Source organism: Nostoc sp. DedSLP04 (assembly GCF_034530775.1).
Lineage (GTDB): Bacteria > Cyanobacteriota > Cyanobacteriia > Cyanobacteriales > Nostocaceae > Nostoc.
Genome location: NZ_JAVRCL010000068.1, coordinates 1 through 42,209 on the forward strand (window position 1 = coordinate 1; position 42,209 = coordinate 42,209).

Annotated in this window: 35 protein-coding genes and 1 tRNA gene; 16 read left to right on the forward strand and 20 right to left on the reverse strand. The window is 42.0% G+C overall.

Annotation, left to right across the window (positions count from 1 at the left end; genetic code table 11):
- Window positions 1-154: 154 nt before the first annotated feature.
- Both RMX89_RS28675 and RMX89_RS28680 read right to left on the reverse strand, forming a co-directional pair.
- Window positions 155-4,294, reverse strand: a complete 4,140-nt coding sequence (locus RMX89_RS28675; protein WP_322691319.1) for a PAS domain S-box protein — start codon at window positions 4,292-4,294, stop codon at window positions 155-157.
- Window position 4,295: 1 nt separating this feature from the next.
- Complete coding sequence (locus tag RMX89_RS28680) at window positions 4,296-4,550, reverse strand: helix-turn-helix transcriptional regulator (RefSeq protein ID WP_322683950.1); 255 nt, start codon at window positions 4,548-4,550, stop codon at window positions 4,296-4,298.
- 620 nt (window positions 4,551-5,170) lie between these two features.
- On the opposite strand from RMX89_RS28680, the gene RMX89_RS28685 reads away from it, so the two are divergent.
- Window positions 5,171-6,202, forward strand: a complete 1,032-nt coding sequence (locus RMX89_RS28685) for a 1-acyl-sn-glycerol-3-phosphate acyltransferase (protein ID WP_322683951.1) — start codon at window positions 5,171-5,173, stop codon at window positions 6,200-6,202.
- Window positions 6,203-6,422: 220 nt separating this feature from the next.
- On the opposite strand, the gene RMX89_RS28690 is transcribed toward RMX89_RS28685, so the two are convergent.
- Window positions 6,423-6,638, reverse strand: coding sequence for a hypothetical protein (locus tag RMX89_RS28690; RefSeq protein WP_322691320.1), 216 nt, complete (start codon window positions 6,636-6,638; stop codon window positions 6,423-6,425).
- A 154-nt stretch (window positions 6,639-6,792) separates the two neighbouring features.
- On the opposite strand from RMX89_RS28690, the gene RMX89_RS28695 reads away from it, so the two are divergent.
- A complete protein-coding gene (locus tag RMX89_RS28695; protein WP_322683953.1) occupies window positions 6,793-6,990 on the forward strand; it encodes a hypothetical protein in 198 nt (65 codons plus the stop codon).
- A gap of 13 nt (window positions 6,991-7,003) precedes the next feature.
- Here the strand turns inward: RMX89_RS28695 and rppA are convergent, their stop codons facing one another.
- Window positions 7,004-7,699: a two-component system response regulator RppA gene (gene rppA / locus RMX89_RS28700; protein WP_322683986.1), complete on the reverse strand. Its 696-nt coding sequence runs from the start codon at window positions 7,697-7,699 to the stop codon at window positions 7,004-7,006.
- Between the two features lie 76 nt (window positions 7,700-7,775).
- Between rppA and hisG the strand changes: the two genes are divergently transcribed.
- The 3 genes from hisG to RMX89_RS28715 all read left to right on the forward strand — a co-directional run bounded on the left by hisG (window position 7,776) and on the right by RMX89_RS28715 (window position 11,426).
- Window positions 7,776-8,420: an ATP phosphoribosyltransferase gene (gene hisG, locus RMX89_RS28705; RefSeq protein WP_322691321.1), complete on the forward strand. Its 645-nt coding sequence runs from the start codon at window positions 7,776-7,778 to the stop codon at window positions 8,418-8,420.
- Between the two features lie 520 nt (window positions 8,421-8,940).
- The gene (locus RMX89_RS28710; protein WP_322675284.1) at window positions 8,941-10,395 is read left to right on the forward strand and encodes a sensor histidine kinase; all 1,455 of its coding nucleotides are present in this window, start codon (window positions 8,941-8,943) and stop codon (window positions 10,393-10,395) included.
- A gap of 335 nt (window positions 10,396-10,730) precedes the next feature.
- Window positions 10,731-11,426 (forward strand): hypothetical protein, encoded by a 696-nt coding sequence (locus RMX89_RS28715; RefSeq protein WP_322691322.1) that lies wholly within the window; start codon window positions 10,731-10,733, stop codon window positions 11,424-11,426.
- 97 nt (window positions 11,427-11,523) lie between these two features.
- On the opposite strand, the gene RMX89_RS28720 is transcribed toward RMX89_RS28715, so the two are convergent.
- Window positions 11,524-12,603 (reverse strand): tetratricopeptide repeat protein, encoded by a 1,080-nt coding sequence (locus RMX89_RS28720; RefSeq protein WP_322691323.1) that lies wholly within the window; start codon window positions 12,601-12,603, stop codon window positions 11,524-11,526.
- An 89-nt stretch (window positions 12,604-12,692) separates the two neighbouring features.
- Entirely contained in the window at window positions 12,693-13,331 is a 639-nt protein-coding gene (locus RMX89_RS28725) for a sigma-70 family RNA polymerase sigma factor (RefSeq protein WP_322691324.1), read from the reverse strand.
- 196 nt (window positions 13,332-13,527) lie between these two features.
- On the opposite strand from RMX89_RS28725, the gene RMX89_RS28730 reads away from it, so the two are divergent.
- Window positions 13,528-14,124, forward strand: coding sequence for a glyoxalase-like domain protein (locus RMX89_RS28730; protein ID WP_322691325.1), 597 nt, complete (start codon window positions 13,528-13,530; stop codon window positions 14,122-14,124).
- A gap of 162 nt (window positions 14,125-14,286) precedes the next feature.
- Complete coding sequence (locus RMX89_RS28735) at window positions 14,287-14,853, forward strand: Uma2 family endonuclease (protein WP_322691326.1); 567 nt, start codon at window positions 14,287-14,289, stop codon at window positions 14,851-14,853.
- A gap of 18 nt (window positions 14,854-14,871) precedes the next feature.
- Here RMX89_RS28735 and RMX89_RS28740 read toward each other — a convergent pair whose 3' ends face one another.
- The 5 genes from RMX89_RS28740 to pstS all read right to left on the reverse strand — a co-directional run bounded on the left by RMX89_RS28740 (window position 14,872) and on the right by pstS (window position 19,320).
- On the reverse strand, window positions 14,872-15,153 hold the full coding sequence (locus RMX89_RS28740; RefSeq protein ID WP_094351110.1) for a hypothetical protein: 282 nt from the start codon (window positions 15,151-15,153) through the stop codon (window positions 14,872-14,874).
- Between the two features lie 124 nt (window positions 15,154-15,277).
- Window positions 15,278-16,084, reverse strand: a complete 807-nt coding sequence (pstB, locus tag RMX89_RS28745) for a phosphate ABC transporter ATP-binding protein PstB (RefSeq protein WP_322675290.1) — start codon at window positions 16,082-16,084, stop codon at window positions 15,278-15,280.
- Window positions 16,085-16,138: 54 nt separating this feature from the next.
- Entirely contained in the window at window positions 16,139-17,020 is an 882-nt protein-coding gene (gene pstA, locus RMX89_RS28750) for a phosphate ABC transporter permease PstA (RefSeq protein WP_322691327.1), read from the reverse strand.
- A gap of 19 nt (window positions 17,021-17,039) precedes the next feature.
- Window positions 17,040-17,990, reverse strand: coding sequence for a phosphate ABC transporter permease subunit PstC (gene pstC / locus RMX89_RS28755; protein ID WP_322691328.1), 951 nt, complete (start codon window positions 17,988-17,990; stop codon window positions 17,040-17,042).
- Between the two features lie 148 nt (window positions 17,991-18,138).
- A complete protein-coding gene (pstS, locus tag RMX89_RS28760) occupies window positions 18,139-19,320 on the reverse strand; it encodes a phosphate ABC transporter substrate-binding protein PstS (protein ID WP_322691329.1) in 1,182 nt (393 codons plus the stop codon).
- 711 nt (window positions 19,321-20,031) lie between these two features.
- Between pstS and RMX89_RS28765 the strand changes: the two genes are divergently transcribed.
- The 4 genes from RMX89_RS28765 to RMX89_RS28780 all read left to right on the forward strand — a co-directional run bounded on the left by RMX89_RS28765 (window position 20,032) and on the right by RMX89_RS28780 (window position 24,860).
- Window positions 20,032-20,619, forward strand: a complete 588-nt coding sequence (locus tag RMX89_RS28765; protein WP_322691330.1) for a biotin transporter BioY — start codon at window positions 20,032-20,034, stop codon at window positions 20,617-20,619.
- A gap of 94 nt (window positions 20,620-20,713) precedes the next feature.
- On the forward strand, window positions 20,714-21,190 hold the full coding sequence (gene lspA, locus RMX89_RS28770; RefSeq protein ID WP_322675295.1) for a signal peptidase II: 477 nt from the start codon (window positions 20,714-20,716) through the stop codon (window positions 21,188-21,190).
- Window positions 21,191-21,409: 219 nt separating this feature from the next.
- Window positions 21,410-22,210, forward strand: coding sequence for a hypothetical protein (locus RMX89_RS28775; protein ID WP_322691331.1), 801 nt, complete (start codon window positions 21,410-21,412; stop codon window positions 22,208-22,210).
- A 379-nt stretch (window positions 22,211-22,589) separates the two neighbouring features.
- The gene (locus RMX89_RS28780) at window positions 22,590-24,860 is read left to right on the forward strand and encodes a transglycosylase domain-containing protein (RefSeq protein ID WP_322691332.1); all 2,271 of its coding nucleotides are present in this window, start codon (window positions 22,590-22,592) and stop codon (window positions 24,858-24,860) included.
- A gap of 35 nt (window positions 24,861-24,895) precedes the next feature.
- Here the strand turns inward: RMX89_RS28780 and RMX89_RS28785 are convergent, their stop codons facing one another.
- Window positions 24,896-26,326, reverse strand: a complete 1,431-nt coding sequence (locus RMX89_RS28785; protein WP_322691333.1) for a DUF4335 domain-containing protein — start codon at window positions 26,324-26,326, stop codon at window positions 24,896-24,898.
- Window positions 26,323-26,949, reverse strand: coding sequence for a DUF3038 domain-containing protein (locus RMX89_RS28790; RefSeq protein ID WP_322691334.1), 627 nt, complete (start codon window positions 26,947-26,949; stop codon window positions 26,323-26,325). The genes RMX89_RS28785 and RMX89_RS28790 overlap by 4 nt, the downstream gene beginning before the upstream one ends.
- Before the next feature lie 597 nt (window positions 26,950-27,546).
- Between RMX89_RS28790 and RMX89_RS28795 the strand changes: the two genes are divergently transcribed.
- Window positions 27,547-28,065, forward strand: a complete 519-nt coding sequence (locus tag RMX89_RS28795) for an adenine phosphoribosyltransferase (protein WP_322691342.1) — start codon at window positions 27,547-27,549, stop codon at window positions 28,063-28,065.
- Window positions 28,066-28,171: 106 nt separating this feature from the next.
- Window positions 28,172-29,218, forward strand: a complete 1,047-nt coding sequence (locus tag RMX89_RS28800) for an ABC transporter permease (protein WP_322675301.1) — start codon at window positions 28,172-28,174, stop codon at window positions 29,216-29,218.
- 257 nt (window positions 29,219-29,475) lie between these two features.
- Here the strand turns inward: RMX89_RS28800 and RMX89_RS28805 are convergent.
- The 4 genes from RMX89_RS28805 to RMX89_RS28820 all read right to left on the reverse strand — a co-directional run bounded on the left by RMX89_RS28805 (window position 29,476) and on the right by RMX89_RS28820 (window position 34,541).
- Window positions 29,476-29,546 (reverse strand) — tRNA-Gly (locus tag RMX89_RS28805).
- A 50-nt stretch (window positions 29,547-29,596) separates the two neighbouring features.
- Window positions 29,597-30,799 (reverse strand): hypothetical protein, encoded by a 1,203-nt coding sequence (locus RMX89_RS28810; RefSeq protein ID WP_322691335.1) that lies wholly within the window; start codon window positions 30,797-30,799, stop codon window positions 29,597-29,599.
- Window positions 30,800-30,867: 68 nt separating this feature from the next.
- On the reverse strand, window positions 30,868-34,398 hold the full coding sequence (locus tag RMX89_RS28815) for a response regulator (RefSeq protein ID WP_322691336.1): 3,531 nt from the start codon (window positions 34,396-34,398) through the stop codon (window positions 30,868-30,870).
- Complete coding sequence (locus RMX89_RS28820; RefSeq protein ID WP_322691337.1) at window positions 34,395-34,541, reverse strand: hypothetical protein; 147 nt, start codon at window positions 34,539-34,541, stop codon at window positions 34,395-34,397. The genes RMX89_RS28815 and RMX89_RS28820 overlap by 4 nt, the downstream gene beginning before the upstream one ends.
- A gap of 1,206 nt (window positions 34,542-35,747) precedes the next feature.
- On the opposite strand from RMX89_RS28820, the gene RMX89_RS28825 reads away from it, so the two are divergent.
- Window positions 35,748-36,383, forward strand: coding sequence for a GNAT family N-acetyltransferase (locus RMX89_RS28825; protein WP_322683987.1), 636 nt, complete (start codon window positions 35,748-35,750; stop codon window positions 36,381-36,383).
- 894 nt (window positions 36,384-37,277) lie between these two features.
- On the forward strand, window positions 37,278-37,832 hold the full coding sequence (locus tag RMX89_RS28830; protein ID WP_322683964.1) for a hypothetical protein: 555 nt from the start codon (window positions 37,278-37,280) through the stop codon (window positions 37,830-37,832).
- A gap of 8 nt (window positions 37,833-37,840) precedes the next feature.
- Here the strand turns inward: RMX89_RS28830 and RMX89_RS28835 are convergent, their stop codons facing one another.
- The 3 genes from RMX89_RS28835 to gor all read right to left on the reverse strand — a co-directional run bounded on the left by RMX89_RS28835 (window position 37,841) and on the right by gor (window position 41,226).
- A complete protein-coding gene (locus RMX89_RS28835) occupies window positions 37,841-38,989 on the reverse strand; it encodes a histidinol-phosphate transaminase (protein ID WP_322691343.1) in 1,149 nt (382 codons plus the stop codon).
- A gap of 112 nt (window positions 38,990-39,101) precedes the next feature.
- Window positions 39,102-39,737 carry a YqiA/YcfP family alpha/beta fold hydrolase gene (locus RMX89_RS28840; protein ID WP_322691338.1) on the reverse strand — a complete coding sequence of 212 codons (636 nt, stop codon included), beginning with the start codon at window positions 39,735-39,737 and terminating at the stop codon, window positions 39,102-39,104.
- A 112-nt stretch (window positions 39,738-39,849) separates the two neighbouring features.
- Window positions 39,850-41,226, reverse strand: coding sequence for a glutathione-disulfide reductase (gor, locus tag RMX89_RS28845; RefSeq protein WP_322691339.1), 1,377 nt, complete (start codon window positions 41,224-41,226; stop codon window positions 39,850-39,852).
- A gap of 273 nt (window positions 41,227-41,499) precedes the next feature.
- On the opposite strand from gor, the gene RMX89_RS28850 reads away from it, so the two are divergent.
- Window positions 41,500-42,209 (forward strand): hypothetical protein (locus RMX89_RS28850; protein ID WP_322691340.1); only part of this gene is annotated, 710 nt, incomplete at its 3' end.

Genomic DNA, 42,209 nt, shown 5'->3' on the forward strand with positions numbered 1-42,209 from the left:
TTTTCTTTTAATCCTTTTATTCAGAATACTCGGAAAGTGACAGAAGAGGGATAATTGAAAAAAGTAAGCTTATCTTAAACTCTCACGATGGGGCAGGTATAATGTTGCTTTCTGGTTTGAAAGCTTATAAATACAAAATTATGAAGTCTCTCAATTAACAATTTCTACAACTATAAATAAGGTTAGCGATCGCACGAAGTAATTTAGCTGGCTCCACTGGTTTGGTGATATGCTGCCCAAATCCGGCGGCAATTGCCTGTTGATAATCAACCTCACCAGCATAAGCTGTAAGGGCGATCGCGGGAATTTTTCCTCCAAGTTCTGCTGACATAGCTCTAATCTGACGAATCAGCATATAGCCGTCTACTTCTGGCATTCCAATGTCGCTTAACAGCAAATTTGGCTGGAACTGAGGCATAATTCGTAGTGCTTCCATCGCAGATGCTGCCTGGATTACTACCGCGCCAGATTGCTCCAAAATGAAAGCAATTAACTCTCGTGTATCCCGCTCATCATCCACAAGCAGAACTTTCAACCCCTTGAAATCGGGCAAATTATCAGCTTGAGAGGCTATCTGATGGCTATTTAGATCGATCTGGATGAGCGGTAGCATGACTGTAAAGGTTGCTCCCTGTTCTTCACCCAAACTTTCTGCCTTAATTGTACCACCGTGTAGCTCAATAATGTGACGAACAATAGCTAATCCTAAGCCCAGTCCGCCGAATTTTCTAGTAGTTGCGCCATCAGCTTGTCGAAAGTAGTCAAAAACGAATGGTAAAAAGTCAGGGCTAATTCCCTTACCTGTATCACTGACTCGCAATTGAACTTGAGAACCAACAGACTCTAAACTGATTTCTATTTCTCCACCTTGGGGTGTAAACTTAATAGCATTGGAAACTAGATTCCAGATAACTTGCTGCAAGCGATTAGAATCACCTGTAACTAAAAATTTAGAATTTGAAGTTTGGCATTTTAAAGTGTTAGGTTGCTGATTAAAATCGATAGAGTTTAAATTTCTTTGAGAATTTTCTAATCCAAAATCCTTCGATGGTTCCTGAGTCTTGTCCTTCGCGTAGCGTCCCGCAGGTAAGGACTGAGTGCTTGCGTCGAAGTCTAAAATTGTAAATTGCAAATCGATCGATTTGGCTTCAGCGGCTAGACGTACAGTTTCCATTGCTGCGGCGATCGCAGTTTCTAAATTCACATGAGCAATATTCAGACTCAGCTTACCTTGGAGAATGCGAGAGACATCGAGTAAATCTTCGATTAATTGGGTTTGCAGCTTGGCATTGCGCTCAATGGTTTCGAGAGCGCGAGTAGTGGTTTCTTCATCATACTTTTTCGTTTGTAGTAATTTCGACCATCCCAAAATCGGGTTTAGCGGCGTGCGAAGTTCGTGGGAAAGCACTGCCAAAAACTCATCTTTGATTCGATTAGCTTGGATTAATTCTTCTTTCCGTCGCTGTAACGAAGCCATTAACTGAGCGCGTTCCAGAGCAACCGCCACCTGATCGGAAGTTGCTTGTAATAAAGCTATTTCCCCAGAAGTGAAATTGGTACGGGTGCGACTGGCAAAGCAGAGGACACCAAGCAGCTTTCCTTGAGCAATTAACGGTTGACCTGCATAGGCTGTAACTCCTAAAGCATGGAGGATATTGGCATGGGGATGGGTAGAGTGCGGCACATTATTGACGACAATTTGACGGCGTTCTTGCACCACTAATCCGCATATCCCTTGATTAAATTCCAGGTATTCAATTGCTTGAAATACTTCATCAGTAATGCCGTTCCAAGCTACTAACCGAAGTTTCTGCTTATTTTCGTGTGTATCGATTAAATAGTGAAAGTAACAGTGCAAATCCATTTGCGCTGAGAGTTTGCTAAACAAGCTGTTCATTAGATCCAAAGGGCGCTCGGTTGAAAGCAAATCACTGGTCGTTTCCGAAAGCAGTTTAAGTCTTTCACTGCGTTCTTGTAAGGCTTGTTCTGCAAGCTGACGTTCGCGAAGGGCGCGTTCGCGTTCGGTAATGTCAATTGCAACCCCTCCTACCAAACGTTGACCAGAGGCATCGGCAATGGGAAACTTATAAACAAAAAATTCGCCAAGGGTGCCATCTGTGCGTGGGGCAGACTCAATCGTTTGAACAACCTGATTCCTTTCGGCAACTATTCTAATGTTATCGAGGAGGGGTTGAGCAATTTGGACTGGGTATAGGTCAAAAATGTTTTTATCGATCGCCTTATTTGTTGCTACATTGAATGTGCTCAAATAAGTTGGACTGAGATAAAGTACGCGTCCGTATGCATTCGTAATCCATGCGGCGGCAGGAATATTATCCATAAAAGCTTGAAATTGCTCTTGGCTCTGACTCAGTGCTTTTTTAGCTTGTTTGAGATCGCTAATATCCAGAATGAATGCGATTGATTTATGCCGAGATTCTCCTAAAAGGGAGTAGCCAACTACAACTGGGACGCTGGAACCATCTTTGCGTATAAATTCCTTCTCATAAGGAGTACAGGTTCCCTTAGCTATTGCTTCGGCAATAGCTAGTTCGTCTAAATATTGATACTCAGATGGCGTGATATCAGCCCAGCTTAATCTACCTGCTTGGATATCCTCTTGGGTATAGCCGACAATTCGCAAAAACTCGTCGTTGGCTTCAGTGATGCTACCATTCACATCACCAAAGAGAATGCCAACTATATTTGCTTTCACAAAACTCCTGAGCCGTTCCTCCCTTGCTTGGATTGCTGCTTCTACCTGTTTGCGTTCGCTGATATCTGTAGTGCTGCCAACTAAACGTACTGGCTTTCCATCAACATCCCGTTGCACCACTATCCCCTGATCTAATACATAGATATACTGATTGTTTTTGTTGCGAATTCGGTATTCGGCAGCATAGCGATCGCTATTTCCCAAAGCAAGTATCGCCTCTTGTACGCTTGGCAAATCTTCTGGATGAACAAGCTCACACCACCAATTACCAGTTGCTTCAGCTTCTGCGAGGGAATAGCCCAAAATTCGAGTTAACCCATCAGTTCTTTCAACGCTATCTTGTTCTATATTCCAGTCATAAATCAGACAATTGACCGCAGATGCGGCTAACTCAAACCGCTCGTTCGCTAATCTCAGACGCTCCTCTTTCTGTCGCAAAGTTCGTTCTACTTGTTTGCGTTCAGTGATGTCGCGAAAGAAAATGTCAAGACCATCTTCACTGGGATAGGCGTGAATCTCTAGCCACAAGTCATATTTGGATGGTAAGTAGTAGTGATACTCGAAATGGACGGGAATTTGCTCTGCCATCGCCCGCCGATAATTTAGCTCCAAATTTGTGCCTAACGATATCGGCCACTCCTCCCAGTGCGACTTACCAATGACCTCTGTCCGGGGTCTACCGTTAATTCGCTCTGCTTGGGTATTTTGGTAGATGATTCGCCAATCTCGGTCTAGAGTCATAAATGCATCACTCATGTTTTCTAGAGTGCGTGTGTTCCGCTGATTGGCTTGCTGTAATGCCGCTTCTGCTTGTTTGCGTTCGCGTAGCGCAGCTTGCTGTTCGCTCAAATCAACAACAAAGGCAATGACCGTTTCTTGAGTGTCTCCCAGCATTACAGAACCGAGCAGAACCGGAATGCGATCGCCATTTTTACGAATGTATTCTTTTTCAAAAGGCTTACATATTCCAGTAGTTTTTACTTCTTCCACCGAACGTTCGCTCAAAAGAAGATACTCCGGTGGGGTAATCTCGCGCCAGTTTATTTGGTTAGCAGAGAAATCTTCTTGCGTATAGCCGATCATCTTCAGAAAAGCATCATTGGCTTCGACGATGCAGCCGTTGTTCATATTAGTTACGATTACCCCAATGATGTTGGATTCTGCCAATCGGCTAAACCGCATTTCGCTATTTTGCAACAATTTGAGGCTTGTCTCTGCTTTGCGTCTAGCAGTTCGCAACTCTGAAGAAAGCGCAGTAATTAAGAAGGATACTAGTGAGAATGTGGTTAATCGTACCAGGACTTTCAGGCTGAGAAAATCGAAGGAGTAGACTGGATCGATTAAAAAATAGAGCGCAGTTGTCACAGATAAAGCGATCGCTAGCACTCCTAGTCTCATACCACCATACCAGGCGCTAACTGCCACAACAGCATAAAATAATGTAAATACGCTCGGATCGAAAACTGGCAGTAACACTTTTGTCAACAGGATTGCCGTCATGACTGCCAGAATCATCACACTAAAAGCTATGAACCGAGAACGCATCATCAAAATTTTTTCAGGTACTTTCACCATCATCTTAAGAGTCCTCCCGTTGCTCCGATTTTGGGAGATACTCGTTTGCTAGTCTTTTGTCTGCTTTGCCCATCTTCTCTAACATTTCTTCAATCAGCTTTAGTGCCATCTGTGAAGGCACTGTAGCTCCGTTCTCCCAACGATTGATTGTTCGTAGGGAAACTCCTAACTTAGCTGCAAACTTTTCTTGAGAGAGATCGAGTTGCTGCCGAAGTTGACGGATGAAATCTGAAATTTTGAGTGGCTTTTCTAGTTCCATAGTAGGAAGAGTAAGACAGATGTCTCGCCATTCGTCTCCAGCTTGAGGAAGAATTTAAATAATCATTAGTCGTTATCAATTTCATCTTTTGGCGAAACATCAAAATTCAGTTATCGTCTTCACGGCTTAGTGTTTAGTGTAGAAGGTATATCTAAAATAAACATTAAGTTTTGCTTGGTATGGGATAGCAAGATAGTATTATCTAAGGCAATTTGACTAAATAATTATTAGCGCTCGCACACAGCCAAACAATTGCTAGTGCGCCACACTTTCATGATTCATATTTAAATTAATTTGTTATATATAAAGTTAATTTTGTACTTGATAAAAGCTTTTTTATCTCGCTAATTTAGTAACTACAGCAGTTTACAACTTCTCTACGAACGCGAACAGCATGTCGCAGACAGAGGCTACACCAAGGTGAGTACAGATAATTGTATGGTAAAACATGTTGTTATCTCTACTTTTGTACTGCATTCAACCAAACTAGGTTGTCAATCTAAAATAGATTCTAAAATATGTAGTTAGTTTTACTTCTATGGTCAGATGCCAGTCAAAAAATTAGAAAGTTACGATCCACTATTGATAAAACTTTTGCCTAATCCTCATCTTTAACTGTTTTGATTAATCAACACTCCGAAAACTTATTAAACAGTCAACAGGAAAATTCACCAGATGAAGGCTATATATTTAACTGGTTTGATTGGTTTTGTCTTTGGTATCCTCCAGGGTGGTTAATTTTATTCAACCGCCATTGGCAGCACTATCACACAGATCCAGATGGTTGGAATTGGCTAGAATATGGATTATTTTTAATTCCTGGCGGATTTTATCTAGCATTGCTGAGTCGCTGGTTGCGTCTGGGTTTTCGTTCACCTCGAAAAGAAGTTGGTGAATTCGCTCCTAAATATCAACAAGCTTTTGGCAAAGAAATTCTGGCCCCTATCGTTAGATACTATTTTCGGGGAGAGTTGCAACAAGTTGAAAACTTGCCGCCAACAGGGCCATTGATTGTGGCAATGAATCATGCCGGGATGTGTTTCCCTTGGGACTTTTTAACCTTGGCTTATTTATTAAGTGAAGCCAAAGAATGGGTAGTGCAACCCATCGCCAATCCAGTATTATTTGAGCATCCTTGGATGATTTGGTGGCTACCACCTCAATGGTCGCAGGTTTTAGGTGGTGTGCGAGCCGAATTAGATGATTTTGAGGGGGCGCTTGCTGAAGGTAAAATTCTTTTATATGCACCCGAAGGTGTTCGCGGGCCTTTGAAAGGTTGGAGAAGACGCTATCAACTAGAAAAGTTTGATGTGAGCTTTATTCAGTTGAGCGATCGCTATCATATTCCCATTCTGCCAGTAGTTTGCATCGGCAGTGAATCTCTGCATCCTTGGGCCGTTAATTTCACCAAGTTACAACGACTAGTCAAACTACCATTCTTACCTTTGTCGCTTTTGATGTTTGCCTTACTTCTGTTTCCCTCAATGGGAATTTGGGCAATGAGAACTCGTTTGCGTTACTTTATTCAACCTTTGGAATTAGTAGAATTGCACAACCACTCAAACAAAAGGCGTGCAGTAACCTATCAACAAGCACAACAACTACGAGAAAAACTGCAACTCAAAATTAATCATTTTTTGGGTAAATCTTAATATTATAAGCTAAAAATTGTTGATTATAACAGGTTTACAATGTCGTTAAATTCAATGATAACTGCTGTAACACCAATTTTGTATGAAGATGCGCTAAACCATATTTAAGTACAAGACAGAAGAAAGAGAAACAAACCGCATTCGCGCAGCATCTCGTCAGAGAAGGACGCCAAGGACACAAAGTAAAGAAAGAAAGAAGTTAAAAGGGTTTGGCGCAGCCTCACAAAGAAATGGTATAAGTTTGTAGTGCATTTCTGGAACTTGAGACGCTGATGGCTGTTGTGAATGCGATCGCCACTATACTGTTGACTAAGCCGAAATAGAGAAAATCATTGCAAACATTGGTAATCCTGTATGGAGGTGTGGTTAGGAATAAAGTTGTTATTTCTACCACAGCTTGTCCGTTTATTAGCAACGCAACCTGTTTTGTTACCAATGCTTATCCGTTAGTAACGACACTTATACGTTCGTTACCAACACAACCGATTTTGTTACCAATGCTTATTCGTTAGTAACGACACTTATGCGTTCGTTACCAACACTTATCTATTTGTGGCAAATGCTGATGTTGTCGTTTTCCGTCAACCCTTATGGAAGATTCCGAAATTTTTCTTGGGTTTAGTAAAAAAGATATGGGTGCGAATAATCGGCTTCGTATCTGGAAGGGAATTTCACAAATTATGATGCCTGTAGATTTATCCCTCGACAACAAACTTCGACAGGAATTAAAGTTGCAAAGACTGAGAAATATCAATGATTCTCCTAAACAATTAACCAAATCTTTGTGAGTCGAAACAGCCGCTAAACTGACTCCACTGAGGAAGCACCAAAACGATAGCCTTTGCCGTAGACTGTGTGAATCAGCGCAGTTTCTTTACCTACCTCAATCTTACGGCGCAGCAAACGAATTAATGCCGCTATCACATTACTACTAGGTTCTTCTTCTTGCCACAAATTTTGCATAATCTGGGCATGAGTTAAAAGTTGTCCAGTGTGTTCCATAAAGTATTGCAACAACTGGCTTTCCTTTTGCGATAGCTCAATTATTCGTCCTTGGCGATAGGCTACTTGATTTTCACAATCGAGTTCTAAATCAGCAACAGTAAGTCGTCCGGTGCTAGTCTCATAAGTTTGAGTACCGGAACGACGCAATAAAGCACGGACTCTTGCTAATAACTCCCGCAGTTCAAAAGGTTTAACCAAATAGTCGTCCGCACCAGCATCTAAACCTTGTACGCGGTCATCAAGAGTATCTTTAGCCGTAAGGAACAATACGGGAGTGGTTTTGCTTTGGCGGCGCAATTCCTGACAAATCTCTAACCCCGTTTTTCCTGGCAGCATCCAATCTAAAATAAGTAGGTCATAACTGCCTGCCCGTGCAAGTTCGCTGCCAGATGTCCCATCATAAACGGCATCTACGGCATAACCTTCACGAGTTAACAAGCGGCTCAAAGGTTGAGTTAGTTCAACTTCATCATCAACTAATAAAATTCTCATGCTGCTTGTGGTAAGCATATAGAGATATTCTCAATATTATTCAACTGCCAAGACGCTAAGGATACCAATAACAAAAATGCTGACTGTTGCATTGCCAAAAGGGGAACTACTTAAAAATAGCATCCGCTTGCTACAAGCTGTCGGATTAGATTTTAGTGCTTTTTTAGATTCAGGAACTCGCCAACTTCAAATTCCTGATACTAAAGGAGTTGCAAAAGCTTTACTGGTACGGGCGCAAGATGTGCCCGTTTATGTGGAATATGGTCAAGCACAACTAGGGGTTGTTGGTTATGATGTGCTGCAGGAGAAGCAGCCGCAAGTTGCTCACTTGGTAGATTTGCAGTTTGGTCATTGTCGGATGTCAGTGGCGGTAAAAGAATCAAGTGCTTACCGATCGCCTTTAGATTTACCACCGCATGGTAGAGTTGCTTCAAAATATGTCAATTGCGCTCGTGAATATTTCCATAGTCTGGATTTACCTGTAGAAATAGTGCCATTGTATGGTTCAGTAGAGCTAGGCCCAATTACTGGAATGTCAGAAGCGATCGTAGATTTGGTTTCTACAGGGCGGACTTTACGCGAAAATGGTTTGATTGAAATTGCTAGTCTGTATGAAAGCACGGCGCGATTGATTGCTCATCCTCTGAGTTACCGTCTGAATACAGGTAATCTGAGTGATGTGATTGACAAGCTGCGCGAGGCCGTTTTGGTAGAGGTTTAATAAGCTAAAAATCTTTTAATTTGCATCTTCCAAAAAAATAAATCTCTTGTGAGGTGGGCATCTTGCCCGCCCTAGTTGTGCAAATTAAAGCAAGGGCAGCTTATCATTTGTAATTTGTAATAACGCTTCTTTAGATGCTCGTTCCTAACATCCTTGGGTAAAGACGCGATGAATCGCGTCTCTACAAATGGTCTATTTGTCGCATTCTTTTTTAAAATTGATATAACTTCTGGCTAGAGACTAGGTTTTAAAAGCCCTTATCTTTTGTTGCATAAAACGCGTAGAAACTCATCACATACAAAGATTAAATTTTTTATTTAACCTCTCAGCTAATGTAATCAAAGTTATATTGATATTATTTTTGCAGACAAAGTAATATTTTTTTGAGCGTTAAAATTGGATGCGATCGCCAAGAATTTAAACAGTATTCTTTTTAAATAATGTTGATAATAAAAAGCCATTTATAATTATTCTTAACACGTAATCTGATAATATTTAGTCAAAAAAAGTAGGTGAAAAGATGTTTCAAGCTACTCGCCGCCGTCTTGCAATTTGGTACACTGCGGTCACTGCTGTATTACTGCTACTGTTTGCCAGTGGCGTTTATTTATACTTCCGTACTACACTGATTGAGCGGATTGATGACACACTTAACCATGTAGTGGAAATAGTAGAGCGTTGTCTCACAAGCAGTGGTTGTGCATCTACACTAATATTTGAGCCAATTAATACTGATGCAGATAAATTTCGCATTAATGTAGAAGCCAGTTTTGGTAATAATACCGACGCTGTAGAAGATGACCACATTGATTTAGAATGGTTTAGTCCAACTGGTAAATTACTTTGGTCAACGCTATCTGAACCCCTAAATATTCCCATTCGTGTCAATCGCACTGGTGAAACTGTACGCGTAGTCAAAGCAGAGAGTGAAAATTCAAAATTCAAAATTCCTAACTCCCCACTCTTATTACGACAAGTCACCCAACGCGTAGAAGTGAAACGCCAAGTATTAGGATATCTGCGCGTTAGTCATCCTTGGTTTGAAGTTACTAAACCTAGTCGCCAGTTAATTTTTGATTTGGCATTAGGTATTGGGTTAATGTTGCTTTCTGTAGGTGCAAGTGGTTGGTTTCTTTCGGGTAAAGCGATGGAACCGGTGGGTGAATCTTATCAACGTCTTAAACAATTCACTGCTGATGCTTCCCACGAACTGAGAAGTCCGATTACTTTGATTCAAACTAATGTGCAAGTTGCGCTTGCTGACTTGGATTTAGCAGAGACAGAAACGACTACTTCTTTGCAATATCGACAACAGTTAAAAGTGGTGGAACGATTAACGCAGCGTTTGGGTAAGTTAGTCAATGACTTACTCTTCCTAGCACGACAGGATAGTGGTATTAGCAAAGATACTTTTTCACCTTGTCCGTTGGACGCTTTGCTAATAGAGGTGGTTGAAGAACAACAATTGTTAATCCCTGAGAAAGAAATCGCCCTTTCTCTAGACTTAGTTGACCCTCCTATCTCTGAAACTAGCCCCGAATTACTGGAGAATTGGTTCACTCTTGTAGGTAATTGGGATCAATTGGTGCGACTATTCACAAATTTAATTGCTAACGCTTTGCATTACACTCCAGCAGGTGGACGAGTGAAAGTGGAATTGGCGCGGATAGAAGGAATAAATCGTGTTTCTGGACTACGTAACACCAGTGCCCAGTTACAAGTTAAAGTGAGTGATACCGGAGTTGGAATTCCAGCCGAAGCCCTACCACGCTTATTTGACCGCTTTTATCGAGTAGATCCGGCACGTACTCATAGGGCGGGGAATACAGCCACAGCCAGCGCTACAGGTTCAGGATTGGGATTAGCGATCGCTCAAGCTATTGTCGAACATCATCACGGTTATATTCAAGTTGAAAGTACCCAAGGCATTGGCACTACCTTCACTATCACTTTGCCAATAACTTTTGAGTATTAATTTGCTAATAAATTTTTATTTCTTGTGATAGATGTAAAATTTTAATTTATTCAAATTGACTTTAGTTATTAGCGCGAAAATTTATTTTTTAGCAGTATATTGAATTAGACTATTACACAAAGTGCTTAATGACAATGATTAAGACTTTAAATCTTGAGAATGAAATATTTTCATTTTTTTTAGATAATTTTCGTATCCTTAGCTAGATGCGATAAATCGAGTAGTTTGTTAAAAACTTAAATATACTCAACGACCGATAAAACCTAATTTAATTTCCGGTTGGAGAAATTCTTTGTAACAAAAATTGAACTTTTTTTTAGGAGTTAAGAACAAATATGAAGTCTCAAAATTTCCGCAAGTCTGGCAAGTTATTTGGCGCTCTTTGTGGGGGGTTGCTAAGTAGTCTGCCAGCAATTCCTCAAGCATTAGCACAAGAATCTACTGTTAAGGTTAACCCAAGTCCTAGCATTTTTAGCGAACCACCCTACAACCGCTCTCAAGCTCCCGGATCGCCGGAATCAGGTGTCACACCACCTCGCCCAATTCCTCCGGCTGAAGGGCAAGTGTCTCCCGTACCACCACGCCCAATTCCTCCGGCTGAAGGGCAAGTGTCTCCCGTACCACCACGCCCAATTCCTGGCGATCGAACTCAACAGCCTTCACCACCTGCGGTTTCCAATGACCAACAACCACTGGTAGAACCACGGCAAACCCCCAGTGCGACGATCGCACTCACTAATGGTATGGTTAATATCAGGTTGGTGAATAATACTGCGGCTAAGATAACTTTCCAAGTGATTGGCGATACGGCACCGCGATCGCTAGAAGGTAAGTCAGATGTAACGCTGCAAGCTTTAAAAGCACCAGTAACAGTAACATTTGAACGACAAGATAGCGGACAGTTAATAGTGACTCCACAAGCTTCTTTAGAACCTGGAAGCTTGGAAGTTACATTTAAGGAAGCCACCAATGCAACACAGGGCAGAAGTGCTATGAGAATTGAACGAAACGGTTCAGTGTTCTTGAATTAGTAGAGCTAAGGCGTGGGTTAACTTATACAAAAGTGTAGGGGCAATTCATGAATTGCCCCTACTTTCAATAATGCAAAAGATTTTCGGAGTTTTACTGCTACTTTCGCTGAAGCATTTTAGTTAATTGATCCCGCAATTGCACTTCTTGCCTGCTATCTTGCAATGTCCGCGCCAGTATAATTGCCCTTTCGTAAAAATTGCGGGCAGTTAGGTAGTTACCTTGTTGTTTATATAACTGGGCATAAGATTCAAAAGATTTTAATTCTTCGCGTAAATTTTGTAATTCTTTAGCGAGTGCTAAACGTTGTTCTAGTAAGTCAAAAGCGCGTTCGTAACGTCCGACAGCAGTGTGAGCCGTAACTAAACCGTCAATTGCCCGTAATTGATTAGTGCGATCGCGATTGGTTTTAGCTGTCCCCATTGCTTCACCATAACTAGCAATGGTATCTTGATAATTTCCAGATCCTAAATAAGCGTCTCCTAAATTATTCAAGGTATTTGCTTCACCGATGGCATCGCCAGTCTGACGGCGGAAAATTAAAGCATTTTCGTACAGTTTAATCGCCTTGTTATAATCTCCCAACCTGGCACTTACCAAGCCCAAATTACTCAAAGACAGTCCTTCACCTTCAATATTTTTCACCCCGTGAGCAATTGCGAGTGCATCTTCAATTGTTTCACCAGCAGCAGCAAATTCGCCTTTTTGCAGCAGAAATGTACCGATATTATTCAGCACAAAAATCTGAGATTGCAAGTCTTTAGTATCACGAGCGATCGCTAATCCTCTTCTGAAAGCATCTTCTGCCTCTTTTGAACTACCAAGCTGCACATAAGCCTTAGCAAGCAAATCGTATGTCAAACCTTGTGCTTTCAGGTCGCCAATGGAATGATATAGTTCTAATGCTCGCAAACAAGACGCAATTGTTTTGTCGGCATGTCCTGAAGCGTATTCTTGTTGACCAATACGCAGCAAACCGTCTGCTTCATCTCTTGATTGTCGCCCAACGGAATTATTTAAAGGGCGATGAAGTTGTTCGGAAATATCAAGCGCACCCGCTACAGGACTCAGCAAAAAAGCAAACAGTAAAAAGCTGTGTAAAAGTACCTGGGGACAAGAAATCGCACCTACACAAATTAAGCCTACCTTTTGGCAGGGAAATACAAGCCGTTGTTTCATAAAAATTACCCGTAAAGTTGCGGGTTTAAGTAGAAGGTCTAAGAAAAAGTTTTAAGTTTTAAAAATGAAGACAAGTAATATACGCATTTCTACTTAAGTTCTGATTGAGCTAAATCTTCTCCAAAGTATATAGCACGAATATCTGTGGGCAATTTGTCCTCTAGCATACGATAGCCTTCTTGTAGAAAATTGGCTACTTCATGAGGAGCGATCGCTTCTCCTTCAGCTTGTAGATAAGCAGCGATTCTAGTTTCACTCCAGTGGAAAGTTTGAGCCATTAATACAATTAATCGTAAAATTGGTGGTAATTGGTCTAATGCCTGTTGTACATAGCACCATAGCGGCGGTGAAGTCGTTTGCAGAGAATAATGAATTGCTTCTGTGGGTGGTAGTTTAATCTCATTTATACAGAAAGCTGTCATATTAATTAACCAATTCTGCATGGTTAAAGCTTCCTCACCTGATTCCGAGTCAGTTAACTTGAGTCCACCGAGTTCGTAATAAATATGTCGCCACGTCAGGGCAAACAGATAATCTGCCTGCACAGGCGATCGCGCCGAATGCCGAATTAAGGTGTAGACTATGGGGCTATAACGGCAAAAAATCACCGTAAAGTACTTTCCGGCATCTGGATAGCGCTGAAACAGAGTCAGTAATTCATGGTCACTGTGATGGAACAGCGACTTCACCAGTGGGTGATTAGCTTCGGGAAAATGAGGAATTTGCACAAGTCTTGGAGTTGATAATTGTTAAAATAGTTCTGGGAATTGCACTCCCCTAGTTAATCGCATAATATCTTGGTGTTGCTCAGTTTGTAGATGAGATTCAGACTAGTTGAGTATTGATAAACTAGAAACAAGGACTTAATTTTAGTCTTAATCGACAATCATAAAATCAACTCTCTTAAAGAATCCTTATTTGTTCATGGTTATAGTAGTTAGTGTGGTATCATTCTTGCTCAGTCCCCTTACTTTAGGCTCCTTTCTGCCTTCCCTGCCCTTAGATAGCCTGTTCTCCACCCAAGGCATTATGGTGATGCTGCTAGCAGCTTACGCTGGTGCTATGTGGATGTTTCTCACTAGTGCCCCAAAAGTACACACTGTAATGGTGTCAGATTTGGAGATTGCCCGACAGTTGTATGAAGGACTGCTAGATTTGCCAGCAGCAGAGGTGCCATTGCACTACTACTACAACTACGAACAAACTATAGGCGCAACTGGCATCGATCCGTTATATATGTCTACTGGGCCGAGCTTGTCTAGCAAAATGATGAATAATGCCAACGATGGGCTGTGGTATCAATTGAAGAAAAATACCCAGCTACACGTCATTACTGGTGCAAGTTTAGGTAGCAAAAATCAGCAACGCCACGTTTGTTTTGACCACGACTGCCTGGAAATGATTTTAATGCGAGTCGAAATGCGCGGTTTGAAATTAAAGATTCGTAACCACAAACCCCTGAACTTTTTAGTCAAGGACTATGAAGGGCGAGTGATTGAGGTGGCTGAGGTAGCGAATTAGTAGTTAATGATTAGATTATTTTAGGTTGGGTGGAGCGAGCGCTCCACCCAATATTTTTGGAATTTAGATTTTAGATTTTAGATTGACTCCCGGCTTTACTCCTAACTAATATCCCATTTCGACCCAGGCTAAAATAGGTAAATCCCCTAACTGAGATAATTTATGAACCAGCCGATATCTGAGAGAGTGCGCTGGACTACCGCCGACTTAGAGTTGTTTCCAGATAACGGGAATCGCTATGAAATTATTGACGGAGAATTATTTGTGACCAGAGCGCCCCACTGGAATCATCAAAAAACGTGTGTCAGAATTATTACTCCATTGCATATTTGGTCACAAGCTACTTCTTTGGGACAGGTCGTACCTGCTCCAGGAATAATTTTTGGCGATAATGATAATGTTATTCCCGATGTTGTCTGGGCTAGCAACGAGAGATTACCTCTACTTTTAGACGAGGCAGGGCATTTAATTGGTGCGCCAGAACTGGTTGTAGAGGTACTATCTGCTGGTATTGAAAATGAAAAACGGGACAGAGAACTAAAACTTAAGCTCTACTCATCACGAGGTGTCAGAGAATATTGGATTGTAGATTGGCGTAAGCAACAGGTGGAAGTATATCGACGCGAACAAGCGAGTTTAAAGTTAGTTGCTACGTTATTCAATGGTGATGAATTGAGTTCACCAATATTACCTAATTTTACTTCTGCGATCGCACAACTATTTAATTAATATAAAATTACGAATTAGTTAACTGTGCTGTAAAAATTCAACTTTGGGCAATAACGGGTCAGTCACAATACCCACACCGCTAAAACCCCAGCGTTTGAGCAAGTTCCCCAACTGTGTACGCGCAATAGATTCCACCGCAAAGCGATTTGCCACTTCTGCTGCGTGGGTGTTGAGATAGCTAAGGGCGTCAAAGTTTTCTTGAAACAGCAATAAATAACCCGATGTTTCAGCATCAGGACGAGCTATAAGATAATTCCCGTCAGTTTTTGAGCGCACCAAGTAATAGACATCGGACAACATGGAGATGAAGTTGTTGGGGAGAAAAAAGTTCTTCAAATAAAAAACATAGAGGAATATCGCACAACTTTAATTTCCGAATATCCCTCATTGCTTTAATATCTACAATGTAATGTGAAATAAATATTTATCCAAATTTGCCGCTGACGTAATCTCTGGTATCTTCCTGCTGAGGATTGTTGAAAATCACTTCTGTTGCATCATACTCTACCATATAGCCATTACGGGTTCCTGTTTCTGAAGTCCGAACATTAAAAAAGGCTGTCTTATCAGAAACACGCGCTGCTTGCTGCATGTTATGGGTGACAATGACAATAGTATATTGCTCTTTAAGTTCGTGAATCAGTTCTTCAACACGCAAGGTGGAAATGGGGTCAAGAGCGGAGCAAGGTTCATCCATCAGGATAATTTCAGGTTGTACTGCGATCGCACGAGCAATACATAATCGTTGTTGTTGTCCACCAGATAAAGACGAGCCACTTTGCTGTAGTTTATCTTTGACTTCATCCCACAAAGCTGCTTTTCTAAGACTGCTTTCTACTAATTCATCTAAATTACCTTTATAGCCGTTGATTTTGGCTCCAAAAGTAATATTGTCATAAATTGATTTGGGAAATGGGTTTGGTCTTTGAAACACCATCCCAATTCTCCGACGCACTTCTACAGGATCGATGTCGGATGCATACAAATTTTTATCGTAAAAAAGTATTTTACCTTCTGCCCGAAATGATTCAATTAGGTCATTGAGACGGTTATAGCATCGCAACAACGTACTTTTACCACAACCAGAAGGGCCGATAAAAGCAGTTACTTGATTTTTCGGTATATCTAGCCAAATATTCTGTAAGGCTAAAAACTTGCCATAGTAAACGTTGAGATTTTCAGTGCGTAAAACGGTTTCAGTGTCATTCACTGTCCTAGTATTGGTAGGCATAAATTAAATCTAGTGTTAGTTTAAGCGATGGGATATGCACTGTGGATGGTTTTACTAAGCTTTTTTGCGAGTTGCCCAACGAGCGATGATACTTGTGATTAGAACCATCAATACCAAAATTAAAGATGCTGCCCAAGCTAGAGATTGCCAATTTTTAAACGGAGAAATGGCATATTTGTAAACCAAGACAGCCAGAGAAGCTGTTGGTTGGAATAAACCATCTGGCCAAAAGTTAGAAAATAGAGCAGTAAATAGCAAAGGTGCGGTTTCTCCAGATGCTCTGGCGATCGCTAGCGTTGCCCCAGTTACAATAGCTGGTAAAGCTGCTGGTAAGACTACTTGACTTACAGTTTGAAAGTTAGTCGCTCCCAACCCTACAGAAGCTTGTCGCAAATCTTGCGATACTAACTGTAACGCTTCATCAGTAGTTCGCAGAATAATTGGCAACATCAAAATTGCCAGTGCAAACCCTCCAGCCAGAGCTGAATACGATCCTAAATTCAACTTTACCATTGTCAAAACTACAATCCCATAGGCAAATACCCCAGCAATAATGGAGGGGACTCCACTAAGGACGTTAGCTGCAAAACGCACCCATCTAGCTACTCTTGCCGAACTAAATTCTGTGATGTAAATCGCCCCTAAAACTCCAAAGGGAATACTAATCAAGGCAGCAATTCCTACCATCAGCAGTGTGCCTAAAATTGCATTACCAAAGCCTCCTCCTTTTTGGAGGGCTTTGGGTGGCAGTTCAACAAACACGGCTAAATTCAGACTGCTAAAGCCTTTAATAATCACGTAAGAAAGGACTGCTAGCAAAGGTAAAAGTGCCAATACTCCGCAGATAAATGCGACTACGGTCATCACTGTATTAAACAGTGTCCTTTGAGACATGGCGGAGCGAGTTAAACTGCGCTCTGGAAAATTAGAAGTCATAATTTAACCCAAAACTAAGCTATATTCGCTTGACTCTCAGAACGATCAACTCTGCCAGAATATTGACTACCAGTGTCAAAAAAAATAGAATTAAAGCCGCGTACATTAAAGCCGCAACTTGCAAACCACTCGCTTCTGAAAATTGATTTGCTAGTAGAGAAGAAATCGTATTGGCTGGTGCTAAAAGAGAAAGACTGATGTTGTTGGAATTGCCAATTAACATCGTTACAGCCATTGTTTCTCCCATTGCGCGGCCAAGTCCCAACATCACAGCACTAACTATGCCCGAAAAGGCTGCTGGGATAAGAACTTGCAAAATCGTTTCCCAGCGGGTTGCTCCTAGTCCGATAGAGGCTTGGCGCAAGCTGGGGGGTACAGAAATCAAGGCATCGCGGGATAAAGCTGTGATGATGGGCAAAGTCATAATCGCTAAGATGACTCCCGCCGGTAACATTCCTGGCCCTGTAGGAGAAGTGCTAAAAAATGGCAGCCAGCCAAAGTAACCATTCAGCCATTTTCCCAAGCTGGTTAATATTGGCACCAAAACGAAAATACCCCACACGCCATAGACAACGCTGGGAATAGCTGCGAGCAGTTCTACCGCAAAAACCAGTACCAGCTTCACTTTTGCAGGTAAAAAATCCTCGCTCAGTACAATGGCAGTACCAACCCCAATTGGTACCGCTATCAGCAGACCAATAAAAGAACTCACGAGAGTTCCATAAATTTGGGGTAGCACCCCATAGCTATCATTAACCGGGTTCCAAGTGGTGTTGACTAGAAAGCCAGCACCAAACTTTTGGATAGCAGGCCAAGAGGCAATTGCAACCTGCGACCCAATCCATAATAAAGTACCAGCAACCCCAAAAGCGAAAATTTTAGTCAGCCAAATAAAACCCAAATCTAGGGATTTTTCGGCGTCAGAGCGATTTTTCATCGCTGATGACAGATTTTGAGAATTTGTAGTCATGAATACCGACTTTCAGAATAAAATCAGAGAAAAATATGGAGGCAACCAGATTAGTAAAATTGTCGCCTCATCATCTATTTAAACTGACTTATACAATAGTAACTCCGTGTCCAAAGTTACTACTGGATAGGCATGTTTTATTGCTTGCTTACTTGCTAGCGCTATTACCACTGGCAACAGAAATTTTGTACTCTGGACTGATTTGGTCAGCAGCAGCAGCTACCTTTGTAATCACATTTGAGGGTAAAGGAACATATCCTAATGCACTAGCTTGCTTCTGTCCATCAGTTAAAGCGTATTCGATCGCAGCTTCAATCGCCTTGGCTTTTGCCGCATTGGGGTATTTCTTGTAAGCCAAAATCCAGGTGTAAGTGACAATGGGATAGGAATCAGCCCCTTCGGGATCGGAAATGAAGGAGCGGAGATTTGCGGGTAGAGCTACTGATTCGAGAGTTTTAGAAGCTGACTCTTCACTAGCTACAACAAACTTACCGCCTTTATTTTCCAAAGCAGCAAACTTGAGACTATTTTGTTTGGCATAGCCATACTCGACATAACCAATGGAACCTTGAGTTTGTTGGATTTGGGCAGTAACACCTTCATTACCTTTAGCACCTACTCCCTTAGGCCAGTTGACAGTTTTGCCTTCACCTACTTTACTCTTCCACTCAGGGCTGATAGCGCTGAGGTGTTTTGTGAACACACCCGTGGTTCCGCTACCATCTGAACGATAAACAACTGTGATTGACTCTTTTGGAAGCTTTGCACCTGGGTTAGCCTTGGCAATTTGGGCATCATCCCAAGACGTGATTTTGCCTAGTAGAATATCGGCGTAAACGGCTCGTGGGAGCTTGAGTTCTGGAACATCAGGCAAGTTGTAAGCCAGCACGATGCTACCAGCAGTTACAGGCAGTAAAATAACACCCCTATCTGCTGGTACTTTTTGGATTTCTTCATCCTTCATTGCGACATCGCTGGCACCAAAGTCTACAGTGCCTTTGATAAATTGTTCAACTCCAGAACCGCTACCAACTGATGCATAGTCAACTTGCAGATTGGGATATTTTTTGTTTAAATCTGTGAACCAGGTATCGTACAGTGGTGCCGGAAAAGACGCACCAGCCCCGCTTAACTTTACGGTTCCGCCAAGGTCTAATTTAGCTGGGCTAGAAGCAGTAGTATCTGTAGCAGTGCCAGAAGGCGTATCTTTGGTGGCTGTACCATCTGGTGTTTGCTGTCCGCCACAAGCTGCTAGGCTGATTGTCAGTGCTAACACTGAAATTGAACCTGTGAGGCGATGAGTTTTTATTGCACTAAGACGTAAGAGCATCGCTATCAATTTTTTAGTAACTTTTCAGGTGAGCGTTTCTAAGATACTCCTAAAGGACAGCAATAAAGATTAACAATAGGTTAATAGAACAAAAAATGCTTGTTTTTTTTTGATGAAGAACAAACCCTTATTTTTAGTTTTGCTTGATAATTTTTATACTCTTACTTAACTCTCAAGTTACATCTAGCACTGGCTTAAGTAGCTCATACGCATTTACAAAACTTTATTATTGGAGTAAATTCTTTGGCTCAGTTGTGAAAAAATTTTAGTATGGAATAGCGCTTTTGCTTTGTATCCAATACACTTCTACCTCTCCTAAAAGGATAAAGGCTGTGAATATTATTTCACTTCCTTGGGAAGTGGCTGTTCTTGTTAGGTCTGTATTAGACTCAACTGATAAGCACTATAAATATTAAGCACTTTGTAGCTCAATTTAGGCAATTATCTGAAAAAATAGTATAAATACCAAGCTCAATAATGTAGATTTTACTGTATTTTCGGTCAAATACCAGAATTCAGAACACGCCTCAGTTAATAAAATTAGACAATAGACACCTAAGCTGAAATTCGTAAAACTGAAAAATTACATACCAAAAAGGCAAAAGAAAATATGCTAGTTCTTAAGATGTCAGCACAAATTTCATTTCAATATTAATGAATATACTAGTTGCTGTTGGTTTTCCCTTTTGCTTTTCCTTGGTTACCTGATAAATGTTTGCTGCTTCCAATCAATTACTATGGTCTATGATTGGCTTACTCCTGACAATGGGTGGTACCTTCTTAGAAGTTTATGGCATCACCTTACCTTGGACTTGGAGTCAGCACGGAATTCAGACTTTTTCTTTAGGTGTCACTTTTCAAATTGGCGCAGTATTGTTGGTGGGTTGTTTAGGAGGCAAAAATGCGGGTGCGCTCTCGCAAATTGCCTATTTAGTCATGGGGTTAACCTTATTACCAGTATTTGCCGATGGTGGTGGTATTGGTTATGTCAAGCTGTCTCAGTTTGGCTATCTACTAGGTTTTATTCCCGGAGCTTGGATTTGTGGCTTAGTTGCTTTTAAAGCCAGACCTCGACTAGAAACTCTTGCCTTTAGTTGTGTCTGTGGCTTATTAACTCTCCACCTATGCGGTATTACTTATTTAATTATTAGCTATTTTTTTCAATGGAAAGGCACAGAAAATCTAACCTTGATACAAGCAATCCTTAGATATTCCTGGTTTGCACTACCAGGTCAACTAACCGTGGTCTGTGCAGTTAGTGTAATAGCATATATATTGCGTCACTTAATGTTTTATTAGTTCATTGCCTTTCGTCCTTTGTCATTTGTCAAAAGCTCATGACCAATGACCAATGACTAATGACCAACGACCAACGACCAATGACTAATTCGCCATGCATTTAAAAAATCGTCTTTTCTGGATCGCTGCTTTCATTGCTTTTTTCTTAGACCAAATAACAAAGTACTGGGTAGTACAAAGCTTTAGCTTGGGACAGACACTACCACTCTTACCAGGTATCTTTCACTTTACGTATGTCACTAACACTGGTGCGGCTTTTAGTCTGTTGAGTGGGAAAGTAGAGTGGTTGCGCTGGCTATCTTTAGGAGTGAGTTTAGTGTTGATCGCATTGGCGTTAATTGGTCCAACATTAAATTTGTGGGATCAGTTAGGCTATGGCTTGATTTTAGGTGGAGCTATGGGCAACGGTATCGATCGTTTTGTTTTAGGCTACGTCGTTGATTTTCTTGATTTTCGCCTGATTAACTTTGCTGTATTTAATGTGGCAGATTCATTTATTAGTATCGGTATTGTTTTCCTGTTAATTGCTTCCTTCCAAAAAACACCGACTTCAACTGGCAGATCCCATTAAACTATTAAGCCTGGGATGATTAATCCCAGGCTATTGACTTAGTGAAACCCTTGCTCAGTCTTATATGCGAAGACTTTACTTATAAGGTTTTTATCAATTTTTATTTGTCACTTAACACCAGTTATCCAAACTGATGCAAGAGATCGCGAAAGATGCACCGACGATCGCTGATGGCAAACCATTATTTAGATTATGCCCTAGCTTTAAATTTAGTTACCTGTGGTAGGAGTTTTTGGTGAACTAGAGCCAGGAGTACTGGGAGAGCTACCGGGTTCGAGGCTGCTGCCAGGAGTGCCAGGAGTGCCAGGTTGTTCTGGTGTAGTTGAGCTACCTGGTTCGGTAGTGCTGCCAGGAGTAGTAGGTGCGCTTTCAGGAGTGGTTGGGCTTCCTGATGGTGGAGTTAAGTTGCTAGGTGCGCCTTCAGGAGTGGTTGAGCTTCCTGGTGGAGTTAAGTTGCTAGGTGCGCCTTCAGGAGTGGTTGAGCTTCCTGGTGCTGGAGTTAAGTTGCTAGGTGCGCCTTCAGGAGTGGTTGGAGTAACGCTTCCTGGTGGTGGAGTTAAGTTGCTAGGTGCGCCAGGTGCCGATGGGGTTGTGCTTCCTGGTGCTGGAGTGGTTTCGGGAGTACCAGATCCAGAAGGAGTGCTTCCTGGTGCAGTTGTGCTGTCAGGAGTGGTGGTGCTATCAGGCGTTGTTGTTTCTGCTGGTGTTGTTTCTGCTGGTACTGTAGTACTACCAGGAGCGCTAGGGGTGAGTGCTGTGCCGCCGGGACAACGTGAATTAAGTGGAAAATTCTCGCACAGAATTTTCTTACCTTCTGGTGACAGCTTGATTTCCGCTGGTGCACTAGTGGAGTCGGTACTAGATTGGGCTATGGGGGATTTACTGGATTCGGCTACAGCAATATTAGTGGTAAGTGCCAAAGATAAAGCTGTACCAATCAAGCTCAGAGATTTTCCCATCATTTCTCAAATTAACCTCAACAGAACACTCGCCCCATTAAAGCAGATAACCAAGATTTAGAAAATCCTCCTAAATGAAGATATTTAGGTTTGTTTCAGAATATGTGGATATGTAAAATTGGTAAAAATTAAATCAGTTATTTATTGACAACTAGTGTTTAAAAAGACAAAAGTAAAAAGTATATCTGTAGTTCAAGAACTATTGATACTAGCTTATATAAACTTTTGAAAATAATATACAAAAATATTTGTCTATAAAAAAAGTGATTAAAGTTACAACCTTATTTTAGCTTTAACATAAATTAAAGTATAAATTAGCTCAAAAAGTTACGTATAGCTAATTTATGCTTTGGCTTATGAGTAAAATGATGAAAGACTAACATCTAAAATTGATTGTAATTCGCCTGATTCTTCATTAAAAACTGTGATGTGAATAGCCGATGAGTTCTCCCCAACCCCCTCACAAGCCACAAACGTTACTAGGTCAACTGACTCAAGCAGTACATACGATTCAAGCTAGGGTCGATTTTTCAAAATTGGCGCTCAAGCCTAATGCCAAAGTACCAGAACTTTGGGTGCAGGATGCGGGGGCGGATAAAGCAGAAGTATATCCACTGTTGGGCGATCGCTATATTCTTGGACGTAGCTCGAAATCCAGCGATATCGTTATCCGTAACCCTGTTGTCAGCCAAATTCACCTCTCATTATCGCGGAATTCTAGTCAGCGCACACCAGTTTTCACGATCAAAGACGAAAACTCCACCAATGGCATTTATCGTGGCAAACGTCGTGTTAGTTCTCTAGAACTGCGTCACGGCGATATTCTGACTCTGGGGCCCCCAGAATTAGCCGCTTCTGTACGGTTGCAATATGTCGACCCACCAGCATGGTATGTCAAAGCTGCAAGTTGGACAGCTTATGGAGTTGGTGGTGTCAGTGCGCTGTTAACGTTAGTGATTGGCGTCGAATGGCTGAAATTTTCAGTCAAACCTCTACCGACAGCGACACGCGCCCCAGTAGTTGTTTACGCCCGTGATGGAGCCACTCCTCTGAGAGAACCTCGGACAATCTCTCATGTAGACATGAAGCGATTAGAGGAATTTGGCCCTTATTTGCCTGCTGCGGTAGTGGCTTCAGAAGATAGTCGTTACTACTGGCACTTTGGGGTCGATCCTCTGGGGATTTTACGAGCTGTGTTGATTAATAGCCGCACCGGAGATGTGCAACAAGGAGCCAGCACTGTCACCCAGCAAGTTGCCCGCAGTTTGTTCCGCGAGTATGTAGGCAGACAGGATACCCTTGGCCGGAAATTGCGGGAGGCAGTTGTCGCCCTAAAACTCGAAACATTTTACAGCAAAGATGATATTTTGCTGATGTACTTAAATCGGGTTTTTTTGGGAGGAGATACCTCTGGCTTTGAGGATGCAGCCCGATATTACTTTGAAAAGTCGGCTAAAGAATTAACTTTGGCAGAAGCAGCAACATTGGTAGGAATTTTACCAGCACCCAACGCCTTCGATTTTTGTGGGGATGGGCCAAATAAGCTAGAAGCAGCTGAATACCGAAATCGCGTAATTAAGCGGTTGCTGGAGATGGGCAAAATTAAAGCAGAGGATGCGAACCGAGCTAGACGCTCCACTGTCCAAATTAGTCCTAAAGTCTGCGAACAGCAAGCTAAAACGATCGCACCTTATTTTTACAGTTATGTCTTCTCTGAACTCGAATCAATTTTGGGGGAGGGAGCTGCAAGAGAGGGAAACTATATCATTGAAACCAAGCTCGATCCAACCATACAGAGACAAGCAGAAGCAGCGTTGAATAATTCGGTGAACAACTCTGGTAGAAATTTTAATTTTTCTCAAGGGGCGCTAGTCACTCTTGACTCTAGTACGGGCAGTATATTGGCAATGGTAGGCGGGACTGATTACAAAAAAAGTCAGTTCAATCGTGCTGTTCAAGCCAAAAGACAACCAGGTTCCACCTTCAAAATCTTTGCTTACACCGCCGCGATTCAACAGGGAATTTCACCATCCAACAGTTATTCCTGCGCGCCTTTAACTTGGCAAGGCTTTACTTATAAACCCTGTCGTGCAGGTGCTGACACTAGTTTAGATATTGCCACCGGACTGGCGCTTTCAGAAAATCCCATCGCCTTGCGAGTTGCCAGACAAGTTGGGCTGGATAAAGTTGTGGCAATGGCGCAGCGTTTGGGAATAAAATCAAACCTAGATCCAGTTCCCGGCTTGGTACTAGGTCAAAGCGTAGTTAATGTTTTGGAAATGACTGGTGCTTTTGGCGCTATTGGCAATCGCGGTGTGTCGAATCCTCCCCATGCCATTAGCCGAATTTTAGACAGTGGTGATTGCAGCGATCGCAATGATATCAAAACCTGTCGTGTAATCTACTCCTTCGACCAAGATCCAGGTGCCAACAAACGAGTGTTGACAACTAATGTCGCCGATGAAATGACTGGTTTGATGCGCGGTGTAATCGCCAGAGGTACTGGTCGTAGTGCAGCCATTGGACTAGGGGAAGCTGGTAAAACTGGCACGACTGATAAAAACGTTGACTTGTGGTTTATTGGTTTTATCCCCAGTCAGCGACTTGTAACTGGCGTTTGGCTGGGAAACGACAATAATTCCCCGACATCTGGTAGCAGCGCTCAAGCAGCTCAATTATGGGGAAATTATATGCGGAGAATTACAAGGTAATTGGGCATTGGGCATTGGGCATGCCCCATACCCAATTACTGATATCCCTTCCAAGGAGTGACTTCAAGCTTGCCGTTAGGCTTGAATATCACTTGAAAGTGGGCTAGAGGTTCTTTGTCATTGGGAGGAGCTACATTAGAACCATAGATGTCGTTAAACATCTTAGGAAGAGGTGTTTCTCGGAAATAATCAAATGCGACTTGATTGAGTGGTTCATAGTCAGCAATTACACCATCTTTGTTGACTGCTACTCGATATTTTAAATCTCGCGTAAAGGTGGGGGTGCCACTCCAGGTTTGACGAACTGTATTATAAAGCTTTTGATTTAAACCTTTAGTGATATTAGAGTCAGTAATTTTAGCACCGACTACCTCTGGTGTCTTAGCATATCCTCGCCAAGGGCTAACTTGCAGCACACCATTTGTAGTAAACACTATTCGGAATTGGGCGATTGGTTCATTAGAAATGGGAGCGCGGTTAGCAGGATTATAAAGTAGGTTAGGCAGAGGAGTTTGCCCGACTTCTTGATTGGCCTCTTTATTCACCGCTTTATAACCAACGATCGCTCCATCCGCAGCTACACCTAAACGATAGATTAAATCCTGTTGCAATCCTGAACGCTTAGTCCAAGCTGGATGAACTTGGTTATACACTTGACGATTCAATGCACGCAACTGGGATGGATCGGTAATTTCTGGAACTGTATTTAAAAGTGCTTCTAAATCTTTAACTACTGGCTTTTGATCGGCTGTGGGTGGTGTCGTCGGTGTTGCAGCTGCGATGGGTGTTGCAGCTGCTGATGCTGGAGGATTAAGGCTCTTTGTTGTAGAGCTAGTTTGTTCATCTGGTTTAGGCTGCGGTGGACGAATTTGGGGAGGTGGAATCAAGTTAAATGCGATCGCTGCTACTGCTAAACTTGATACTCCTATGGCAGCAGGAACAGCCTGCCTGATTACAGCCTGACTAGCACCGCCATAGCGTCTAGTAACTGGTTGTAGTTCTAGAGATAATTCTGGTAAAGTCTGAGTATCAGCAAAAAACTGATCCACTGCTTCTACTAAATCAAACAACTGTACCGTATTCAAATCTATTTCAATCGGCGGACGTTTAGAATTATTAGAGCGATCGAACCCCTCTGGAGCATTCTCTGAATGTATGATTAACCTGTGGCGGTTGCCGTCAATTTTTTGAAACTCTACTAGCTCCGATTCCTGGTTGTGTGCTTGCGGATTGGGTACAGTACTCAGAAATTCTTGAGCATAACCACTAACAGCCCTCACCAAACTTTCAAAAAATTCTCGCCCTCCCGTTAAAGGTTGATTGTAACCAGATAAATAGCATTCTGCATTTACCAATATTGATAATTCTGGGCGCATTTCCTGAAACTGTGCAGCCCTAGTGACATCACTTAACCCTTCTAAAAGAAGAGTACAATTAGGTAGACTGTACTTACGTTGAATATTCATTCCACTTCACCGTCAAAAAGACTAATCCAGAACCGCTGCATTCCAGCAGTACCAGTACAAAATAGTAATTGTCCTAACAAATTTATTGCTAGCGCATCTAATTTTTCATCAGAAGTTAATGCTAGTACACCAGAACGTCGAGCATTCATCCGGCTTTTAAAATGCGCTTTAAACCGCTCTAAATAATTAGATAGCCGCAAATTCTGTTCTAATGGAATCTGTTTTTCTTCCATTTGTTGACATATCATTAATAACTGACGGATGACAACAGTTAAACGCCGTGCTATATAGCAAGCAATGACCACCAAAGCTTTTGCTTCCATAATAGTTAAGGGACGGCGTATGTGCGCTCTTCGTAGCGGGTTAGAGCTACGCATCCGCCATAAATTCACCCTGTCTTTAACAATTCCTTTAAGATCCAACTCTTGAGCAAAAGCCAGGATTGCTTCCGAACCACCAAGTTCTAAAGCTTCAATTGCCAGTAAAATCAGGTCAATTTGCAGCCTGGTTCTCCGAGGACACGTTTTGGAAGCGATCGCAGGATCTGGTAAAGTGTCCAGAATCATCGGCAGTGAGTCTTGGGTTGGACTGTTGAACGGCGTTAAACTTGCTGAAACATTCATTCTATAAATACCTTGTGCGGTTCCAACAGACTAGATAAAACAAATTTAAGATCGGTAGCCAAGACTTAAGCCTTAGACTTGTGGCAGTAGCATGACTACCTGATATATACATTACCTAACTCTTTCTACTCAAAGTTTTCCCTATATTGAAATCAAAATTTTAAAACATAACTAAATTCACCTCATTTCTTAGTGAAATACCTTTTATAGCTTGGTTTAGATTCTAATTATCGTCAATGAAGAGCGAAGCTTCAGCCTTTATCCCCACTTGACCCCCAGCGTATGACATTATAGTGTACGATTTTTCAGGTATCTGAAATTGGGCATTGGGCATTGGGCAAAACAGTGTTGAGTGCTAAGTGCTGTTAGCGATAGCGGGGCGTTTAGCTCGTGCTGAGTGCTGAGTTAAAAGTTAAGAGTTATTCTCCCCTCCCCCCCACTCAGCACTCGAAACTCGGAACTCAGTATTCTTGAGGGGCATTGAACATTGGGCATTTGTCAATAATCAATAGTTCTTCTTCCCCTGCTTCCCTTGCTCCCTCACTTCCCCACTCTCCATGCCCTATGCCCCATGCCCCATTCCCTAATCCCTATTTTATGGATTTAAAGTCTCTCGTTCGTAACATTCCAGATTTCCCGAAACCCGGAATTTTATTTCGGGATATTACTACGTTACTGCGCGACCCAGAGGGACTGCGCTATACTATTGACTTTTTAGCACAAAAATGCAATGAAGCTGAAATAACAGCTGATTATGTCATTGGTATGGAGTCGAGAGGATTCATTTTTGGTTCGCCTCTAGCTTATAAATTAGGAGCTGGTTTTATTCCCATCCGCAAAAAAGGGAAGTTACCAGCAGCCGTTCACTCAATTGAATATCAACTAGAGTATGGTACAGATTGCCTAGAAGTGCATCAAGACGCTTTACACCAAGGTAGCCGAGTTTTGATTGTCGACGACTTGATTGCCACAGGTGGGACAGCGAGTGCCACAGCTAAATTGGTGCAGAAAATTGGCTGCGAACTAGTAGGATTTGGGTTTATTATCGAGCTACGGGATTTACAAGGGCGTACACATTTACCGGACGTGCCGATTATCTCTTTAATTGAATATTAGTCATTAATCATTGGTCATTAGTCATTAGTCAGTAGAAAAACAACAGACAAATGACGAAGGACAAAGGACAAATGACAAATGACAAAAGACAAAGGACAAAATATAAATGACATCTACGAAAATTTCCTTGGAGACAGGTCGGGATTGGCTAATCAGGCTAGTCACGAGCGAAACTTTTGTTTATGTGGCAAAGCGACTATTGCAGGCACTGCTAACTTTGTTGTTGGCGTCAGCGTTGTCGTTTTTCATCATTCAACTCGCTCCCGGTGATTATGTAGATACGCTGCGGCAAAATCCGAAGATATCTCCTGAAAGAATTGAGGAAATCAAACGGCAGTTTGGTCTAGATAAGTCTTGGCCAGAGCAATTTGGGCTGTGGCTATGGCGAATCTTGACCAAAGGGGATTTTGGCACGAGTTTTATTTATCAACGTTCAGTGGCATCGCTGTTGTGGGAACGAGTACCAGCGACTTTGCTATTAGCGATCGCATCTTTAATTGTCACATGGGCGATCGCCATCCCTTTAGGGATCTTTGCCGCTGTCAAACAAAATAGGCCAGCAGACCGGATTTTACAAGTGATTAGTTACGCAGGACAAGGCTTTCCTAGTTTCATCACTGCTTTAGCGCTGCTGGTTTTAGCCCAAATCACCTCACCATTTTTTCCAGTGGGTAGCATGACTAGCATCAATCACTCAGAACTGTCGTGGTTTGGCAGAATCTTAGATATCGGTTGGCACATGATTTTACCCACCATCGCACTCTCAATTACTAGTTTTGCGGGTTTGCAACGCATCACTCGCGGCGAATTATTAGATGTCCTGCGTCAAGATTACATCCAAACGGCTCGTGCCAAAGGTTTACCAGAAAACCGCGTCATCTATGTTCATGCACTGCGCAACGCTATAAATCCCTTAATTACTTTATTAGGTTTTGAATTAGCTGGTTTATTAAATGGTGCCTTCATCGCCGAATTTTTCTTCAACTGGCCTGGTTTAGGAAGATTGGCTTTACAGGCTTTACAAGCTCAAGATTTATATTTATTAATGGCAAGCTTGGTTATGGGCGCAGTATTGCTGATTGTTGGCAATTTAATCGCCGACTTGATGCTCAAAGCAGCCGATCCACGCATTCGCCTAGAAAATCTTAATTAGCAACAATTCTAAAATTCAAAAATCAAAACTTATTGGGCGTTTTCCAGAGTCCTATCAACTATCAAACAACAAAAAGATAGCCAGAGTGCGGATGTTGTTGAAGAAAGTGTTGCTTATTCCTCATCCTATAATTTGGCTACTCTCAGTTTCAAGCTATTTCTGTACGCTGCAAAAAATTGTGAATTGCTGTTTCACTAATTATTTTACTAAGATTTAGACTTAGGTTTTTGCACTCGTGTATTTAAAAGTTTTTTCTAAGCGGGCGGCGGGAATCGAACCCGCATTAATAGCTTGGAAGGCTATAGTTTTACCACTAAACTACGCCCGCAAATTTCCAACTTTATAACTTTAACACAGTTTTTGTAAAAATTCAAGCATTTAGTTGGAATTTGCGGGTTGCATTTTGATCCTGACATACAAATTGCTCAATTCTGGTTTTGTGCCATCGTTATTGTGGGCAGCAAGAAAGTTTTCTGTTTTGAAAACTTCCCTCAAGACTTGCTCGTATGTACTTTTTTCACTTTGCAGTTTTGCTGGTTCTATTTCTAGAACTACAGCCTGTTGAAAGTTGCCATTCTGATCGATTATCAAGCTAGCCAAAAGTTGTGCTGGTTCGAGTTCCGAATTGGAGACAAGAAAACTTGGGTCTAATTGTTTCGTGTTGCTTCCCTTGTATAAAGCGATAACATCGGGTAAAGCATCTTGTCGGAATCCTTTTGATTGTATCAAGCTAATCACTTGATCTCTAGATAAGGGAGCTACTATTGCTACCGATGCTCCTCCAGTCGAAGTTGCTGGAGTTTCTCTAGTTGAAGTTGCTGGAGTTTCTCCAGTCGAAGGCGCTGGAGTTTCTCCAGTCGAAGGCGCTGGAGTTTCTCTATTTTCAGGTTCTAAAACTGGTCGATTTGATGGAATACCTGTTGGTAGTTGCGTTCCCTTTCCCAGTTTAATTTCTTGACGACGCTTCCAGGGTAAGTTACCGATTGGAACTGTAGGTGTCGGCGTGGCTTTAGCTATAGGTGTCGGTGTGGCTTTAGCTATAGGTGTCGGTGTCGGTGTGGCTTTAGCTATAGGTTTCGGCGTGGCTTTAGCTATAGGTGTCGGTGTCGGTGTGGCTTTAGCTATAGGTTTCGGTGTTGGCGTGGGGACTATCTGCTGTCTAGAAGGTTCGCTATTAGGTTGAGAGGCGTAAATTCGGCTCTTTCTCTGGAGATTTTCAGAAGCATTTATTGCGCCAATATCTTCATTTCTAGGCGTAGTTCGTGCTGTTTGTGATGAACGTGCTGGTACAGACTTTTGACTAGAGGATAGTGGCTTTGACGAAACTATTTTGGCTGTTGATTTTGATTTAATTGTTGATGTTGTTTTAGGAGCAATGTCTATCAATTCAACGGGAACAGCAGATTGATTTTGCTGGGGAAACCACAGACTAAATGCATTAGATGAGCGCATCAGCCAGAACACCAGCAAGTGCAGAGAGACTGAACTGACAACGACAAAAATCCACAAACCTGGTGGATCGGTGTGTCGTCTCCAGACCTTGGCTGGAATTGGAGTTTTGTCTGCAACCGATGGTGTCATATTATATAAACTGGATATGATTATGCACTTTTACTCATTGGTAATGCTTTAAAATACCAGTCTAAATTTTAGCGATTAACCATTACCTCTGGTGAAACAGCGAAAGTCAAAACTGTTTCATCTACTCCTTTAAGTTCTAGCGGACTACCTTTAGTAATTTCTCCTTCCTGCAAATAATCTGCTACGGCAGCAGAAACTAGAATCGTACCGGGAACAGCGGCAGCTTGCAACCTTGCGGCAATATTGACACTTGGGCCAATAGCAGTATAATCGGCGCGTTCAGCGCTACCAAACATCCCCACAACAGCAGTACCTTGGTGAATACCACACCGGAACTGTACGCTAGTAAGTTTGTCGCTATCGAATACACCTTGCTCTCGCCAGCGCTGGTTCAAGTCAGCCAGTGAGTGGTGCATTGCTCTTGCTGTATTAATGGCACGACGCACTTGTTCGTTAGGGGTTAGTTCTTCCGGCGCTCCATATAAAGCTAAGATAGCATCTCCCATAAATTTATCTACAGTGCCGCCATTGCTAAAGACAACTTTGGTCATTGCTTCTAAATATTCATTTAGCAGCTCTGCAACTCGTCGGGATCTGAGAGTATTGGCTAGCTGTGTAAAACCCACAATGTCGCTAAACAAAACTGTAATTAAGCGTGGTTCTGGGCGCAAATCTAACGTTAAGTCTCCGGTTGCGGCTTTTTGCACCAATACAGCAGGCAAAAAGCGCTTTAGCACCGATTCTGTTAGATAAGTATTTAACTCCACAATTCGCCGTTCATTTTCTTTCAACGCTAAAAGATTGCGAACTTCCGCCAAAAGTTCCCGATCGTTGAATGGTTTTGCTAAATAAGCGTCCGCGCCATGTTCTGTACCTTCGATGCGGGTTTCTTCATCTACTTTCGCTGTCAGCAGAATGATTGGTGTTCCTTTCAACGTCTCCTCATTGCGGATCATCTGAATCATCTCAAGTCCGCTCACCAACGGCATCATTAAGTCAGTCACAATCAAGCTGGGTAGAATTTCCTTCGCTCTACTGTGCCCTTCATGACCGTTACGAGCTGTCTGTACATGATAGCCATTACGGCGGAAAATTTCAGATACATAGGTTCGCAAATCGGGGTTGTCATCTACAACTAAAATTGAGTGCTGAGTCTTATGTGCTGAGTCTTGAATATCAACACTGGGGGAGAGGTTTATTGTAATATCTTCAATATTGTCTGTTGTTGACTCTACAAGTTCTAAATCAGCTAATTCTACGCTAGCGCGATTTGTATTCAGTTCGGTAGGCGTTTCTAGTACTTGCTGTGCATGTAAATGAGCATTTCCAGTCACCAGCCATAAACTAAAAGTAGTACCTTCACCATAAACTGATTCCACAGTGACTTGACCACCATGTAATTCTACTAATTCTTTAACTAAAGCTAAACCCAAACCACTGCCTTCATAGGAGCGGTTTGCTGAACCTTCAGCTTGGCGAAAGCGCTCAAATAGGTGGGGAATTTGTTCTTTAACAATACCAATTCCAGTATCTTGCACTTGTAATATGCAGCGATCGCGCTCAGATTTTAGTCTGACACTGATGGTGCCACCTTCAGGAGTAAACTTCATGGCATTTGACAAGAGGTTATAAACCACCTTGTCAAATTTTTCCATGTCCAAGTACACCGTCGAACACTCATCTAACTGAGTAACGAGATGCAGTCTCTTTTTCTCACAATAAGGACGAAAAGATTCAACTATTTGGCTTACAAATTCGACTAAATCGCAGGGATGGAAGCTAGGCTGCATTCTCCCCGCATTCAGGCGTTGTAAATCCAGGAGTTGATTTACCAGTCGCAGCAGGCGGCGGGAGTTACGCAGGGCGATCGCACTTTGGGAGTAAGATAATCCCTCACCAGCCGCCACCGCCGACTCTAAAGGCCCTTGAATCAAGGTGATGGGTGTACGAAACTCATGGGAAATATTTTGGAAAAATTCAGTTTTTTGTTTGTCTAATTCTAGTAAGCGTTCAGCTTGTTGGCGAGTTTTTTGATACAAGTGTGACTGCTGCACAGCGATCGCAGCTTGCGCTGCCACTGCTTTGGCCAAATCGATATCAGATGGCAACCATTGGCGTACTTTTTTACCTTCATGCAAAGTAATACTACCGATACATTTACCATCAGCCAATAATGGCACAAACATTAGCGATCGCGCTGGCATTTTTAAAGGTAAATCAAAACCCCGCACATCTGAAGGAGAATGGCTTACATTACCAATTACCACAGGTTCATGTGTCTGTAGCATTTGTTGGAGGATGGGATTTTCCTGGATCGATGCTTGAGAATAGGGTAATCTCTGGTTTGGTAGATGATGATTGCTACTTGAATTATTATCTGGGGCTGGCGCTCTTAAATTTTCTAGATGTTGAAAACTGTCATACAAACCCACACACTCAACAAACTCATCTTCCTCTGTCCACAAAGACAAGACGCACCCATCAACTTGTAAAGCTTGTCCCAATTGTTGGGTAATAGCCGCAAAGATATCTTGAGGATCTAAGCTAGAGCGAATCGCGCTAGTAATTGTATTAATCAAGCTCTCTCGCTTGGCAAGAGCACGTACTTGTTCGTAAGCATAAGCTTGAGATAAAGCTAAGGCTGCCTGATCCGCTACCATCAACACTAACTGCACCTCATCCTCACCCCAGAAGCGAGGAACAGAACACTGGTGCAGTGCTAGCACTGCCATCAGTTCTTGTTGGCAGATCAATGGCACAACTAAACTAGAACAAATGTTAGCAGCAGCAAAAGCTTGCCCCCGTTCGCGCAGTTCGGGAGTGTTACCGTGAATGCGCTCATCATCGATCGCATCGTGAATCACCTGGACTTCGCGGGTTTCCCATACCGTCTGAGCCAAAAGAGGCAGAGGAGTTGCAGAGGATATAGCGGGCAGAGGGGAAAGACTTACTGCCACTTCCCCTTTGCTCTCCTGCACCTCTGTTTCTTCAGAAAGAGGCTTCTGATAAATAAACCCTTTATCCGCCAACTGCTCATCTTGGAAGGGACGTAGCAGACAAACATCCACTTCCAACATGTCACCCACTGTATCTACAATTGCTTGCAAAATTTGTCTGTAGTCTAAAGCACTGCGAATCGTATTGGTAACAGTATTCAGCAGCGATTCTTGACGGAGTGTGCGGGTAAGTTCGCGGGTTCTAGCTTTGAGGACATTGTGGGTATCCAAAGCTTGGCGTACCACTGCTTTGAGTTCCTCCGCTTCCCACGGTTTCGTGACATACTTAAATACCTTACCAGCGTTGATTGCTTCCACCAAGTCTTCGACATCGGTGTAGCCAGTTAAAATTATCCGAATAATATCTGGATATTGAGTTGCTGTTAGGCTCAAAAATTCTGTACCGCTCATCATTGGCATCCGCTGATCGGAGATGATCACCGCGATCTCTCCCTCTTGAGCCAGCAGATCGAGGGCCGCAGGGCCAGAGGTTGCCCTTAGCACCTTATAATCACGATAAAAAGTGCGGTAAAGCAAGTCAAGGTTGTCTGGTTCATCATCGACAACCAAAATTTTAGGCTTACTGTTTGCTTGGGATTTCATGCACCGCTTTCCTGCTGCAACGGCAGTCGGATAAAGAATAATCTGATCAGGTAAGGATTTTTCTGAGTCAGGTAAGAGCAGAGCATTTCGACCAATAGGGCTGTTTGGCTACATGACTGCTGAGTGTATGAGCGTTTACTCACAGTAATTCGTCTCAATTGCTTGTGCCGATTACCGTTTGCGTTGGTGCAGGGTAATTGCTTTCATTGTCAGTTTTAGTGTTATAGAGTCGACGCTTGCTTGCCAAATCTTTTTTCACCTCCTGTGAGCAATGTCTGATAATACATACAGCGCTCATAGCCAGCAGAAAAATCCAGATAAAGCTGCATATTAAGTTTTCCCTCCACAGTTGTTGTAATAACACTTGCAGGTAAATTTTATTTATGGTAGTCATGGTAGAGCCAGCAAAATTAAAACAATAAGATTTAAAGCCAAAGTATACTATTAGACAAATACCTCTTTCTAATTTAGCAATCAGAACTATCATTAAGACAAGTGGTAAGTGGTTGAGGAGTTAGAGATTAGGGATTAGGAAACCTTACAGATTCTTGTCACAGTAACTGTACAGCTTACTTCTAGGACTTAGTAGCAAAGTAGCATCAGTGTGCGGTAACTGCAAAAAACAAGTTCAGTACTGTAACCAAGGGTAGTTTGAAACCAGAGTTTGCCAATAGTGTACTTACTTAACAATTTTGGAGATGCTGCTTACAGATAAGTTATGCTATTCCTCTGCCCACTCGCTGAAAGCTCTATCACTTTAGAGATGTTTTTGTAGTAATCAGTTTGATATTCTGCCTACCTAAAAGAAGGTATGCAATGAATATACTGGGTTTAAATAGATTTATGAAGTTGTAACTCCTAAGAGGATGTTTGAAAAGTCGTAAAGTATACTATAAACCCCACTTCCATTCCTCTTTGCTTCGGGGAGAGGCTTTGAAACACCCATTCCCTCGTAGGGAAGGCAGGGTGGTTTCATACAAGCAGAGAAAAACTAAAACTGTGGTTCAAAGCCTTTGCCCTCGTGGGGGAAAGGAATGGAAGTGAGGGAAAAAACCTGGACACAAAACAAGAAATCAAGACTTATGTATTTTTCTTTTTTCGTATGAAACCACCCTGCCATTCCCTCATAAGTGTTGGGGGCTAGGGGGGTTAGGTTTTCGAGGCTTTGATGTTATGAAAAATACTTGTTCATTCATCCTCTAATACTCTTTCAAAAATGCAGGTTATAAAACTCCAAACTAAAGTGTAAAATTTGTTTAATCTACATTGGTTCAGTTAAATCTCCTGGGCAACTCTATAAGTTCTGATTTAGTTTAAATCTTGTTTTAGGATATTTGAGAAAATTTTTGTTGAATAAAATCAATACTAAACTAGCCTTGAAATATCGGTTTTTTCACCCATACCACCAACAGCCAATCGATCCAGCTTCCTACCAATTCCAAATTCGTACAGCTACACCTGCTGATTTGATTGGTGTTGCCCAAATTATTACTGAAAGCTTTCACTCCCACAATGGTATATGGGGATGGGCTTTTCCGTTGCTACGTCTGGGTATTTACGAAGACTTAAGGCATCGGATGGCATCACCTGCGCCCCGTCATCTTTGCTTAGTTGCTCTTGAAGCTACTACTGGTGAGGCTACTAACTTAGTAGGAAGTGTGGAAATGGGTGTACGCTACAGTAGTGATTCATGGAGCGAGGTTGGTGTAGGTTTTCCTTACTTATCTAATTTAGCGGTTCACCCAAAATACCGTAGACATGGTGTGGCTTCAGGATTACTTACTAGCTGTGAAAAAGTCTCTCGCGAGTGGGGATTTCAAGACTTATATCTCCATGTTTTAGAAAATAACCATCAAGCACGACAGCTTTATTTCAAGCTGGGATATCGAGTGCATAAAGTCGAATCTAATTGGAATACATTTCTTCTAAGACGCTCAAGCCAGATGTTATTGCACAAGCGCCTGAGTCCTGATTCCATTCTCTGAGTTTTATTTTGGCAATTGTCAAGTTTTGTATTCCATTCCAATTAATTCAATAAAATCTGTAACTCATAGCGGTAATTAAACACAAACTAAGCTAAACCACGTCTACCTTTAGAACTATAATTATTTTGACTCCGAGAAAGCTCAAAACTCAAGCCAGGACTAGATAATATACTCTTTTTAATAACTCTAGGTTTTAAAATGAACGGGGTTTAATTAGAAATTTAGCCAATATTATCTAAATATCCAGATAAATCCGCTTTGATTTCCAGAATTTACTTGATTTAGCAAGCAAGAGCTAACGAGAAAGAAGGCTCTTTGAGTTATACTAAGTTTTTTCACGCAATCAAATAGGAGTCTTAATAAATCAAAACTTAAACGTGTTTGTTAATTTACGAAGCGAGTAAAAAGCTTTTGATAATTTTTTATCAGAAGAATATTTGATTTTAACTTTTTACGAAAAATGCCCTCGTCGCTATAAACAAATTATCTTGTTGGTAAATATTTTTAATATTAAAAAATGTTAAATTCCCTTTTGAAATTTATGCTTAACAAATTTTTGAAAGCATTCGATATAGATGAAAATGGACTATAATGGGAACATAACGCAAAATCACGTTGAAAGAAATCTTACTTCCTCATAATAACTTTGTAATTCATATATTCATCTTTATAAAAACTTTAAGAAAACATTAGTAGAGTTTACAGACAAATCTAGTTATATCTCATAAAATATAATCACTCAATTACTGAAACAACGCCTATATATTGTTATTTTTAGTTAGATTGACCAGAAAGGTCTTGATAATAAAAGAATTCAAAAACTTGATTTGATATAACAGCTAGTTCCGTTTTGAAGTGCATACTACAACAACATTCATTAAAAGTTTAAAAAACATGGATAGCGAACAGCATCGACGCTATCAGACCTCTATGGTATCAACTTATTACCCTGAAACTACTTTCCTTGACTCTGTTGTCATGTCAGACGGAACTGAGCAATCGCAAGGCTCGGATATCCTTACACGTTTGCACAGTGGAGAAGTTTTCATCGTCAATAGTCGTAGGCGAAATGGATTAATACTCTTTAAACGCTACCATGCAGAGTTTGCTGGGCCTGGGGCTGCTGTGGGTGGGGATTACGATTGTGATTGCCAAAGGGCACTGCCCATAGGTAATCTTTCTTTATTAACTCCTGAATCTAATGAAGAACGCCAGAAGGCTTACTTGATTAGGCGACAGTGGATTCGATTGATCAAACAAATTACAGAAAATCCACTGCCTGGGCAGCGAGTGCAGAAGATTCTCGATCAATTTGAACAATACTTTCCACCAGAAATAGTGGCTCTTTTGCCGGATGTTGCTTTTGCTCTTTTAGTAGGTGTGCTGCCACAAACAGTGGGAGTAGTACGCCGTTTGGGCAGTGAGTTAAATAGCAGGTTTAATTACTGAGTAAATTGCTAAGATGATAAATTTGCCAAAGCAGTTTTTACTCGATTAACGGTGCGGGCGTTTTCTTCTATCGTTCCGACAGTAATTCGTAATCCTCCGCTAATGTGCCGTACAAGAGTGCCGAGTGTTTTAAGTTTCTGGTGGAAAGTTTTTAAAGCAGCTTCTTGTGAATTAAAGCCATTTGGTTTAAGACGCAGGTAAATAAAGTTCGCAGTACTTGGAGTAATTTGTAGTTCCGGTTGCTGGGATAAAATTTCGATGAGTTTAGCTCGTTCACTCAGGATCTGGGAAATTGATTCCAGCAAGAGTGTACGATTTTGTAAACCAACTAAGGCAGCTGCTATGGAAAAACTGGGGAGATTGTAGGGTAAGCGAACTTTTTCTAAAATGGCGATCGCTTCGGGATGGGCAACGCAATAACCAATACGGAGAGATGCCAATCGGAAAGCTTTAGAAAAAGTGCGTAATATTACCCAATTAAGATGCTGTGGTAATTCACCTACTAGGGTAGTTTGACTGAATTCAAAGTAAGCTTCATCAATTACTACTAAAATATGCTGTGGCAAGCTTCTTAACCACGCTAACTCAGCCTCAGTTAAGCTATTAGCAGTCGGCGAATTGGGATGGACTACGAAAATTACGCGAATGGGGGGATTTTGAGTTTGTTCGATCGCAGACTGTGCGGCGCTTATGTCAATTTCAAAATTTGTTTCATTTCTCCCCACCGCCACTACAGGAATGCCCAAAGTTTGCGCCAAAATCCCGTACATCGAGAAAGTGGGATTGGCAACGAGAATTGACCCTTCTCCTCCTAAACAGGTGGCGATTAATAAAGAGCGGATTAGTTCATCTGAACCATTACCAACAGAAATATTGGCAGCAGTAAAGAAGGATGATGAGAGGTCGGCTGATTGATTAACGTACTGTGCGATCGCATCCTTAAGTGTTTCATGTCCGCCATCAGGATAACGATTTGTTTCAATTACTTGCTGATAAGTCCACGCTAGCTTCTCTTTTAACTCAGGAGGTAAATCGTAGGGGCTTTCATTTGTATCTAACCGATCGAACTGTGTGGCAACAGAATTGGCTGTATCGCTGCTAGGATGAGGTTTATAGGCGGTGAATTGGGCTAAATCTGACCGGATGAAGGGAAGCATAGTTTTAGTCATTAGTCATTAGTCATTGGTCATTAGTCATTGGTCATTGGTAACTAAGAAAGGACAAATGACTAAGGACATTATTTCTGTGTGAGTCTAATATTTTACAACTTCAAGGTAATTGGCAAAAGAGGCGAATTGCCTGCCAAATTTCTTCTATAACATTACCTAAGGCGTGGTCACTGTCGAGTTCAACTAACTCTACCCAAGGACGCGAGCGCGCAAAGTCCCGACTAGCTTCGATCGGGATGACTTCATCCTTTTTTCCGTGCAAAATTAGCGTGGAAATAGGGCGTTGTAAAAACTTTTCTTGGAATTGGGCAGCATCTGTAACGAAATCGTAATTTAAGGAAAGCGATTGCTGCTCTTGATAGTGGTAGACCATGATATATTTTTCTTGCTGCCAACGCTGTACTTCTTCATCTCCTAGCTTGGGCAACCAATGTGATAAAAACCCAAAAGCTGGTGCTAGCAAAACTAAGCGTTGCACTTGTAAATTTTGTTGTCCCAAGTGGGCAGCAGTCAAACCACCCAAACTTGAGCCAATGAGTGTTACTGGTGTAGAATCATTGCTGAATTCTGCGGCAACTTGATTGAGCTGACGAGTGATTGTTAATTGGGAAAAATCGCCAGCATTGAGATCGGGAATTTTCAGCTTTGTCTGAATTTGGGTAAAGCGATCGCCTATATCTCGCGCTTTGGCAGATTTAGGGCTAGAAGCAAATCCGTGAAGATATATGTAGTCCAAAGTTGTAAATAGTTAGGAGTTAAAAATTATTGAGTATTGATAAATAAAGATTTATCATTTGTTGTGACTCATTTATAATTCATAACTCACAACTCCTCACTCCTAAGTTTTATTAGCGCATTGTGACAAATTCCTCTGCGGATGAGGGATGGATACCCACAGTAGCATCAAAGTCTTTTTTAGTTGCGCCCATCTTGAGTGCGATCGCTACACCTTGGATAATCTCAGCGGCACTTTCACCTACCATGTGAGCGCCTAGAACTTTGTCGGTGTTGCCATCAACCACCAACTTCATCATTGTCTTCTCTTGCTTACCAGTCAAACTGTGGTACATGGGGCGAAAGCGAGTGCGAAAAATTTTGACGGCATCACCAAGTTTTTCCCGCGCTTCGGCTTCTGTCCAGCCGACTGTTGCAGCTTCTGGGGTAGAAAATATGGCTGTGGGAACAGTTGCGTGACTGAACTCGCGGTGGTTATCCCCAAATTCACTATCAGCAAAGGCGCGACCTTCACCAATAGCCACGGGAGTTAAATTGATTCGGTCGGTGACATCGCCAACAGCAAAAATATTCGGTTGACTAGTTTGACTATATTCATTGACTGCGATCGCACTTGTGGTTGGGTATCCAGGGCCTTCGATAGAACTAGCCACAACATCAACCCCAGCGTTTTCTAAACCTAATCCATCTACATTGGGGGTTCGACCGGTCGCTACTAAAAACACATCGGCAATTAGTGATTCTTGGTCATCCCCTGATAAAGTCAGTTTCAACCCTTCTGGGACACGTTCAATTGCTTTCACCACATTATTCTTAATCAAGCGAATTCCGTGGTTCGTCATACCCTCTTCAATTTCTATGCGGACATCTTCATCAAAACCATTTAAAATCTTTTCACCTCTGGTAATTTGTGTCACCTCAGAACCCAAACCGCGCATAATACAAGCAAATTCCGTGCCGATATAACCAGCGCCAATAATGACGATGTGTTTTGGTTGTTCTTTTAAATGAAAGATTTCGTCGGAGGTAATGCCATGTTCCATGCCTGGTAAATCTGGCTTGACGGGACGCCCACCAACAGCAATTAAAATTTTGTCTGCTGTAACTTTACGTCCATCAACTTCTATGGTGTGAGGATCTACCAATGTGGCGCGACCAGAAAATAGTTCTACTCCGGCTTTTTCCAAGAAGCTTATGTGCAGTTGCGATAGTCGCCGAACTTCCTTATCTATAGATGTAATGAAATATTCCCAGTCAAACTCAGCATTACCTACTTTCCAGCCATAGCCTGAAGCGTCACTGAACAGTTCGGGAAAGTGAGAGCCATAGACCATGAGTTTTTTGGGAACGCAACCGCGAATCACACAAGTGCCACCAACTAAATCATATTCAGCGATCGCCACTTTTGCGCCGTAGCTAGCCGCTCGTTTGGAAGCCGCCAAACCTCCAGAACCCGCACCAATTACAAACAGGTCGTAATCAAAAGTCATAAGTTTATGTTCTCTTTAGCAACAAGTGAGTTCCTGGGAACTTACACACAGAACGTGATTGAACTATATAAGAATATCCGTTGAACGCTGTGTAAGTCCTGTCCTTGATTTAATCTAGCGTTAGCAGATGCTATCTGGTCGTAGGGAATATCACTTTTTGCTTTGGCGGCAGCAAAGGCAGTAGTTAACAGTTGTATAGTTCTTCCCCTAATCGAGTATAAGTTTGTGCTACCGCATTGGAGCAGCTAAGTTGCACAGGAATTAGACAAAATTATGACAAAACGTACTGTCTTGGGCTTTTACGTAGCATTTTTTACCCCCATTAGCAATTTTTATGTACTTGGAGAGTCAGTTGGAATTACGGGTGTTACGGGTGTTACGGGTGCTGGAGTTACAGGTGTTACGGGTGTTGGAGTTACAGGTGTTACGGGTGTTGGAGTTACGGGTGTTGGAGTTACGGGTGTTACGGGCGTTGGAGTTACAGGTGTTACAGGTGTTGGAGTGACGGGTGTTACGGGTGTTGGTGTTACAGGTGTTACGGGTGTTGGTGTTACAGGTGTTGGAGTTACGGGTGTTACGGGTATTACGGGTGTTGGAGTTACAGGTGTTGGAGTTACAGGTGTTGGAGTTACTGGTGTTACTGGTGTTGGAGTTACTGGTGTTACTGGTGTTACTGGTGTTGGAGTGACGGGTGTTGGATCTGTTGGAGTGACGGGCGTTGGATCTGTTGGAGTTACGGGTGTTGGATCTGTTGAGGTTACAGGTGTTGGAGTTACGGGTATTACGGGCGTTGGATCTGTTGGAGTTACGGGTGTTGGATCTGTTGAGGTTACAGGTGTTGGAGTTACGGGTATTACGGGCGTTGGATCTGTTGGAGTTACGGGTGTTGGATCTGTTGAGGTTACAGGTGTTGTCTTAGCTGGGGTGTCGGGTGTTGGATCTGTTGAGGTTACAGGTGTTGTCTTAGCTGGGGTGTCGGGTGT

Excerpts from the sequence above, each read along its gene's own strand:
- RMX89_RS28675 (WP_322691319.1), bottom strand. The coding sequence starts at position 4,294 with ATGATGGTGAAAGTACCTGAAAAAATTTTGATGATGCGTTCTCGGTTC.
- RMX89_RS28680 (WP_322683950.1), bottom strand. The coding sequence starts at position 4,550 with ATGGAACTAGAAAAGCCACTCAAAATTTCAGATTTCATCCGTCAACTT.
- RMX89_RS28695 (WP_322683953.1), top strand. The coding sequence starts at position 6,793 with ATGGAAGATTCCGAAATTTTTCTTGGGTTTAGTAAAAAAGATATGGGT.
- rppA (WP_322683986.1), bottom strand. The coding sequence starts at position 7,699 with ATGAGAATTTTATTAGTTGATGATGAAGTTGAACTAACTCAACCTTTG.
- hisG (WP_322691321.1), top strand. The coding sequence starts at position 7,776 with ATGCTGACTGTTGCATTGCCAAAAGGGGAACTACTTAAAAATAGCATC.
- RMX89_RS28710 (WP_322675284.1), top strand. The coding sequence starts at position 8,941 with ATGTTTCAAGCTACTCGCCGCCGTCTTGCAATTTGGTACACTGCGGTC.
- RMX89_RS28715 (WP_322691322.1), top strand. The coding sequence starts at position 10,731 with ATGAAGTCTCAAAATTTCCGCAAGTCTGGCAAGTTATTTGGCGCTCTT.
- RMX89_RS28720 (WP_322691323.1), bottom strand. The coding sequence starts at position 12,603 with ATGAAACAACGGCTTGTATTTCCCTGCCAAAAGGTAGGCTTAATTTGT.
- RMX89_RS28730 (WP_322691325.1), top strand. The coding sequence starts at position 13,528 with ATGGTTATAGTAGTTAGTGTGGTATCATTCTTGCTCAGTCCCCTTACT.
- RMX89_RS28735 (WP_322691326.1), top strand. The coding sequence starts at position 14,287 with ATGAACCAGCCGATATCTGAGAGAGTGCGCTGGACTACCGCCGACTTA.
- RMX89_RS28740 (WP_094351110.1), bottom strand. The coding sequence starts at position 15,153 with ATGTTGTCCGATGTCTATTACTTGGTGCGCTCAAAAACTGACGGGAAT.
- pstB (WP_322675290.1), bottom strand. The coding sequence starts at position 16,084 with ATGCCTACCAATACTAGGACAGTGAATGACACTGAAACCGTTTTACGC.
- pstA (WP_322691327.1), bottom strand. The coding sequence starts at position 17,020 with ATGACTTCTAATTTTCCAGAGCGCAGTTTAACTCGCTCCGCCATGTCT.
- pstC (WP_322691328.1), bottom strand. The coding sequence starts at position 17,990 with ATGACTACAAATTCTCAAAATCTGTCATCAGCGATGAAAAATCGCTCT.
- pstS (WP_322691329.1), bottom strand. The coding sequence starts at position 19,320 with ATGCTCTTACGTCTTAGTGCAATAAAAACTCATCGCCTCACAGGTTCA.
- RMX89_RS28765 (WP_322691330.1), top strand. The coding sequence starts at position 20,032 with ATGTTTGCTGCTTCCAATCAATTACTATGGTCTATGATTGGCTTACTC.
- lspA (WP_322675295.1), top strand. The coding sequence starts at position 20,714 with ATGCATTTAAAAAATCGTCTTTTCTGGATCGCTGCTTTCATTGCTTTT.
- RMX89_RS28780 (WP_322691332.1), top strand. The coding sequence starts at position 22,590 with ATGAGTTCTCCCCAACCCCCTCACAAGCCACAAACGTTACTAGGTCAA.
- RMX89_RS28785 (WP_322691333.1), bottom strand. The coding sequence starts at position 26,326 with ATGAATATTCAACGTAAGTACAGTCTACCTAATTGTACTCTTCTTTTA.
- RMX89_RS28790 (WP_322691334.1), bottom strand. The coding sequence starts at position 26,949 with ATGAATGTTTCAGCAAGTTTAACGCCGTTCAACAGTCCAACCCAAGAC.
- RMX89_RS28795 (WP_322691342.1), top strand. The coding sequence starts at position 27,547 with ATGGATTTAAAGTCTCTCGTTCGTAACATTCCAGATTTCCCGAAACCC.
- RMX89_RS28800 (WP_322675301.1), top strand. The coding sequence starts at position 28,172 with ATGACATCTACGAAAATTTCCTTGGAGACAGGTCGGGATTGGCTAATC.
- RMX89_RS28810 (WP_322691335.1), bottom strand. The coding sequence starts at position 30,799 with ATGACACCATCGGTTGCAGACAAAACTCCAATTCCAGCCAAGGTCTGG.
- RMX89_RS28815 (WP_322691336.1), bottom strand. The coding sequence starts at position 34,398 with ATGAAATCCCAAGCAAACAGTAAGCCTAAAATTTTGGTTGTCGATGAT.
- RMX89_RS28830 (WP_322683964.1), top strand. The coding sequence starts at position 37,278 with ATGGATAGCGAACAGCATCGACGCTATCAGACCTCTATGGTATCAACT.
- RMX89_RS28835 (WP_322691343.1), bottom strand. The coding sequence starts at position 38,989 with ATGCTTCCCTTCATCCGGTCAGATTTAGCCCAATTCACCGCCTATAAA.
- gor (WP_322691339.1), bottom strand. The coding sequence starts at position 41,226 with ATGACTTTTGATTACGACCTGTTTGTAATTGGTGCGGGTTCTGGAGGT.